Consider the following 56,198-nt stretch of genomic DNA (forward strand, 5'->3'; position numbering starts at 1 on the left):
GCGTCGCGGCTCGGCCGCCCTGAGGGTCGGCTCGTCGAGCCGCCTTTCCCGCCGATCGAAAGCGTGATCGTCGGGAAAGGCGACGCGACAAGCCGACGGCGGCCTCGCGGTTACCAGGCGGCCGGGATCAGGCCGACTTGAAGTAGTGGTTGGCGTCCGGCTTGAACATGAACACCAGCGCGCCGATGGTCAGGGCCAGCTGGATGATGCCGAACAGGCCCTGGATGACGCCGAAGATCCCCAGGCTGAACAGCAGGCCGATGCCGATCAGGCCGATCAGGCCGAAGATGATGCCCAGCCCGCCGAGGACGGTGAGCGTGATGCGCGCCCAGTTGGCACCGTTGCGCATCTGGAGCACCACGACGATCCACACGGCGAAGATCACCAGCTGGAAGATGCCGGTGCCGTAGGACGGCTCAACGGCCGCCGCCGAGGTGTCGAAGCCGGCGTCGCGCAGCGGCTTGAGGGCGGCCTCGGCCGCTTCCTTCGCGGTGATGAAGCTGAAGATCGTCGACAGGACGCCCAGGGCCGCGCTGATCATGAAGAGCAGGAACGCGGTGTCCACGGACTTGGGGCGCGGCGGCCGGTGCATCTCGTGCGGGGCCAGTGGCGGCGCGGCCGGCGGGTAGCCGGGCTGCTGCGGGTACCCGCCGGGCTGCTGCTGCTGGTAACCGCCCTGCTGGGGGTGGCCGCCCTGTTGGGGGTGGCCGCCCTGCTGCGGGTAGCCACCCTGCTGCGGGTAGCCACCCTGCTGGGGGTGGCCGCCCTGCTGCGGGTAACCGCCCTGCTGGGGGTACCCGCCCGGCTGCTGCGGGCCGTCCGGCCCGCCCTGGCCGTACGGGTTCTGAGGAGTGGTCATGCGCGGACCGTAGAAGCATGTGCGCGCTTCGTCGACTTGAAATCACAATCCGTTAGCTACCCATGGTGCAAGGCCGCTGACGGAACGCTGTGATCCGGAGGTCCGCCGAACTGTCGAACCAGACATTTCCCGCGCCGGCCCCGGGGGCCAGGCACTTCTCTGACGACCACGTACGCCGGCGCTTCCGGGCGGGCACCCGGGAGCGCATCAGGACGTGCGGCACGTCACCCGCCGGCCGTACCCGGAACCGGCCACGCGATCAGCCCGGTTGCAGCCTCGGCTTGGCGGTCGTGAAGTGCCCGGACACCGAAGGCAGGTACATCAGGACCAGGGCAATGCTGTCCAGGACCATCGTGATCACGCCGAACACGACTTCCTCGGGCGGGATCGCCAGCTGGAACGCCGCCGCAAGTCCCGACGCCACGGCGATCAGCCGCACGACGCCCAGGAACACGCCGACCGCGCCGAACACGGTCAGCACGATCCGCGCCCAGTTGCGGCCCTGCGCCATCCGGTTGGCCAGCAGCGCGTACACCAGCACCATCAGACCGCCCAGGAGCAGGCCGAACATCACGCCGCCGCTGGCCGCCGCGTCCAGCTCGTCCTGCGACAGCGTGGGCTGCTCCTTGCGCAGCCGGCCGATCAGCATCTCCCGGTCGGCCAGCTGCACCAGGAACCGGCCGAGCCCGACGACGGCGCTGGCGATCCACAGCCACCGAGCGATGTCGATCAGCTTGGGGGGCGGGGTCACTCCCGGTCGAGCCACCGCGCCGCCTCCACCGCCCAGTAGGTGAGCACGATGTCCGCGCCCGCGCGGCGGATCGACGTCAGCGTCTCCAGCACGGTCCGCTCGCGGTCGATCCAGCCGTTGCGGGCGGCGGCCTCGACCATCGCGTACTCGCCGGAGATCTGGTACGCCGCGACCGGCACGTTCGAGACCTGCGCGAGCGCCGCCAGCACGTCCAGGTACGGCAGGGCGGGCTTCACCATGACAATGTCCGCGCCCTCGGCGAGGTCCAGCTCGACCTCGCGCAGCGCCTCGCGGGCGTTGGCCGGGTCCTGCTGGTAGGTCTTGCGGTCACCCTTGAGCTGCGACTCCACCGCGTCCCGGAACGGCCCGTAGAGCGCGGAGGCGTACTTGGCGGAGTAGGCGAGGATGCCGGTGTCGGTGAACCCGGCCTCGTCCAGCGCGGCGCGGATGAACCCGATCTGGCCGTCCATCATGCCGCTGGGCCCGACGACGTGGGCGCCGGCGCGGGCCTGGGCGACGGCCATCTCGCCGTAGATCTCCAGGGTGGCGTCGTTGTCGACCTCGCCGGTGGCGGTGAGCACGCCGCAGTGGCCGTGGTCGGTGAACTCGTCCAGGCAGCAGTCCGACATCAGCACGGTGCCGTCGCCGAGTTCGGACCGCAGGTCGCGCAGGGCGGCGTTGAGGATGCCGTCGGGGTCGGTCGCGCCGGAGCCGACGGCGTCCCGGGTGCTCGGGACGCCGAACAGCATGATGCCGCCGACCCCGGCCTGGACGGCCTCGACGGCGGCCTTGCGCAGCGACTCGCGGGTGTGCTGGAGCACGCCCGGCATGGACGCGATCTCGGCCGGCGCTTCCGCGCCTTCCTTGACGAACATCGGCAGCACGAGCTGGCGCGGCCGCACGGTGGTCTCGGCGACCAGGCGGCGCATCGCCGGCGTGGTGCGCAGGCGGCGCGGGCGGTGGGCGGGGAACACGGGTGGCACTCCCTACGAAACAGGTCGGGGCCACCGTGGAAGTGACCCCGACCGATTGCTGTTTACGAGCGACGCAAACGCTTGGTCTTGCGCGGGGGCGGCAGTGCACCCTCCGCACGAAGACGGGCCGCGTGCTGGGCCAGCGCGTCGACCAGGGCCGGCACGTTGGCGTCCTCCGGCTGCACGTCGACCCGCAGGCCGAACTCGCGCGCCGTCTCCGCGGTCTGCGGGCCGATGCACGCGACGAGGGTCCGGGCGTGCGGCTTGCCCGCGATGCCGACCAGGTTCCGCACGGTGGACGACGAGGTGAAGCACACCGCGTCGAACCCGCCGGACTTGATCATCTCGCGGGTGTCGGCGGGCGGCGGGGCGGCGCGGACGGTCCGGTAGGCCGTCACGTCGTCGATCTCCCAGCCGCGCTCGCGCAGGCCCGCCGCGAGGGTCTCGGTGGCGATGTCGGCCCGGGGCAGCAGCACGCGGTCCACCGGGTCGAGGATGTCGTCGTAGGGCGGGAAGTCGGCCAGCAGGCCCTCGGAGGACTGCTCGCCGGAGGGCACCAGCTCGGGGATGATCCCGAACGAGCGCACCTTCGCCGCCGTGGACTCGCCCACGCACGCGATCTTCACGCCGGAGAACGCCCGCGCGTCCAGGCCGAACTCGCGGAACTTCTCCCACACCGCGCGCACGGCGTTGGTCGAGGTGAACACGACCCACTGGTAGCGGCCGTCGACCAGGCCCTTGACCGAGCGCTCCATCTGCGCGGGCGAGCGGGGCGGCTCGACCGAGATGGTCGGCACCTCCACCGGGATCGCGCCGTGCGAGTGCAGCCGGTCGCTCATGGCGCCCGCCTGCTCCTTGGTGCGCGGCACCAGCACCCGCCAGCCGTACAGGGCGCGGGACTCCCACCAGGACAGCTTCGCGCGGTTCGCGACGGCCGCGCCGACGGTCACCACCAGCGGTCCGGCGAGGTCGCCGGCGTCGGCGGCCAGCGACGCCAGGGTGGTGTCCACGGTGCGCTGGCCGAAGCCGGTGCCGTCCGCGGTCACCGCGACCGGGGTCTGCGGGGCCAGGCCGTGCTCGACCAGCGAGGACGCGGCCTCGGCGAGGTGGCTGCCGGTGGCGTGCAGCACGAGCGTGCCGGGCGCGGCGGCCAGGCTCGCCCAGTCGGTGACGCCCCGGACGTCGGCCTCGGTGTGCACGGCGCCGAGCGCCACGCCCGCGTACGCGGGCACCGCCGTGCCCGCCGGGACGCCCGGCACCACGTCGAACGCGATGGTCGTCTTCGAGACGGCGTGCGCCTCCTTGACCACGGAGTCCAGCGTCAGCGGGTCACCCGCCACCAGCCGGACCACGGTGTGGCCGTTCTTCGCCTCGGCGACCAGGTCCTTCGCCACGTCGGCCGGGTCGCCGACCGCCGGGCGGGTCTCGACGCCGTCCGGTACGAGGGCGACCACCTCGGCCGGCACGTCCGGGTCCGTCACCACCAGCTCGGCCTTGGCGAGCAGGTCACGGGCACGGACCGTGAGCAGGCCGGTGTCGCCGGGGCCGGAACCCACGAAGGCGACGCGGCCAGGGGTCTTGCGTGCGCGGGTCATCAGGGCACTCCCCATCAACTACGCCCTTCCGACCGCGCAGCGGCGAGGCCGGAAAGGTCGAGCAACTCGGCGGCCAGCGCGCGGCCGAGTTCCTCTGCTGCGGTCAAGTCACCGGTGGCGGACGCACGGAGGAGGTCGCCGTCCTCCGCCGCCATGACCCCGCGCAGGGACAGGCGGAGGACTACCGCTCCCTGCTCGTCGAGGTCTTCCACCACATCGGCCAGTGCGCCGACCGGCGCGCTGCAACCAGCCTCGAGCGCGGCCAACAGGGCGCGCTCGGCGGCGACAGCGGCCCGACTGGCCGAGTCGTCCAGAGTGGACCGGAGGAGGTGCTCGGTGTCGACGTCGTCGACCCGGCACTCCACCGCGAGGGCGCCCTGGGCGGGCGCGGGGAGCATCTGGATGGGCTCCAGGGTCTCGGTGATCTCGGCGGTGCGGCCCAGGCGCGCGATGCCCGCGCGGGCCAGCACGACGGCGTCCAGCTCGCCGTCGTTCACCTTGCGGATGCGGGTGTCCACGTTGCCGCGCAGCGCCACGACCTCCAGCCCGAGCCCGAGGGCTTCGAGCTGGGCGGCCCGGCGGGGCGAGCCGGTGCCGACGCGCGCGCCGGCGGGCAGCTCACCGAGGGTCAGGCCGTCCCGGGCGACCAGTGCGTCGCGCGGGTCCTCGCGCGGGGGCACGGCGGCCAGCGAGAGCCGGGGGTCGCGGGCGGTGGGCAGGTCCTTGTAGGAGTGGACGGCGACGTCGATCTCGCCGTTCGCCAGCGCGTCGCGCAGCGCCGAGGTGAACACCCCGACGCCGATCTCGGCGATCGGCGCGGACGACCGGTCGCCGGGGGTGGAGATGGTCACGATCTCCACGTCGGCGCCCGCGGCGCGCAACGCGTCGGCCACGTGACCGGTCTGCGCGAGTGCCAGGGCACTGCCGCGCGTGCCGATCCTCAGGGTGCGGTTCACCGCTTCTCACCTTTGGTCTGCGTCGGGTTCTGCGTCGAGAGGGGCGTGCTGACGGCGGCCGGTTTCTGCGGGTCGAGGCCGAACAGCTCGCGCAGCGCGTCGGCGTAGCCCTCGCCGCCGGGCGCGGCGGCCAGCTCCTTGACCCGCACGGTCGGGGTGTGCAGGAGCTTGTCGACCACGCGGCGCACGGTCTTGGCCAGTTCGTCGCGGACCGCGCCGTCGAGCTGGGGCAGCCGGGAGTCCAGGCGCAGCAGTTCGGCGTCCACGACCTCGGCGGCCCGCTTGCGCAGCGCCGTCACGGTGGGCGTGACCTCGGCCTTGCGCTGGCCGGCGAGGTAGGCGCGGACCTCCTCGGTCACGATCTCCGCGGCGCGGCTCGTGCCGAGGCCGGCGGGGGCCTCGGACAGCCGGCGCTGGAGGGTCTCCAGGTCGACCACGCGCACACCGGACAGCAGCGCGGCGGCCGGGTCGACGTCCTTGGGCAGGCCCAGGTCGCACACGACCAGCGGGCGGCCGGGCTCGCGGTCGCCGATCAGCTCCGCGCCCACGACGGCGTCGACCGAGCCGGTGCAGGCGAACAGCACGTCGGCGCGGGCGATCTCGGCGGTCAGGTCGGACAGGCCGGTGGACCGGGCGGGGACGCCGTCGGAGGTCAGCGACTCGGCCAGGCGCGCGCCGTTGACCGCGGTGCGGTTGGCGATCACGACCTCGCCGATGCCGGCGCGGCGCAGGTGCGCGGCGGCCAGGCCGCCCATCGAGCCCGCGCCCACGATCAGCGCGCGCCGGCCTTCGAGGCCGCCCAGGGCGGTGGCGGCGTCGGACAGGGCCTCGGAGACCACGGACGCGCCGGCCTGGTCGATGTCGGTGTCGGAGTGCACCCGCTTGCCGACCCGCAGCGCCTGCTGGACCAGCTCGTGCAGGGTGCGCCCGACCACACCGGCCTCGTCGGCGCGGTTGTAGGCGGTGCGCAGCTGGCCGAGGATCTGGGCCTCGCCGACGACCATGGAGTCCAGGCCGCCCGCGACGGAGAACAGGTGCTCGACGGCCGCGGCCGAGTAGTGCACGTAGAGGTGCTCGAACAGGTCGGCGGGCTCGGCGGCGGCCTGCCGCGCGAGGACCTCGACGACCTCGTTCATGCCACCGTGGAAGGTCTCGACGACCGCGTAGACCTCGACCCGGTTGCAGGTCGACAGCAGCACCGCCTCGGAGACGCTGGGCGCCTGGAGGAGCTGGTCGAGGACCTTGCCGAGGTCGGAGTCGGCGACGGCGACGCGTTCCAGCACGGGAACGGGGGTGGTGCGATGCGAAAGACCGACGACGAGGACACTCATGCAGGAACCCTGCCCATGGTCGGCTCCGCCGACGTGTCCCCGTAGGCCCTCCGGCCCACAACCCGCACGATCACGGGCGAATCACCACCCCGTCCACACCGACACCGTTGACGACGTCACCGGCGGCCTCGTCAGCCCGTCGCGCGACGTGGAACGACAGGATCTGCATCTCGACCGCCAGGTCGACCTTGCGCACCTCGACGTAGTCCGGCACTTGGAGCACAACGGGTGCGAAGTTCAGGATGCACTGCACTCCGGCGGATACCAAACGGTCGCAGACGGCTTGAGCGGCCTGCGGCGGCGTCGCGATGACCCCGATCGAGACCTCGCGTTCGGCGCAGACGGACGTGATGTCGTCGATGTGGTTGACAGGTATGCCACCTACGGGCACTCCGGTCAGGTCCGGGTCGATGTCGAAGAGCGCGGCGACCGGGAAACCCCGGCTCGGGAAGCCGCCGTAGTTGGCCAGCGCGTGACCAAGATTACCGATCCCGACGACCGCGACGGAGTGCTTCCGGGTCAGTCCGAGGATGCGCTCGATGTGGCTCACGAGCACCTCGACGTCGTAGCCGACGCCCCGCGTGCCGTACGAGCCGACGTAGGACAGGTCCTTGCGCAGCTTCGCCGAGTTGACCCCGGCGGCGCCCGCCAGCTCCTCGCTGGAGATGGTGGTCACGCCCTGCTCGGCCATGCCGGAGAGCACCCTCAGGTAGACGGCCAGCCGGGCCACGGCGGCCTCCGGGATGGCCCGGGCGCGCTCGCGCACGTCGGCGGCGGACTCGGCGGGCGCGTCGGCGGATCTCTTCGCGGCGGCGGTGGTCACAACCTCGTCACCCGCGCCCCGCCGATCCACCACGCTGGCTCTCCTCGACATCCGACCGATTGACCCGCCGGGCACCGTCACCAGCGGGGTGATAGGCCCACCGTACCGCTTGTGAACGGATGCACAAAGTTGATGGGCGGCGGCCGGCACGGCCACCTGATCCCGGTCAACCCCCCATGGAACATCCCCCCGCAACGAAAGGGGGCCGGGCGCGGGCGTGGATACGCGCCGCACTCGGCCCCGGGCGGTTTCGGCCTGGTCCTCCAGCGCCGTTCCACCATCGAGTGAACCTCGCACGAGGTCCGCTCAAGATCGAGGGCGGTGTCCGGTTCGGGTGAATCACCCGACCGTGAAGGAGACGGAGTGCCAGCCGGTCGCGCCGTCCGGGACCGGGGCCACCCGCGCCTGCGGCTGGGTGGAGCCGGACTTGTCGGTGGCGCGGCTCTCGACGGTGTGGCGACCGGGGTCCAGGTCGAGCGGGAGGCGCCACATGCGCCAGGTGGCGTCGTCGACGTCGGCGGACAGCTCCGCGACCTGCCACGGGCCGCCGTCCACCCGGACCTCGACCTTCGCGATGCCCGTCGGCTGCGCCCAGGCGACGCCCGCGACGGTGACCCGGCGACCGGTCGTCGACCGGCCCTTCGGGGCGTCGATGCGGGACATGGTCTTGATCGGGGCGCGTTCGGCCCAGCCGCGGTCGAGCCAGTAGGCGCGCTTGGCGGCGAAGGTGGTGAGTTCGAGGTCGACGACCCACTTGGTGGCGCTGACGTAGCCGTAGAGGCCGGGGACGACCAGGCGGGCGGGGAAGCCGTGCTCGACGGGGAGGGGTTCGCCGTTCATGCCGAGGGCGATCAGGGCGCCCCGGGCGGGGTCCCGGACGACGTCCACGGGGGTGCCCGCCGTCCACCCGTCGGCGCTGGTGGAGAAGAGCTGGTCGGCGTCGGGCCGGATGCCCGCCTCGTCCAGGACCTCGTGGAGGGGAACGCCGATGAAGGTGGCCGTGGAGACGTAGGGGCCGCCGACCTCGTTGGAGACGCAGGTCATGGTGATGGCGCGTTCGACCAGGTCGCGGCGGCGGAGGTCGGCGTAGTGGAGGGTCAGTTCGCGGTCGACCAGGCCGTGGACGCGCAGGGTCCAGTCCTCTGCGCGCAGGCGCGGGACGCTCAGGGCGGTGTCGATGCGGTAGAAGTCGCGGTTGGGCGTGATGAACGAGGGCGTGCCGTCCTGGACGAAGTCCGCGCCGGCCGGGATGGCAGGCGCTTTCTTGGCCGCCTTCAACTCCCCGACGGCCGCCCGAGACCCTTCGACATCCGTCCGCGTGCCGAGGGCCTGCCCACCGAGCCCGGCGAACGCGCTGGCCCCGGCCACGATGAGCAGGTTGCGGCGGCTCTCGACGTGCCGCTCGGGCTGGGCCTCGCCGTGCAGCCACCGGAACACCCCGATCCCGACCGCGCCGGCCGCCAGTGGCGCGAGAATCGCGAGTTGCCCCAGGTCAGGCCGATAAAGCACCGCCGCGACCCCGACCGCCCCGAGGACGCCGGCCAGGACGGTGCCCGGCGTGGCCGTCTTTCGCGACAGCAGCCCGGCCACGACCGCCAGCGCCGCGATGACCAGTGCGATGCCGATCAGGAGGACGAGCTTGTCGTAGGTCCCGAAGGCGCGGACGGCGAAGTCCTTGAGGGGGGTCGGGGTGAGGTCGATGACCGCGTTGCCGACCGCGAGGAACGGCGAGGCGGCGGGGCCGACGAGCGCGGCGACGAGGTGCCCGGCGGCCAGCGCGGCGACGAGGCTCACGATCCCGACCAGTGCGGCGGTCCAACGGCTCATACGAAGAATTCGACACCCACCGCCGCCCGGTTCGCCGATTCCGTAAGCCCCCGGTAATTCCCTCCCCTTTCGGGGCGCCGCCTCAGGCCAGCGCCGCCCGCAACCGCTCCTCCTCGACGGACCAGTACCCGTGCTCCTCACCGTCCACGAGGATCACCGGCACCCGGTCCCCGTACTCGGCACGCAGCTCCCGATCACTGTCGACGTCCTGCACGTCCCAGGACACCCCAAGCTCCCCGCAGATCCGCTCGAGGTCGGCTTTGGCCTGGTCACAGGCATGGCAGTCAACCCGGCTCATCAGTGTCACGTGGTGGCTCACACCCCGATTCTCGCAGCCACCCACCGCCCCTCACCCACCGGAATTGTCAGTCCCCGATGAGACAATGGAGACGGGGGCCGGAGGCCACGCCCACGCGCCGCAGAGCGGCACCAAGCCCACCGACCGCCGACCCACCGAGGGTCGACCGCTCACCCGCCGACTGCCGCACGCCCGGACAGCGCCTCCAGGCCGACAGCCGCCAGCCCGCACCGGCACCCTCCCAGCCGCCCACGCCCCGCCGGCACCTCCCCGGGCCGCCGTGCCGGCACCAGCCAGCCCGGCTCGCCCAGCCCTCGCGGCCGTCCGAGCCCGGCCCGGCCAGCCCAGCCCAGCAAGGCCGGCCCGGCCCGGCCAGACCAGCCAGCGCGGCCCGGCCAGACCGCGCGACCGCCTGGCCACGCCCGAACCCCTCGCCATCCCCACCGCACCTGCCGGCCACCGGTCGGGGCCGCGCCGCCGGCTCAGGTCAGCGGCAGGCGCAGGCGGGCGCGGGCCAGTTTGCCGGTGGGCGAGTGGGGCAGGGTGGGCGCGAACTCGACGACCGTGGGCACCTTGAACTTGGCCAACCGGGCCGCGCAGTGCTCCTTCACCGCCTCCTCCGTCAGCCCCGCCCCGTCCACCGCCACCACGACGACCTTCACCGACTCCCCGGTCCGCTCGTCCGGCACCCCCACCGCCGCCGACTCCGCGACCCCCGCCAGCTCCGCCACGACCTGCTCCACCTCGTGCGGGTACACGTTGAAGCCGTTCACGATGATCAGGTCACCCGCCCGGTCCACCAGGTGCAGGTCGCCGTCCTCGTCGAAGAACCCCACGTCACCCGTCCGGAACCACCCCTCGGCGTCCGGGCCGTGCGCGCCGTCCGGCCAGTAGCCGCTGAACAGGTTGTCCCCGCGCGCCGCGACCAGGCCCGTCCCGGGCTCGTCCTCTTCGACGTCCAACGGGCGGCCGTCCGTGTCGACCAGGCGGACCTCGACACCCGGCAGCGCCCGGCCCACCGAACCGGGCTTCGGCACCCCGCCCACCAGCGTGGACGTCAGCACCGGCCCCGTCTCGGTCAACCCGTAACCCTCGTACACCGGCAGCCCGACCGCCTGCCGCAGCGCGTCCAGCACCCCCGCGGCCAACGGCGCCGCACCGGACGTGAACAAGCGCACGGTCGCCAAGTCCTCACGCAGCCGCTCGACGGGCTGTTTCAAGATCGCCTGGTACATCGGCGGCACGCCCACCAGCGTCGTCACCCGGTGCTCCCGGATGGCGTCCAGCGCGGCCGAAGCGTCGAACCGCTCCAGCAGAACCGCCGTCGCCCCAGCACCCGCGACCTGCAACAACCCCGGCCCCAGGCCGTAGACGTGGAACAGCGGCAGCGCCAGCAGGACCCGGTCACCGGCGGTCACCGGGGCCGGCCGCAGCGAAGCGCACTGGTCCACGTTGGCCAGCAGCGCCCGGTGCGACAGCATCGCCCCGCGCGGCTGACCTGACGTCCCGGACGTGTACCCGAGCACGGCCACGTCCTCGCCGGACCCGATCGACGCGAACTCCTCGCCGGGCACCAGCTCCGGCGACGGCAGCGCCTCCACGTCGGTCCCGTCCGCGTCGCCGACCAGCAGTCGCGCGCCCGAGTCGGCCAGGACCCGCTGCAACTCCCGCGCGGGCTGGCCCGGTCCGGCCGGCACCACGACGGCACCCGCGCGCAGCGCCCCGAAGACGGCCACGCAGAACCCGACCCCGGTGGGCAGCCGCACGACGACCCGGTCACCGGGCTCGACGCCGGCGTCCACGAGCCGGTGAGCCTCGCGGTCCACGAACGAGTCCACCTCGCCCCAGGTGCAACTGTTCGCAGTCGTGACATCGACCAGTGCGACGTGCTTGGGTCCACGTTGCGCGGAGGCGCGAACCAGGTCGGCGACGTTGCGAGCGGAAGCGGTCAAGGTGACCTCCTGGTGAACACTGCGAACCCTCCGCGCAGTCTGTCACGCACGGGCGGCGTCACGCAGTGCCTCCGAACGCGTCGCAGATTCGAGACCGGTTGCCGCTACCTACTACGGAGTAACAACACGTATGCTGCCCGAACGGCGACTCTGTGGAGGTGCCGCGAGCCGATGAGCGCAAGGGCTGGCGACAACACCATCAGGACCAACCGGACGCTCCGCTCGACGTGGAGCACTGGAGGGCAGTCCAACACGATCGACAGCGTGGAGACCGACCCGGCGGGAGAGCCGTGGGACCTCGTGCGTGCCGCCCAGGCGGGTGACACGGACGCGTTCGGGCTGCTCTACGACAAGTACGTGGACGTGGTCTACCGGTACGTCCTGTTCCGGGTCGGCGACCGCACCCTGGCCGAGGACGTGACCAGCGAGACGTTCCTGCGCGCGCTGCGCAGCATCGGGTCTATCAGCTACCAGGGTCGGGACGTGGGTGCGTGGTTCGTCACCATCGCCCGCAACATCGTCTTCGACCACGTGAAGTCCAGCCGCTACCGGTTGGAGGTCACCACGGCCGACCCGGACGACAACCGCGAGGTCGCGAGCGGTCCGGAGCAGGAGGTGCTGACCGACGCGGCCAACGCCGAACTCCTCCGGTGCGTAGCCCAACTGGGTGAAGATCAACGCGAGTGCATCACTCTCCGTTTCATCCAGGGCTTGTCCGTGGCCGAGACCGCCGCGAAGATGGGCCGCAACGAAGGCGCGATCAAGGCCCTCCAGCACCGCGCGGTGCGCCGGCTCGCCCAGTTGCTGCCGAACTGGCTGCGCTGACCCGCCGCCGAGGTTCCCCCGATCGCACGGTCGTGCCCGCGTAACCCCGGAACCTCCGGCTTCGTTACTCGGGCAGGTACTCCTCCACGAGTCGGTGCGGGATGGTGGGCAGAAGGATCACGCCGCTGGGGCGTCGCAGGCAGCACGAGCAGTTCGCTCGTGCGGTCGACGCGCAGCCCGGGGACCCGGCCCGGACCGGGTTCGCCGACGAGTTGGCCGTCGTCGCGCTGCTGCGCAAGGCGGCGGTGACGAGCGGACCGGACGACGCGACCAAGGCGCGGATGCGGGAACGGGTGCTCGGCGCGAACCCCGCCCCGCCCACCAAGCTCGACCCGGCCAAGCCCGACCAGCCCGGTCCCGACCGGCGACGGCCGCGCAGCGGAGCCCGCGGGCGGTTGGTGATCGCTCTCGCCGCCGCGTTGTGCCTGGTCCTGTCGCTGGCCGGGATGAGCCTGCTGCTCTCCCGCGACGCGCTGCCCGGTGACGCGCTGTACGGCGTCAAGCGCACCGCCGAGTCGGCCTCGCTGGGCCTGACCTTCGGCGAGGAGTCCAAGGGGTACAAGCGGCTGGAGTTCGCGGCTGCCCGCATCTCGGAGATGGAGACGCTGGTCGACCGCTACCGCGACGCCGGCGGCGGGCCGCTGGGCGGGTACCTGACCGCGCTGGCCGACTTCGACGCCGACGCCGCGGCCGGTTCCCGCGTGCTGGCCGCGCACGGGTCGAACTCGGACCAGCGCGCCCTCACCGGGCTGCGCGACTGGGCGGTGTCCCAGACCACCCGGCTGGGCGACCTGCGCGGCAGGCTGCCCGCCGAGGCCGCCACCCGCGCCGGCACGTCCCTCGAACTGCTCGACCGCATCGCCCGCCGGGCCGGGGACCTGGCCGCGCGCACCGGCTGCGCCACCGTCACCACCGGCCAGGTCGACGACGTCGGCCCCGTGCCCGCGACCGGCGAGTGCGCGCCGCCGACCACCGAGCCCAACCCGGTGCCCACCGACCAGCCGTCGGTCCCGGTGTCCACGCCCGCCGGCCCCACGACGGCCGCCGGCGAGTCCACCGCGCCGCCCGCGGCCACCCCGGGCACACCCGGCACCGGCGACCCGTCGCTGCCGCTGCCGCTGCCGCCCGTGACGACGGCCGTCACACCGCCCGTCCAGCTGCCGACGCTGTCGCTCCCGCAGCTACCGCTGCCCGGTCTCACCGGCTGATCGCTACCCTGTCCCCATCGGACCCCGGGAGGCGCTGACGTGGTGAAAAGGCGTGTGGTGGAGGGCTCTGCCGAGCGCGAGCGGCTCGCCGAGCTGGCCGGCGCGGCCTCGGCCGAGGCCGCCCTGACCACCCCCGCACCACCGGAACCCTCGGGCGCGCCCACCGACCTGACCGCCGCCGCCTTCTTCGACGTCGACAACACGATGATGATGGGCGCGTCGATCTTCCACTTCGCCCGCGGCCTCGCCGCCCGCAAGTACTTCAAGAACTCCGACCTCATGGGGTTCGCGTGGCAGCAGATCAAGTTCCGGGTGGGTGGCCGGGAGGACCCGCAGAGCGTCAAGGCCTCCCGCGAGCAGGCCCTGTCGTTCGTCGCGGGCCGGTCGGTCGCGGAGCTGGTCAGCCTGGGCGAGGAAATCTACGACGAGCTGATGGCCGACAAGATCTGGACCGGCACCCAGGCGCTGGCCCAGATGCACCTCGACGCCGGCCAGCGGGTGTGGCTGGTGACCGCGACCCCGGTGGAGCTGGCCCAGATCATCGCCCGCAGGCTGGGCCTGACCGGCGCGCTCGGGACGGTGTCGGAGAGCGAGAACGGCATCTACACCGGCAAGCTCGTCGGCGACCTCCTGCACGGCCGGGCGAAGGCCCACGCGGTCCGCGCGCTGGCCGCGAAGGAGGGCCTGGACCTGCGCCGCTGCACCGCGTACTCCGACTCGGTGAACGACGTGCCGATGCTGTCCGTGGTGGGCACGGCGGTGGCGGTCAACCCGGACTCCGGCCTGCGCGACACGGCCCGCAAGCGCGGCTGGGAGATCCGCGACTTCCGGACCGGCCGGAAGGCCGCGAAGATCGGCGTGCCCTCGGTCCTGGGCGCCGGCGCGGTCGCGGGCGCGATCGCCGCCGGCATGGCCTACCGCCGTCGCGGGTAGGCCGTTCAGCCGAGGAACACGTTCCGGCGCTGGGTGAGCAGCCGGTACAGGGTCTGCTGGATCGTCTCCCGCACCTGGTCGGTCAGGTTGAACACCAGCATCGGGTCGTCGGCCGCGCCCTCGCCGTGCACGTCGGTCCGGATCGGCTCGCCGAACTCGATGTACCACTTCGACGGCAGCGGGATCGCGCCCAGCGGCCCGAGCAGCGGGAAGAACGGGGTCACCGGGAAGTAGGGGAAGCCGAAGAGGCGGGCCAGCGCCTTGATGTCGCCGATCTTCGGGTAGATCTCCTCCGCGCCCACGATCGAGCACGGGATGATCGGCACCCCGGTCTTCAGCGCCGCCGACACGAAGCCGCCCCGGCCGAAGCGCTGCAGCTTGTACCGGTCCTTGAACGGCTTGCCGATGCCCTTGAAGCCCTCCGGCCACACCCCGACCAGCTCACCCGACCGCAGCAGGCGCTCGGCGTCCGGGTTGCAGGCCAGCGTTTGCCCGGACTTGCGGGCCAGCGCGCCCAGGACCGGGGTCTTGAACACCAGGTCCGCGCCCAGCATCCGCAGGTGGCGGTGGGCCGGGTGCTCGGCGCGGATGCCGTAGGCGGTCATGGTGGCGTCGAGGGGCAGGGTGCCGGAGTGGTTCGCGACCAGCAGCGCGCCGCCGGTCGCGGGCACGTTGTGCAGGCCGATGGTCTCCACCCGGAACCACTTCTCGTACAGCGGTTTCAGCGGCGGCATCAGGACGTGGTCGGTCAGGTCCGGGTCGAAGCCGAACTCGTCCACCTCGTAGTCGCCCTGCACCCGCCGGCGCAGGAACGCCAGGACGCCCGCCAGGCGCTCCTCCCACTCCGACGGGGGCGCTTCCGGGGCGGCCTGCTCGGGCTCCGCCGGAACCCCGGTCAGCTTCGCGCGCCGGCCCGGTGCGTGCAGGGGGATCACCCTTGCCTCTGCCACGTCCACCTCCTCACCGGAGCTTCGCCGCCGCGTCGAGCACGGTGCGCTCGACCGACGTCAACAGCTCGGGGTCGATCAGGGGCCGCATGCCGCGACCGCTCACGTAGTCGTCGAACGCCTGCTGCGTGGTCCAGCGCGGGGTGAAGCCGAACTCGCGCTTGAGCAGGGTGGTGTCCACGACGCGGCCCCAGTTCAGGAACCGCATCTGGTCCGGGGAGAAGTCCACCAGCCGCGCGCTGCGGAACAGCCGGCCAACGGTCGGCACGGCGGCCGTGGGCACCGGGAGCGGCAGCTTGCCCGCGCGGCGGATCGCCTGGGACAGCAGCAGCACGCCGTCCCCGCCGACGTTGAACACGCCGGGCAGGTCGTGCAGGGTCGCGCGCTCCAGCACGGCCAGCGCGTCCTCGGAGTGCAGCAACTGCACCCGCGCGTCGTAGCCGAGCACAGTGGGCACCACGGGCAGCGCGAAGTACCGGGTCAGGACGGTGTCGATGCGGGGGCCGATGAAGTTGGTGAACCGCAGCGTGGTGACGTCCACGTCCGGCCGGCGGCGGGCGAACCCGCGCACGTAGCCCTCGACCTCGACGGCGTCCTTGGCGTACCCGCTGGACGGCAGGTCCTTGGGCCCCATGTCCTCGGTGAACACCGCCGGGTCGCGCGAGGAGGACCCGTAGACGGCGCTGGTGGACTTCACGACGAGCTTGCGCACGTGTGGCGACTTCTGGCACGCGGCCAGCAGCTGCATCGTGCCGATGACGTTCATCTCCTTCATCACCGTGCGCCCGGACGGCCCGGCCGGGTTGGCGGTCACCGAGGCGTGCACGACGGTGTCGACGTGCGCGGTGGCGATGACCTTGGCGATGAGCGGGTTGCGGATGTCGGCGCGGACGAACTCGGCGCGCCCCATGCGGCGCAGCAGGTCACGGGGCGGCGGTTCGGTGTCCACGCCGAGGACCCGGTCGACGTCCGGGTTGGCGGCGAACCGCGCGGCCAGGTGACCGCCGAGGAAGCGGCTGCATCCGGTGACGAGAACGACCTTGGGCGCCATGCGACTCCGAGACGGTTGCGACCTGCGCGGACTGCTGCGACGTGGACTCTACCCACGGATTCGGGTACCCGATCGTCTCGCGGTCACGCTCTTGACGCAGGTCACCGCGCCATTCACCCGGATGGCCGCCGAACATGCCGGTGCCGGCGCCCCGGAGGGGACGCCGGCACCGAAGACCAAGGCTTACTTGCCGCGCTTCCTGCGCTGGACGCGGGTCTTGCGCAGCAGCTTGCGGTGCTTCTTCTTCGACATGCGCTTGCGGCGCTTCTTGATGACCGAGCCCATGCGGGTTCCTCACTCACTAGACGAAGGTGTTTCTCCACGCGCCGGTGGAGACACCCGCCAAACTCGGGCGCGCCGACACCAGGCACGAACGGCCTGTCAGTTTACCCGGCTGCCGACGCCCGCCCTCACCCGGCGTCGAAGTAGGCGTTGCGCAGGTACTCGTGCACCGCCTTCTCGGGCACCCGGAACGACTTGCCCACGCGCACCGCCGTGAGCTCGCCCGAGTGCACCAGCCGGTACACCGTCATCTTCGACACTCGCATCACCAGCGCCACCTCGGCGACGGTCAGGAACTTGACCTGGACCAGGGGTGCTCGATCGTTCTCCTCCGGCATGGATCACCGCGTCCTTCGACACGCGTCGTGCCGTCGGCTTCCCCACCGACGGTTCGACACGCACGTGCTCCTCTGAGAGTAACGGGACACGTGGGACTGGTGCGACGGCCAATGGCGGTATCAGTGGGCCTCGTGGGCCTGTCCCAGTTCCACCGAACGGTCCCGAGCAGCCTCGATGGCCGCCAGCAGGGCCGCGCGCACCCCGTGCTTCTCGAGTTCGCGGATGGCCATGATCGTGGTGCCGGCCGGCGAGGTGACGGCCTCCCGGAGGATCACCGGGTGGGTGTCGTTGCGGCTGAGCATCTGCGCCGCGCCCACCGCGCTCTGGATGATCAACTGGGTGGACAGGTCGCGCGGGATGCCGAGCAGGATGCCCGCGTCGATCATGGCCTCGACCAGGTAGAAGAAGTACGCGGGCCCGGACCCGGACAGGGCGGTGACGGCGTCCTGCTGGCTCTCCGGGACGCGGGCGACCTTGCCGACGGTGGTGAGCAGCTCCTCGACCAGGTTCAGGTGCTCGGCGCCGGCGTGCTTGCCCGCGGAGATCGCGCTCATCGCCTCGCCGACCAGCATCGGCGTGTTGGGCATGACCCGGACGACCGGCGTGCCCTCGGGGAGCCGGCGCTCGAAGAGGGTCGTCGGCAGGCCCGCGCACAGCGACACGACGAGCGTGCCGGACTTGATCACGGGCGCGAGTTCGTCCAGCAGCGGCTCGATGTCCTGCGGCTTGACCGCCACCACCAGCACGTCGGCGCGCCGCGCGGCCTCGGCCACGTCGAGCCCTTCGACGCCGTACTCCTTGGTGAGCGCGGCAGCCCGGTCCGGATGCTTCTCGGTGAACACCAGATCCTCAGCCGCCCGGCCACCCCGCAGCAGCCCGGACAGCAACGCCTCCCCGATCTTCCCCGCTCCCAGCACCGCGATCGTCGTCATGCGCCACAGCCTGCCACCCCGCCCCTACTCCGACCCACCGGCCCTTTCCGCACGCAACGCGGAGCAGGCGCTTTTGGCCAGCGGGCTGCCAAGCCACAGCGGGGCCTCGGTTCGTCCCCCGTACGGCCTGGGCGCAGCCCAACCGCGCTTCGCCCTTCTTGGCAACCAGCTTTACCGGTTGCCAAGAAAGGCGAAGGGTGGTTGCCTCCGGCAGGCCGTACGGGGGACGAACCGACGCCCTTCCACCCCCGGGGGGCCTGCCGCGCGGCGAGCGCCGCTTTTGATCTTGAGAGCGCGCAGCGCGTCCGCTTGAGAGCGCGCAGCGCGTCCAAAGCCCAGCGCGAAGCGCGTCAGGCGGAAGCGGGAGTGAGCGCCAACTGGCGGGCCTGACAAACGAGCCGCCCGGAAGAGTCGATCACGGTGGCGTCCTCGTCGAACCACTGCCCGTGAACAGCAGTACAAGCCACCCGCACCCGCAACCACCCCGAAGCCGGCCGCGCCCGCAACAACGCCGTCAACTGAACAGTCGGCGACCACCCGAACCGGCCCAAGTTGAACGTCACCGGCATCGAGATGTCCCCCACCACCAGCGCGAAGTACGGGTCCGGATCCTCCCCCAACGGCCGCGCCCACAACGTCAACACCAACGGGTCACCGACCCGGTTGCTCAGGAAACCCGCCCCGGCCCGGTCCAACCGCACATCGCACACCGACCCGAGCTTGTAAATCCCACCCGACCCCAACGAAGCCAAGTCCACCGCATCAGCCGGCGGCGCGGCAGCCACCGACGGCAAGTCCGCATAGTCCGGGGCCTGCCCAGGCATCCGCCCGACCGTCACCACCGCCTCGACACACGCCCGCCCGCGCTGCTCCAGGACGACCGCCACCACGGTCGCGGTCCGCCCCGCCTTCCGCACCGACGTCCGCAGCAACACCGGTCCCACCTCGGGCGCGTGCAGGAACTGGGCGCTCACCGCCAACGGCTCCCGCTCGTCACCCGGCATCACGACCTGCGCCGCGTCGACGGCCGCCCGAGCCGCCAAAGCCAGCAGGAACCCGCCGTGCGGCTTCGGGCCGATGGTCCACTCGCCGGGCAACGCCGCCGTGTAAGTGCCGTCGCCCAACGAGCGCACAGCGTTGGCCACGGAAAAAGCCACCGAAGAACCCACTGAGGAACCCACCGAACCCCTCACGAGCGGCTGACCAGGGAGCGCAGGAAGAACGCCACGTTCGCGGGGCGCTCGGCCAGCCGCCGCATGAGGTAGCCGTACCACTGCTCGCCGAACGGCACGTACACCCGCACCACGTGCCCCTCCGCCGCCAGTCGCCGCTGCTCGGTGGGCCGAACGCCGTAGAGCATCTGGAACTCGAAGTCCTCCACCGACCGCCCGTACCACCGCGCCCGCTCCCCGACGATCTCGATCAACCGGGGGTCGTGGGTGGCGAACATCGGGTAGCCGCCGCCCGCGAGCAGGGCGTTGGCGCACCGGACGTAGTTCAGGTCCACCTCGTGCGGGTCGGCGAACGCCACCGACGCCGGCTCCGCGTACGCGCCCTTGCACAGCCGGACCCGGGTGCCCGCGAGCGCGGCGCAGTCGTCCAGCGTCCGCCGCAGGTACGCCTGCAACACCGCACCGGTCGACGGCCACGCCCGGCGCAATTCCTCCAGCACACGCAGGGTGGAGTCCGTGGTCGTGTGGTCCTCCATGTCGAGGGTGACCGTCGTGCCGGACTGCTCGGCCGCCGCGCACACCCGCGAGGCGTTGTCCAACGCGAGCCGCTCGTCCAGCGCCTGCCCGACGGCGGACAGCTTGACGCTCACCTCGGCGTCGGCGGCCAGCCCCACGTCGTGCAACTGGTCCAGCAGCGCGAGGTAGGACTGCACGGTCCGCTCGGCCTGCGCCCGATCGGTGGTGTCCTCGCCCAGGTAATCAAGCGTCACCCTCAACCCGTCTTCGACCAGGTCACCGGTCACGTCCACGGCCGACGCCACGGTCTCCCCCGCGACGAACCGCCGCACGACGTCCCGGCTGATCGGCGCCGACGCGACCGCCCGCCGGACCGCCTCGTTGCCTGCGGCGGCAAGGATCAACGAGCGCAACGGATTCACAGTGTTGATTTTGCCGCTCCTTCGTCGCGGCGGCTCGGCCGCCTGGAAGTCGGCCCATCGTGGCGCGTTTTCCGCCGATCGAAAAGCATGATCGTCGGAAAACGCGCCACGACAGGCCGACGCGGCCTCGCGAGTCGGGGGCTCACAGGTGGAGCCGGGCGAACAGCAGCGACTCGGCCAGCAGATCCCGCCGATCCGCGTCCGTCTTGGCCTTCCGCGTGTTGACCTCCAGCACGACCTGCCCGGTGAACCCCGCCGGAGCCAGCGACTCCAGCAACTCAGCACACGGCTGGTTCCCCCGTCCCGGCACCAGGTGCTCATCCTTCGGCAGCCCGCTGCCGTCGGCCAGGTGGACGTGGGTCAACCCGTCCCCCATCCGCTTGGCCAGCTCCATCGCGTCCATGTGCGCCGCCGACGCGTGCGACAGGTCCAGGGTGTAGTTGCGGTGGCCCACGTCGGTCGGGTCGATGGACGGCCGGAACGCCGTCACCGCCACCGACCGACCCCGCCCCAGCTTGCGGCGGACGGGGAACATGTTCTCCACCGCGATCGCCACGCCGGTGTCGTCCTCCAGCCCCGCGACCAGGTCGGGGAACGTCTCGGCGTACCGGCGCTGCCACAGGAACGGCGGGTGCACGACCACGGTCCGCGCGCCCAGGTCCTGCGCGGCCCGGACGCTGCGGCGCAGCCGCTCCACCGGGTCCGGCGACCACACCCGCTGGCTGATCAGCAGGCACGGCGCGTGCACGGCCAGCACCGGCACGCCGCTGCGCCGCACCAACCGCTGCAACGCCCGCACGTCCTGGCTTACCGGGTCGGCCCACACCATGACCTCGACGCCGTCGTAGCCCAGCTCGGCCGCGACCTCGAACGCCGCGCCGACCGGGCGCGGCCACACGGCGGCCGTGGACAGGCCGACCGGGATCAAGACTTCACCAGGAGCATCGCGGCCGGTGACACGGTGACGATCAAGCCGACCAGGACGGCCAGGACGGTGGTCTGGAGGTCGTCGGCGCGCCGGATGCGGCGGACCAGGAGCACCAGGCCCACGGTCACCGCCAGCGCCACCACCAGGGCGGCGGGCGCGAGGGTGCGCCACAGGTAGTTGAAGCCCAGCCACAGGGCCGCGCCGCCGAGCACGCCGACGGCGAGCTGGCCGATCATGACCAGCCACTCGCGACCCGGCGACCGGTCGCCCGGCTCCTCGTCGACCTCGACGTCGGCGAGGCCCGCGGGTTCCTCGTCATCGGCGGCGGCGGGACGGCGGAAGTCGTCGTCCTCGTCCTCCTCGTCGAGGTCGACGTAGGGGTGGAACTGGGTGCTCTCCGGCTCGACCGCCGGCATCTCGCCGGAGTCGTCGCCGAACCAGTCCTCGGCGGTCTGGTCGGGCAGCGGGTCGGGCATGGGGCCCGGCGCCGGCGGCACGATCAGCACCGACTCGGTGGGCAGCGACTCCAGCGGCACGTTCGGGGTCAGCTTGTCCGCGATGCGCGGCAGGACCTCGGTGACCGGCTCACGAGCGGGCGGCGGCGGTGCGGCCGGCCTGGTCAGGCTCGCGCGGCTCGCCTCGGGACCGGCCTGCGGCGGCCGAGGTCGATCACCGGGCGGGGTCAGCCGGGCCGGGTCGGGGGTGAGGCGGGACGACGGGTCGGCCTGGGCCGGGTTCAGCCGGGACACCTCGGGCGGCGTCACCCGGGGCGGCTCGGGTTTGGGCGGGACCGCCCGCGACGGCCCCGCGTAGTCGTCGGCGTAATCGTCGGCGTAGTCGTCGACGATCGGCGGCACCTGCCGGGTCTCCTCGGCCTCGGTCGGCGCGGGCACGCCCCGGCGGGGCGGCTCGGCGGCACGACCGGTCCGGCCGAACGCGGCGTCCAACCGCGAACGCGGCGGCTCAACCCGGGGTGGCTCGGCCCGGGGCGGCTCGGCCCGGGGCGGTTCCACCCGAGGCGGCTCCACCCGGGGCGGGGCGGGTGGCTCGGCGGCGAACGGCGGCTCGGGAGCGGGCGGCGCGGACCGAGCGCCACGGCCCTCGGCGAACGGCTCAGCGCGCGCACCCCGGGTCTCGGCGGGCTCGGCGCGGGAGAACGGCGGCTCGGGCCGGGCACCGCGCTCCGACCGCGTCCCCCGCCCCTCGGTGAACGGCTCGGACCGCGCACCGCGGCCCTCCGCGGGCCGGTTGAACGCCTCGGGCGCCACCGGCGGGGTGTAGGCGGTCTGCTCGGGGGCCGCGCGGCGGCCGGTCGGCGGCGGGTCGTCGTCGCGCACCGGCAGCAGCCGGCCGCTGTCCGAGTTGACCCGGTCGATGATCGCCTGCGGAGCGGTGTCCGAGGCGTCCTCGGCACGGCGGCGTCGCCGACGCGGCGACACCTCGCCGGAGCCCCCGCCGTACTGGGCGAGCAACTCCGCGACCGTGCGCTGGGTCTGCTCCGACTCGCTCTCTCGACTCATCAACTCCACCGTGCCCCGTGGCGGCCAGTCCGTCCAGTGTCACCCGACCGGCGGGTGCGGGTCGCGGGGGTGTCCTGGTCTGCGCCATCAGTGTGGTCCAGGCGACGCAGGATGACACCTTCCCGGAGCGCCCAGGGGCAAATCTCCAGCTCACCGAGTGACAGGGCTCGCATGGTGGCCTCCGCCACGAGGGCGCCCGCCACGAGCTGGTGCGCCCGGCTCGCGCTGACGCCCTCCAGCTCGGCCAGGTCGGCCGCGGACATCCGGGATACGAACCCGATGAGCTGCCGCAGCCCGGCGTGGGTGAGGACGCGCCGGGCGCGGGGTCCGGCCGACGACGGGGCCGCGCCGGTCAGCCGGGCCAGCGTGCGGAACGTCTTGGACGTGGCCACCACCCGGTCCGGGCTGCCGACCCGGCGCAGCTTCTTGGCCACCGGCGCGAGCTGGTCGTCGAGCCACTCGGTGGTCTCGTTGATCTCCTGCCGGGTCGGCGGGTCGTGCCGGAACCGGGTGCGGGTCAGCCGGCCCGCGCCCAGCGGCACCGAGAAAGCCTCGTCCGGCTCCTCGTCCACGCCCGAGGCCAGCTCCAGCGAGCCGCCGCCGATGTCCAGGCACAGCAGGCGGCCCGCGGACCACCCGTACCAGCGGCGCACCGCGAGGAACGTGTAGCGGGCCTCGTCCTCGCCGGACAGGACCTTGAGGTCCACGCCGGTCTCGGCGCGGACCCGCTCCAGCACCTCGGCGGAGTTGCCCGCCTCGCGGACCGCCGAGGTGGCGAAGGCCATCAGGTCCTCGCAGCCCAGCCGGGCCGCCGAGGCCTTGGTGGCCGCGACCGCCCGCACCAGCCGGTCCGCGCCGGCCTTGCTGAGCTGGCCCTCGGCGTCGAGCTGCTCGGCGAGCCGCAGCACGGACTTCTCCGAACTCATCGGCGTGGGGTGGGCACCCCGATGAGCGTCCACCACCAACAGGTGGACGGTGTTGGACCCCACATCAAGGACCCCGAGGCGCACGGCGTGCACCGTACCCGGTCGGGGCGGTCAGGACTCGAACTTGTAGCCCAGTCCGCGCACGGTCACCAGGTGGCGCGGGGTCGACGGGTCCGGCTCGATCTTCGAGCGCAGCCGCTTGACGTGCACGTCCAGGGTCTTGGTGTCGCCGACGTAGTCCGCGCCCCACACCCGGTCGATGAGCTGGCCGCGGGTGAGCACCCGGCCGACGTTGCGCAGCAGGTACTCCAGGAGGTCGAACTCCTTCAGCGGCAGGTTCACCTCCGCGCCGTCGACCGTCACCACGTGCCGCTCGACGTCCATCCGCACCGGCCCGGCCTCCAGGACCTGCGGCAACAGCTCCTCGGACTCGCCGCCGCGGCGCAGCACCGCCCGGATGCGGGCGATCAGCTCGCGCGCCGAGTACGGCTTGGTGACGTAGTCGTCCGCGCCCAGCTCCAGGCCGACGACCTTGTCGATCTCGCTGTCCCGGGCCGTGACCATGATCACGGGGACGGCGGAGCGGGCCCGCAGCTGCTTGCACACGTCGGTGCCGCTCATGCCGGGCAGCATGAGGTCCAGCAGGACGATGTCGGCGCCGTTGCGGTCGAACTCCTCCAGCGCCTCCTGGCCGGTGGCCGCGAGCGCCGCGGTGAAGCCCTCCTTGCGCAGCAGGAAGGCGAGCGGATCGGCGAAGGACTCCTCGTCCTCCACGATGAGCACCCTGGTCACAGCTCTCCTCCGGGTTTGCCCGCGCTGGTCGGCACAGGGACAGCGAGTTCCGGCTTGGGTAGGTCGGTGGTCTGCTCGTCCCGGTCGGGGTGCGCCGGGATGCGCAGGGTGAAGGTCGAGCCGGTGCCGGGCAGGCTCCACAGCTTGACCTCGCCGCCGTGGTTCGCGGCGACGTGCTTGACGATCGCGAGGCCGAGGCCGGTGCCGCCGGTGGCGCGCGACCGGGCCTTGTCCACGCGGTAGAACCGCTCGAACACGCGGGTCTGCTGGTCCTCGGCGATGCCGATGCCGCGGTCGGTCACGGCGATCTCGACGAACCCGTTCACCAGCTTGCGGCTGACCGAGACGGGGCTGCCCGGCGGCGAGTAGGCGACCGCGTTGTCCAGCAGGTTGCTCAACGCGGTGACCAGCAGCGTCCGGTCGCCCTCGACCTCCAGGCCGCTGGGCTCGTCGGTGGTGATCTCGATGCCCGCGGACTCGGCGGCGAGCTTGGAGCGGCCCATGGCCTCGCTGACCACGACGTCGATCTCGACCCGGTTCAGCTCGGGCAGCTTCTCCGCGCCCTGCAGCCGGGACAGCGCGATCAGCTCGGTGACCAGGGTGCCCAGGCGGGTGGCCTCCTGCATGATCTTCGCGCTGAACCGGCGGACCTCCTCCTGGTCGTCGGAGGCGTCCAGGACGGCCTCGGCGAGCAGGGCGAGCGCGCCCACCGGGGTCTTCAGCTCGTGGCTGACGTTGGCGACGAAGTCCCGGCGGGTCGCCTCCAGCCGGACCGAGTCCGACTCGTCGGAGGCCTCCACGACCACGAACCCCTCGGTCAGCACCTTGACGGTGGCGTGCACGGCCTCCGGCTGGCGGCCCTTGACCTCCAGCGGCGAGACGTCCACGTGGACGACCTCGCCGTTCTGGCGGGTGAGTTCGGCGGCGCGGCGGGCCCGGTCGTCCACCCGGTTGTTCCGCACGACGCCGAGTTCCTCGGCGCGCGGGTTGTGCAGGACGACGTCGCCGAAGACGTTGAGGACGACGATCCCGTCGTGGGACGACTGGACCACCATGGCCATCAGGTCGGCGACGGTGAGCCCGGCCGGCCGCTGCGCCTTGGTGCCGGCGGTGGCGCGGCCCACGAGGAACGCCGCACCGCCGATCAGCAGAGCGCCGATCGACAGGACGAGGTAACCCGTTGTGGTCACAGAGGCATCGTAAGCAGGTCAGGGCGGGTACGGCCTAGTCCGCGGGGCCGGTTCGTGACTCCTGCGACACCGTCCGGGTCCGATGTTCTCCGCCCGGTCGGTTCTAGTTCACCCAATCGTGTCCAAGCGGGCCAGGTCTTGTTCGGACAGGCGCAGTTCGGCGGACGCCAGGTTCTCTTCCAGGTGTCGTTCGGACGACGTGCCGGGGATGAGCAGCACGTTGGGTGAGCGGTGCAGCAGCCAGGCGAGGGCGACCTGGCGCGGGGTGGCGTCGAGATCCTGGCCGGCGACGAGTCCCGTGGCGCGCGCACCGTGTTTGATGGCGCCGCCTCCGGCGTCGCGGGCGAGGCCGCCTGAAAGTCGGCTTGTCGGGCCGTGTTCTCGACGATCGAAAAGCGCGATCGTCGAGAAACACGGCCCGACAAGCCGACGCGGCCTCGCGCTGTGGTGCCCTGGGTGGTGGAGGCGCTCGGCGGCGGTGCGACCGACGCGGCGGCGGCACGCGCGCTGGGGATGTCCGTGCGCACGTACCGCCGCCGCGTGGCCGAGCCGATGCCCGCCCCGGGCGCGTCGTCCCGGTTCCAGGCGGGGGTTCGCGCCCGGGACCTGGGGCTGGTCTAGCGGCCCTGGTTGGCCACGGCCTTGATCGCGTCCGCGGCGGCGTCCGGGTCGAGGTAGGTGCCGCCCGGGGTGATCGGGCGCAGGTCCTCGTCCAGGTCGTAGCGCAGCGGGATGCCGGTGGGGATGTTCAGGCCCGCGATGGCCTCGTCGGAGATGCCGTCGAGGTGCTTGACCAGCGCCCGCAGCGAGTTGCCGTGCGCGGCGACCAGCACGGTCCTGCCCGCCCGCAGGTCGGGGACGATGGCCGACTCCCAGTACGGGATCATCCGCTTCACCACGTCCAGCAGGCACTCGGTGAGCGGCAGGTCCGGGCCCAGGTCGGCGTAGCGCGGGTCGGCGTCCTGGCTGAACTCCGTGCCCGGCTCGATCGGCGGCGGCGGGGTGTCGTAGGAGCGGCGCCAGAGCATGAACTGCTCCTCGCCGAACTCCTCCAGGGTCTGCTTCTTGTTCTTGCCCTGCAACGCGCCGTAGTGGCGCTCGTTGAGGCGCCAGTCGCGCTTCACCGGGATCCAGTGCCGGTCGGCCGCGTCCAGCGCCAGGTTGGCCGTGGAGATGGCACGGCGCAGCAGGGACGTGTGCACGACCTCCGGCAGCAGGTTCGCCTCGCGCAGCAGCACGCCGCCGCGCTGCGCCTCCCGCACGCCCTTCTCGGACAGGGGGACGTCCACCCAGCCGGTGAACAGGTTCTCCGCGTTCCAGACGCTCTCGCCGTGGCGGAGCAGCACCAGGGTTCCGACAGCCATGGCCGCAAGCCTGCCAGATGACCGGTCGGCGGTCGCATCCGCTGTGACAGCCGACGCTGGATCGTTGCAGTTGACCTCTAGTTTGGTGGAGATCCTAGCGTCGGGAGCATGACATTCTTGGTGACCGGTGCCACCGGCAAGGCGGGCCGCGAGGTGGTTGCGCAACTCCGGCGCGGGGGACACCCGGTGCGCGCGCTCACCCGGGACGCGCGGCGGGCCGGGTTGGCGGGGGTCGAGGTCGTCGAGGGCGACCTGACCCGGCCCGAGACGCTGGAGACCGCGTTCAAGGGCGTGACGGGGGTCCACCTGCTCACGATCGGCGGCGACGACTACGCGACGCTGACCACCGGACCGGAGATCGTCCGGCTGGCGACCGAGGCGGGTGTGCGGCGGATCTCCGTGCTGTGGAACGGTTTTTGGGGTCCGGTGGAGCAGGCGGTGGCGACCTCCGGTCTGGAGTGGACGGTGCTGGAGGCGACGGACTTCTACGCCAACACGTTCACCTGGGCGGAGCGGCTGCGGACGAGCGGCGTGCTGGACGAGCCGTTCGCGGACGTGGCGACCGCCGGGGTGGACGAGGCGGACGTCGGCGCGGTGTCGGCGGCCGTCCTGACGTCCGGGGGTCACGGCGGGCAGCGCTATTCGGTGACCGGGCCGGAAGTGCTGTCGCCGCGGGACAAACTGCGGATCATCGGGGACGCCGTCGGGCAGCGGTACACGTTCGACGAACTGACCCGGCAGCAGGCCCTGGACCGCTACACGGCGAGCGGGATGGACGCCGAGATGGCCGAGTTCCTGCTGGACTGGCACGGCAACCCACCCACCGCCGCGACCCGCGTGTCCCCCGCGGTCGAGGCCCTGCTGGGCCGCCCGCCACGCGACTTCGCCTCCTGGGCAGTCGAGAACGCCGCTTCGTTCCGCTAGCCACGCGCCTCGCACCGGCGCCTGGCCACGCGCCTTCCGCTTCCTGGCCCGGTCACCGCAGCGCTCCATCGAGCACCACCCGCGGAGCCCGGGACTCGGCGCGTTCGTGGCCGCCCGCTGAGTCAGGCCCCGCCCAGGTCGCCCGCGCTGCGCCGGACCTCGCGGTCGACCTCCGCCTGCTCGCGCCGCGCGCGCCGGGCGGAGGAGTCGAGCGCCGCGACCGCCCGGTTCAGCCGCGCCTCCGACCGGCCGAGCGCCTCGTAGGCCAGTCGGAGCACCTCGGCACTGCGCTCGAACCGGTCCCGCTCGGGGTGGGCGGACCGCCGGGCGACCCCGTCCTGGTGCCGCTGGAGGCGGTCTTCCCGCAGATCCGCGATCCGGTCGCGCTCGTCGGCGGCCCGGTCCCGCTCGTCGGCGATCCGGTCGCGTTCGTCCGCGATCCGGTCGCGCTCGTCGGCGGCCCGGTCCCGTTCGTCCGCGATCCGGTCGCGCTCGTCCGCGGCCCGATCCCGCTCGTCGGTCACGGGATGACCGTACGCCCGAACCCGGCGCCACGGGACCCGCCGACGACGAAACGACCTCGAAAGCAGCAGGCCCGGATCAGGCGGCGGCAGATCCGCCTGACCCGGGCCACGAGCCAACGATCAACCGACCTCGCGCGCCCGCAGGTCCTTGCGCAGGATCTTTCCCGACGCCGACTTCGGGATCGCCTCGATGAACTCCACCACCCGCACCTTCTTGTGCGGAGCCACCTGGGCCGCCACGAACTCCATCACGCCCGCCCCGTCCAACGACGCTCCCGGCTGGAGCACGACGAACGCCTTGGGCACCTCCTCACCCTCATCGTCGCGCACCCCGACGACGGCCGCGTCGGCGATCTCCTCGTGGGTCAGGAGCAACGCCTCCAGCTCCGCCGGCGGCACCTGGTAGCCCTTGTACTTGATCAGCTCCTTGACCCGGTCCACGATGCTCACCAGGCCGTTCTCGTCGATCACGGCCACGTCGCCGGTGTGCAGCCAACCCTCGTCGTCCAGGGTCGCGGCGGTCGCGTCGGGGTTGTTCAGGTAGCCCTTCATGACGTTCGGGCCGCGGCACCACAGTTCGCCGCGTTCGCCGACGCCCACGTCCTCGCCGGTCGCCGGGTCGACGAAGCGGCACTCCATGTTCGGGGCGATGACGCCGACCGTGCCGACGGGGATGTCGTCGCGGCCGTCGGGGATGGCGTGGCTGACCGGGCTCATCTCGGTCATCCCGTAGCCCTGCGACACCCGGCAGCCCAGGCGCTTCGACACCGCGGCGGCGAGGTCGACGTCCAGCGGCGCGGCGCCGGAGAAGATGGTGTCGATCGCGGACAGGTCGTACTGGTCGACCAAGGGGTGCTTGGCCAGCGCCACGGCCACCGGCGGCGCGATGTACACGCGGTTGGTGCGGTGGTCCTGGATGACCCGGAGGAATTCCGCCAGGTCGAACTTCGGCATGGTCACGACGGTCGCGCCGACGTACAGGCCGTTGTTCATCAGCACCTGCATGCCGTAGATGTGGAAGAACGGCAGCACTGCCAGGATCCGGGTCTCCGCGCCCACCTCCAGCAGCGGCCCGCACTGGACGATGTTGGCCACCAGGTTGCGGTGGGTCAGCATCACGCCCTTGGCCTTGCCGGTGGTGCCCGACGAGTACGGCAGCACGGCGAGGTCTTCCGGGTCCACCGACACCTCGGGCACCGGGCCGGTCGACGCCAGCAACTCCGCCAGGCTCGGGTAGCCCTCGGCCTGGTCGAGCACGACGACGTCGGTCACGCCCGCCTTCTCCGCGCCCGGCGCGGCGTTGGGCAGCAGCACGGACACCGTGAACAGCATCTTCGCGCCCGCGTCGGCGAGCTGGTGCGCGACCTCGTCGGCCGTGTAGAGGGCGTTGATCGTGGTGGCGGTCGCGCCGGCGCGGAGGATGCCGTGGAAGACGACCGCGTAGTACGGGGTGTTCGGGCTCAGGATGCCGACCACGTCGCCCTTGCCGATGCCCCGCTCGGCCAGCGCCGCCGCGAGCCGGTCCACCGCACCCGCGAGCTGCCGGTAGGTGAGCGACGCGCCCGACGTGCCGTCGACGAGCGCCACCCGGTCGGCGCGGTCGCCGAGGTCGGCGAACAGCAGCTCGTGCAGCGAGACGTCCGGAACCACGACATCGGGGAATGGACTGCGGAAGACCATGCGGCGACCCCACTACTCGTAAGTAACTGCGATCCCGCCATCGTGAGGTACCGCACAAACCAGGTCAAGGTGCCCACATGATCACGGAGACGTTACTTAACGCGGCTAAGAACACTCGAATGGAGTAGCGCGAGGTCTTGTGGTGATCGCCGGCGATCTGCCAAGTTGACAGGGCCCAACGGGTCGGCTCCCACGCACTCCGACGACCTGTTCGGCACCACCGCGGTTTGCCATCCCCCCGTCGAACCGCGGCCCGCTGGGATTCTCGGGCTCCCCCCGCCCGGATCCCCAGGTAGCGGGGACTGACGCGGGGCGGCTTGAGCTCGCGACTCCCCCTCTCTCCCAAGCCGCCCCGCGCTCCACGCGCGTGCCCACTCTCCGTGGGCGTCCGGTCAGGGAACGCTCTTCCGGGTGACCAACGTCCGGCGGTTGCGCCGCCACACCAGGTAGGCGACGACGGGCACGCCGAGCACCACCGCGAACGGCAGCACCGCGCCGAGCACGACCAGCAGCCACGACACCGCGCCGACCAGCGCGTCCCAGCCCCCGCCGAACGCGCTGAGGAACGTGGGCTCCTCCTTCTCCTTCGGCTCGACCGGCGGTGCGGACTTCTGGTTCACCGTGACGGTCAACGTCGACATGGCGACCTGGCCCTTGAGCGTGTCGTGCCGGCGCTGGAGCGACTCCAGCTCGGACTGCCGCTTGGTCAGCTCGGCCTCGATCGTGGTGATCTCCGACGTGCTCCCGGCCCGCTCCAGCAGCCCGCGCACCCGCTCCACGCTGGCCCGCTGGTTCGCCAGCCGCGCCTCGACGTCCACCACCTGCTCGGTGACGTCCTCGCTCTTCAGGTCGCGCCGCGTCATCTCGGTGTCGGGCAGCGCGTCGAAGTCCTTGAGCACCGCGTCCAGCCGGTCGCCGGGCACCCGCAGGGTCACCGTGCCCTGCGTCTTGGTCGCGTTCTCCTGCGCCGGGTAGCCGCCCTTGGCCAGCACCAACTGCTTGACCTGGTCCAAGACCCCGGTGACGTCGGTCGTCCGCAGCTCCACCGAGGCGGTGCGCACGAGCTGCCGCTCCTGCTGCACCGCGCCGGTGTTCTGCACCTCGCCCTTGGCCGGTTCGCCCGGCTTGCCCTGCTGCGGCGTCAGTGCGCCCTGCTGCGGCGTGGGCGCGGCCACCCGCGCGTCACCGGCCTCCCCGCTGGTGCTCGTGCCCGAGTCCGCCGAACACCCGGCCAGCGCGAGCACCGCTAACGCCGCGACCGCGAACCCCGTGCGTCTGCCCATGTCCCCTCCCTGGGTGGCTTGTCACCCGGCAGACGGAACACCGACAACGGTCAGTTGCGCCTCAACCGATCACGATTCGGTCGCGAGGTCGCGTCGGGCGACCTCGCCGACCTGCCGGAGGCAGGTCAATCCAACGGAGCAACCAGGTGCTCAAACGCCCGCAGGTTCGCAAGGGACTCGCCGCGAGACACCCGCCAGTCCCACTCGCGTTGGATCGCGCCCTTGAAACCGATCTCCAGCAACGTGTTGAAGTCGCCGTCCGCGGCCTCCACCACCTGGCCGAGCACCCGGTCCAGCTCCTCCGGCGTCACCGCGTGCAGGGCGATCCGCCCCACCAGGTAGATGTCGCCGCGGGTGTCGATCGTGTAGTGCACGCCGTAGAGCTTCGCGTTGCGGCGCAACAGGAAGCGGAACACGTCCTCGTGCGCCTCGTCCGGGTTGCGGCACACGAACGCCTCGACCACCAGGGCGTGCCGGCCGACGACCAGCCAGCAGTTGGTCTGCAGCTTCTTCGTGCCGGGCAGGGTCACGAAGAACTTGCCGGGCTGGTCGTGCCGGTAGGCCAGCTCCCGGTCGTCCAAAGCGGACGCGATGGTCTCGTCCAGGCTCAAGCGAACACCTCCTCGCGGAACACGTCCCGGGCTTGGGCGTACCCCGCGAGCAGTGAATCAGTCGTGCGGTCCCAGGAGAACCGGCGGGCGTGGCCCACGGCGTTGCTCGCCAGCTCCTCCCGGAACGCGGGGTGCAGCACGACCTGCGCCAGCGTCCGGCCCCACGCGGCCGGGTCGTGGCCCGCGACCAGCAGACCGGACACGCCGTCGCGCACGGCCACCGGCAGCCCGCCGACCTCCGCCGCGACCACCGGCGTGCCGCACGCTTGCGCCTCCAGCGCCACCAGCCCGAACGACTCGTTGTGGCTGGGCACGACCACCACGTCCGCCGCCCGGTACACCCGGGCCAGCGCCTCCCCGCCCTGCGGCGGCAGGAACCGCACCACGTCCGCGATGCCCAGCTCGCCGGCCAGCAGCTTCAGGTCCTCCGGCGTCTTCATGCCCGACCCCGACGGCCCGCCGACGACCAGCACGACCAGGCGGTCCCGGACCCCGGGTTCCCGGGCCAGCAGGTCCGCGGCGGCCTTGAGCAGCACGTCCGGCGCCTTCAACGGCTGGATGCGGCCCACGAACGCGAGCACCACGGCGTCCGGCCGCAGGTCCAGCGCCGCGCGCGCGGCCTCGCTGTCACCGGGCGCGAACCGGTCGAGGTCCACCCCCGGCGGCACGACCGCGACCTTGGCCGGGTCGGCGTCGTAGAGCTTGATCAGCTCGCCCGCCTCCACGTCGGTGTTGGCGACCAGCAGGTCCGCCTCGGCGACCACCTGCTCCTCGCCGATCACCCGCATCCTGGGCTCGGGCGTGTCGCACGAGGCGAGGTTGGCGTTCTTGACCTTGGCCAGGGTGTGCGCGGTGTGCACCAGCGGCACGCCCCAGCGCTCCCGGGCCAGCCACCCGACCTGGCCGGACAGCCAGTAGTGCGAGTGGACGACGTCGTAGTGGCCGGGGTCATGGCGGGCCTCGGCGCGCAGCACGCCCGCGGTGAACGCGCACAGCTGGCCCGGCAGCTCCTCCTTGCCCAGGCCCTCGAACGGACCGGCCACGACGTGCCGCACGGTCACGCCCGGCGCGAGTTCGGCGACCGGCGGCAGGTCCGACGACGTGGCCCGGGTGAAGATCTCCACCTCCAGGCCGCGCCGCGCCATCCGCACGGCGGTCTGCACGATGTAGACGTTCATGCCGCCCGCGTCGCCCGTGCCCGGCTGCTCCAGCGGCGAGGTGTGCACCGACAGCACCGCGACGCGCTTCACGACACGACCGCCGCGGTGTGCGCCACGAAGGCGGCGAGGTCGGCGTTGAACCGCTCCGGCCGCTCCAGGAACGGCGCGTGCCCGGTGTTCTCGTAGTGCCGCAACTCGGCTCCGGGGATCGTGGCCGCCGCGTACGCCCCGGCGGCCGGGTCCACCACCTCGTCGGCGGTGCCGTGCACCACCAGTGTCGGCTTGTCCACGGCCCGCAGCACCTCGGCGGACCCGACGTCCCGCCGGAACAGCGCCGCGCGCACCCGGGCCGGCACCCGCAGGGCCGTGCCGAGCATCCACTGCCGGGTCGGCCCGTCGAACCGGCCCTGGTGCTCGTAGAACTCCGCCAGCGCGGGCACCGCCACCGCCGGGTCCTCGGACAACGCGGCGGGCAGCGCCGCGCGCATCGCGGGCCCGGTCGCACCGCCCGGACGGCCGCGGCCGATCTCGGTGATGGCGCCCACCAGCACCAGCCCGCGCACGTCGGCCGTGCCGAACGCGCGCAGGTAGTCGGTGATCACCAGGCCGCCGTAGGACCAGCCGACCAGCACCGCCGGACCGGTGTGGTCCAGCACCGCCCGCAGGTCGCGCGCCCACACCGCCGAGTCGCCGTAGCCGTCGTCCGGCGCGTCGGAGGAGCCGTGCCCGCGCAGGTCGAGGGCGTGGGCGCGGAAGGACGGGTCGGCGAGCTGGTGCGACCACGCCTCCCCGGACTGCGCCCAACCGTGCACCAGCACCACCGCCGGCCCGTCGGTCGGGCTCTGCCGGACGGCGAGCCGCACGCCCTCGGCGGTGAGGAGAGAAGTCAGCACGACGTACCTCAACGCTGGGATGACCCCATCGCTTCCCGATGGAACCCGACGTCACACCCGGCTCTGCTAGCCTGGGACCCGAGTGGATCTTCGAACGCCCGAGGAGCTGATGAACATGGCTGCCCACAGCCGTCTTCAGCCTGCCCTCACCCGGTCGACGCGCCCCTGAGCGCGAGACCCCCTCTTCGAAGAACCCGGAGCACATCCCTTGATCACCACTGATCGTCTCGACCTGCCCGCGTGGACCGACGCCGACCTCGCCGCCGTCGCGGCGGGCACCCGGCTCGACCACTGGGCGCCCGACTTCCCCGCCGACGGCGACCGCGTCATCGCCGGTCTGGTCGCCGACCGGCCGGAATGGCGCGGCGAGTTCGGCCACCGCCTGCTCGTGGAACGCGCCACCGGCCTGGTCGTCGGCTCGATCGGCCTGTTCTGGCCGCCGTCCGACGGCCGCCTGGAGATCGGCTACGGCGTAGTTCCGTCACGCCGGGGCATCGGGTACGCGACCGAGGCCACCCGGGCGCTGGCGTCGTACGCCCGCACCGCGCCGGGTGTGACCGTCGTCCACGCGGGCGTCGACCCGGCCAACCCGGCGTCGGTCCGCGTGCTGGTGAAGGCGGGCTTCACGCTCGTCGACGCCGGCGCGGAAGTCCACCGGTACGAGTTCATCTAGGCGAAAGGCCCGGTGGCTCGTCGTGAGCCACCGGGCCTTTCCGGGCGTTCAGAGCACGTTGGGCGTTCTAGAGCGCGGACATCGTCTGCCACTGCGCCCACGGGATCTGCCAGTCGTACCAGTCGTACTGGGCGGGCAGCGTGGTGATCGAGCCGGTGACCTCCACCGGGTCGCCCACCAGGGCGCTGTCGTAGTAGGCCTTGGCGTCGGCCTCCAGCAGGTTCGCGCAGCCGTGGGAGGTGTTGGCGCGACCGATGTTGCCCGCGTTGTCGTTGTTCTCGTGGATGAACTCGCCGTGGTTGGAGAAGCGGACGGCCCACTTCTTCAGCACGTTGGTGTAGCCGTAGCGCGGGTTGTCGAAGCTGAACTGCGGGTCCTTCTGCATGACCACGAACGTGCCGTTCGGGGTGGTCAGCTCAGGGTCGTTGTCCCGGCCGAACGACGCCGGGTAGCTGGCCACCTGCTGCCCGTCCCGCTCCACGACGAGCTGGTGCGACGGCGTGTGGATCTTCACGACCTGGTTGCGGCCGATGGTGAAGTCGCTGGTCACGTCCGCCTTGCCGAACGCGCCGCCGCCGTAGGGGACGCCGTAGAGCTTGGCCTCGACGTGCACCTTGGTGTTCGCGGGCCAGTACTTCTCGGGCCGGTAGTGCACCTCGCGGGAGTTCAGCCAGGCCCAGCTGCCCTTGACGTTCGCGGAGTTGGTGACGGTCAGCGCCTTCTCGGCGCCGGCGCGGTCGGCCACGTCCGCCTCGAACTTGACCATGATCGGGACGGCCACGCCGACGGTCTGGTCGTCGCCGGGGAACAGCGTCGCGCGGACCTGGGAGGCCGGGGTGAGCGTGGTGAACGCGCCCTTCAGCTCGACCTTCTTGCCGTCGGTGCCGGTCGCCTTGCCCGCGTAGGTGTAGCTCTTGCCGAAGCCCAGCGGCTCGGTGCTCGACCAGGACTTCTTGTCGTCGGAGACCTTGCCCTCGACGGCCTTGCCCTCGGGGTTGGTCAGCGTGACCTGGTCGATGGTGCCCTCGGCGACGGTGACCCGGACCGGCTGGTTGACCGGCACGTCGGTCGCGCCGTCGGCGGGCGCGGTGGTGAACTTCGCCACCGGCGGCTTGTCGCCGCCCTCGGGCTTCGCCGACCCGGGCTCGACCTCGGCGGAGCACCCGACCAGCACGAGGCCCGCCACCAGCAGGGCCGTGACTCTCTTGCGCACTTCGACCTCCCGAACGAAAGGACGCCCACTGCGGCTTCCGGTGCTGGTGACTCGCGTCACAAGCCTAGGATCTCCGCTGTGACCCGTCCTATCGCAGTAGTCACCGGAGCCAGCGCGGGAATCGGCGAGGCCACCGCGCGCAGGCTCGCCGCCGAGGGCTTCCACGTCGTGCTCGGCGCCCGACGGCTCGACCTCCTCAAGACTATCGCGGACGACGTCGACGGCACGGCGGTCGAGCTGGACGTGACCTCCGCCGAGTCGGTGTCGGCCTTCCTGGACGCCGTGCCGTCCGCCCGGGTGCTCGTGAACAACGCGGGCGGGGCGCGCGGGCTGGACCCGGTGGCGTCCGCGGACGAGGACGACTGGCGGTGGATGTGGGAGACCAACGTCCTGGGCACGCTGCGGGTGACCAAGGGCCTGCTGCCGAAGTTGATCGAGTCCGGTGACGGGCACATCGTGACCGTGACGTCGGTGGCCGCGTACGAGGCGTACGACAACGGGTCGGGGTACACGTCGGCGAAGCACGCCCAGTCGGCGCTGCACCGGACGTTGCGCGGGGAGCTGCTCGGGCAGCCGGTGCGGATCACCGAGGTGCTGCCGGGCATGGTGGAGACGGACTTCTCGGTGAACCGGTTCGGGGGCGACGCGGAGCGGGCGGCGGCGGTGTACGCGGGCGTGGAGCCGTTGACGGCGGACGACGTCGCGGACGTGATCGCGTTCGCGGTGACCCGGCCGTCGCACGTGAACCTGGACCAGATCGTCATGAAGCCGCGGGCGCAGGCGTCCGCGACCCGGGTGCACCGGTCCTAAGTGGACGGTTTCGGCGCGATCAGGTCGACGTCGAGCTGGTCGAGGACGTCGGCGATCGGGTTGGCGAAGCCGCGCTTGTCGCTGCCGCCGCAGTAGAGGCCGACCACCCGGTTGTCGTCGTCCAGCAGCACCGCGCCCGAGTCGCCGTGGTCCGCGAACGGCCCTTCGACCCGGATCTGGTTCTTCAGGGTGCGCACGCCGAGGCCCGCGCCGAAGTCGAGCGTGATGGTCGCGTCGGTGGAGGCGATCACGCCTTCCGTCAGCGCGGTGGTCCGGCCGCGCTTGCGCACCCGTTGCCCGATCTTGGCTTTGCCTTGTCCCGCAACGGGTCCGACCCCGAACACCTCCGGGCGGACGCGCGGGGTGGTGAGCAGGATCGCGGCGGCGTCGACACTTCCGGCCAGCGCGGCCCGGGCCAGGACGCCGATCTGGTCGCGGTAGGGGTGGCCGCCGTCGACCCGGGAGGGGTGGACCATCGGGTCGCCCACCGCCCAGGCGTCGTCCACGCAGGCCACGTGGAAGGCGGTCAGGGCCATGGTCCGCCGCCGGTTCCGGGGGGTGACCAGCGCGCCGAGGGTCCCCGCGACCAGGTAGTCGTCCGCCTCCGGCACGTCCGGCGGCACGAACCGGATCGCCCGACTCGGCCCGATCCCGATGCCGCCTGCCAGCACGTCGTGCCGCTCGGCGCCGCTCACGCCTTCCGGGGAGGCCAGGGTGTGGTGCGGGTAGAAGACGTCCTCGACGACATCCGTTGGCACACCGAGGACTTCGGACGGAATGGTGAACTGCGCCGCCCCTTTCTTCTCCCGCACGAACACCACGACCGCCGGCACCCCGGTCTCGACCCCGCGCACCACCTTCTCCCCGACGTCCACCCCGACAACTCCCGGCCGGCTGAGAAAGTCGCCCTCCACCAACCGCTTGACGGCCAAAACCACCCCACGCCCGCCGCCCACCATGACGACCTCCAACAGGGACCTCTGCCTTCCATGAAACGCGCGGGGTGAGGTTTCGTCACACTTGGTCACCCGTTCGGCCGTTCGGCGGCGCGGGTGGGGCGGGGTTGCCGCGGTGGGCCGGGGTGCCGGGGTGGGCATTGCAGCAGCGCGGCGGCAGCGGCGCGACAAGGCGGCACAGCAGCAGCGGCGGCGGGCGCGGCGGGCGCGGCGGCCGGCAAGGGCCTAGGTCGCGGGGTGGTGGTGAGGGGTGGGGGTTTGAGGGAGGGGGTTAGAGGGTGCAGTTGATCAGGACGGGTTCGGGGTGGAGTTCTACGCCGAAGGTTGTTCGGACGCCGTCTCGGACTTCCCGGGCCAGGTCCAGCAGGTCCTCGGTGCTCGCCCCGCCCCGGTTGGTCAACGCCAGGGTGTGCTTGCCCGACAGGGCCACCCGCCCCCCCGGACCCCGGTGCCCCCTGGTGAAGCCGGCGCGTTCGATCAGCCACGCCGCCGACAGCTTGCTCATGCCCGCACCACCCGGGTACGTCGGAACGTCGACGTGCCTGCCCAGCCGCTCGGCGATGCGGATCAGCACGCCGGACAGGGTCGACTCGTCCAAGACCGGGTTGGTGAAGAACGAACCGGCGCTCCACGTGTCGTGGTCCGCCGGGTCCAGGACCATGCCCTTGCCGCGGCGCAAGTCCAGGACCGCCTTGCGGGCCGCGTCGGCCGGTACGCGGTCGCCCTGGGACACGCCCAGGACGCGCGCGAGTTCGGCGTAGCGGATAGGCGCCGACTGGCCGCCGGAGGTCAGGGCGAACCTCGCCCGCAGCACCACGGCCTGGTCGGTGCCCTTCAGGATGCTGGTCCGGTACGCCAGGCCCAGGTCGTGCGCGGGGACCTGGTGGACGCGGCCGGTGCGGCGGTCCAGCAAGTCCACCGAGGTCAGGACCTGGGAGATCTCCACGCCGTACGCGCCGACGTTCTGGACCGGGGTCGCACCCACCAAGCCGGGGATGCCGGACAGGCACTCCAGGCCGCCCAAGCCCTGCGCCACGGCCTCGGCCACGACCGAGTCCCAGTCCTCGCCCGCCTCGACGGTCAACTGCACCAGACCGTCGCCCAACGGGTCCAGCCGGCGGCCGCGCGTCCCCACCTGGACGACCGTCCCGGCGAAGCCCGTGTCGGACACCACCAGGTTCGAGCCGCCGCCCAACAGCAGCAGCGGTTCGCCGGAGGCGTCCAGCGCGCGCACGGTCTCGACCAGCTCGGCGGCCGTCGTGGCGCGCACGAAACGGGCCGCGGGGCCGCCTAGCCGCAGCGTGGTGTGCTCGGCCAGCCGCACGTGGGTGCTGGACAGCGGGGTGGTCACGGGCGTCAACGGTAGCCTCCGCGGCATGGCACGCCGCATCGAGCACCTGACGACGTCCCGCTGGCCCGCCGCGGACGTCTACTCCGCCCTCGTCGACGAGTCCTACCTGCGCGACCGGCTCGACGTCCTCGGCGGCACCGGCGCCGCGCTCCTCGCGTTCGACAAGGCCGACGGCACCACGTCCTACCAGCTCAAGCAGGGTGTGCCCGCGGACAGGCTGCCGTCCATGGCACGCGGTGTGCTGGGCGGCGACCTGGTCATCACCCGGTCCGAGTCGTGGACCGACGCCGGCTACACCGGCACGGTCGAGGTGACCCTCGACGGCGTCCCGGGCCGCCTCGACGGCACGATCACCATCGCCGACGCCGCCGGCGGTGGGAGCGAACTCACCCTCGTGGGTCAGGTCAAGGTGAGCATCCCGCTCATGGGCGGCAAGCTGGAGTCGCTGATCGCCGAGCAGGTCGCCCTCCTGCTGGACAAGGAAACCGAGTTCACCTCCGAATGGCTCGCGCGCCGCGCCTAGCGGCGGGCCGGGCCCGTGCGCTCGGTCTGCCGACTCGTGGGACCACCAACCCCAACCGGCTCCGCCGCGTCGACCGGTGGGTGGAACACGCCTACGGTTCACTTGTTCAACAATCCGACGATCCTTTTGTGGTCGACCTCGGGTACGGGTCGTCGCCGGTCACGACCGTGGAGATGGCCTCCCGGTTGCGCCACCTGAACCCCAAGCTGCGGGTGCTGGGGCTTGAGCTGGACGCCGAGCGGGTCGCGGCGGGTGAAGCGGTGGCTGATCCGCCGTGGCTGGAGTTCCGGCGCGGAGGGTTCGAGTTGGCCGGGCGGCGGCCACTGGTGCTGCGTGCGTTCAACGTCCTTCGCCAGTACACGGAGGAGCAGGCCGCCGAGGCGTGGGCGACGATGGTCGGCCGGCTCGCGCCGGGCGGTGTGCTGGTCGAGGGGACGTGTGACGAGATCGGGCGGCGGTGCTCGTGGGTCGCGCTGACGGCGGAAGGGCCGCAGACCTTCACGCTGTCGTGCCTGCCGAAGGACATCGAGACCCCGGGCGACCTCGCCGAACGGCTGCCCAAGGCGCTGATCCACCGCAACGTCCCCGGCGAACGCGTCCACGCCCTGCTCACCGAACTCGACGCGTGCTGGGCCACCGCCGCGACCTTCGCCCCCTTCGGCCCCCGCGCCCGCTGGGTCGAAGCGGTCCGGCTGCTCACCGCCCGCTGGCCGGTGCTGGACGACCGGAAGCGCTGGCGGCTCGGCGAGGTCACCGTGCCGTGGGAGTCGGTGCGCCCCTGAACCCCGCCCGGCCCTGGCCCCCGACCGCCGCCGGCCCCCGCCCGGCCCTAGGCTCGGGTGGGTGGAGCACCACGACTACCTCGCGCACGCCCGCGCCGAGTACCGGGCGATGCGCGCCGCCGTCCTCTCCGTCGGGCCGGACGCGCCGGTGCCGACGTGCCCCGGCTGGACCGTCCGCAAGCTCGTCGACCACATCACCGGCGTGCACTCGTGGGCCCTCAACGCCCTGCACACCCCCGCCGACGGCCCGCGCCCCAAGGCCTCCCCGCGCCCGCAGGACTGGGACGAGCTGCTCACCTGCTGGGACGACCGGTTCACCGAGCTGGAGCGCCTGCTGGCGAGCCTCGACCCGGACACGCCCACGTGGACGTTCGTCGGCCCCAAGGCGGCCGGCTTCTGGGCCCGCCGGCAGGCCCACGAGATCGCGATCCACCGCCTCGACGCCGAGCACGCCGCCCACGGCCACGAGGTCCCGACCCTGTTGTACGACACCGAGTTCGCCGCCGACGGCATCGACGAGTTCCTGACCCGAGTGGTGGTGCGCGCCGCGGAGGTGCACCCGATCGAGCGCGAGGGCCGGCTGCTGTTCCACGCCGCCGACGCGGGCCGTACGTGGGAACTCCGCATCGCCCCCGGCCAGGTCCCCGCCGCCGGGCCCCCTGTGGACTCCGCGACCAACGAGGACGCCACCGTCGCGGGCACCGCCGACGCGGTCTACCGGGCCGCGTGGGGCAGGCCGAGCGGGGCCATCGTGTCGGGTGACAGGTCCCTGCTTGAGTCCCTGCCGCGACCGTGAATACTTCTGAACCGTGGTAGAGCGACGCTACGTGATCACCTTCGGCTGCCCGGACCGCACCGGCATCGTGGCCCGGATCTCCTCGTTCCTGGCCGAGCACGGCGGCTGGATCGTCGAGGCCGCCTACCACACCGACCCGACGACCAACTGGTTCTTCACCCGCCAGGAGGTCCGCGCCGACTCGCTGCCGTTCGGGGCCGAGGAGCTGCGCGCCCGGTTCGGGCAGGTCGCGCGGGAGCTGGGCGGGAACGCCAACTGGCGGATCAGCGACACCGGCGAGCGCAAGCGCGTGGTGATCCTGGTGTCCAAGGAGGGCCACTGCCTGTACGACCTGCTGGGCCGGGTCGCCTCGCACGAGCTGGACGTGGACGTGGCGGCGGTCATCGGCAACCACGCCGACCTGGCGGGCATCACGCGGGCGCACGGCATCCCGTTCCACCACGTCCCGTTCCCGCCGAACGACCCCGAGGGCAAGCAGGCGGCGTTCGCGCAGCTGCGCCAGCTGGTGGACGCGCACAAGCCGCACGCCGTGGTGCTGGCGCGGTTCATGCAGATCCTGCCGTCGGAGCTGTGCGCGGACTGGGCGGGGCGGGCGCTGAACATCCACCACAGCTTCCTGCCGTCGTTCGTCGGCGCGCGGCCGTACCACCAGGCGCACAGCCGGGGCGTGAAGCTGGTCGGCGCGACCTGCCACTACGTGACCGCGGACCTGGACCAGGGTCCGATCATCGAGCAGGACGTGATCCGCGTGGACCACACCGACTCGGTCCCGGACATGGTCCGCAAGGGCCGGGACATCGAGAAGGTGGTGCTGGCGCGCGGGTTGCGCTGGCACCTGGAGGACCGGGTCCTGGTGCACGGCAACCAGACGGTGATCTTCTAGCGCACCGGTCGGGTTGACGGGGTCCGGAAGTAGGCTGCGGCCGTGCGCACCGAGATCACCTCCGCGGAGCAGGTTCGCGCCGCCGCCGACCTGCGCGGCGCGGTCCTCGTCGGGCTCGACCTGGGCGACGACGACCTGCGGGTGCCGCTGGACGGCGCGCTGTTCCTCGGCTGCGTGCTGTCGCCGGCGACGCGGCGGCGGGCGGACGCGGCCGGGGCGCTGGTGTTCCCGGACATCCCGGACGTGCCGTACCAGGTCTACCGGTCGTCGCTGTACACGCCGGCGGAGCTGTTCACCGGGTTCGACCCGGAGCGTCCCGCGTCGTACGCCGACACCCCGGACGCCCGGATCTACCGGCACAGCAAGCAGCAGGGCCACCACCCGGACCCGTTGCACGCCCTCGCCGAGCGGCTGCACGACCACGCGATCACGGAGGCGCTGGACGAGGTCCTGGACGGCGCGCGGGCCGCGGGGATGCGCGGCGGCAGCGCGTCGGTCGGTGAGGCGGGCGGCGCGCCGGTCGCGGTGATGGGTGGGCACGCGTTGGGGCGCGACACGGCCGGCTACCGGCGGGCGGTCGAACTGGGCGCGCGGCTGGGCGAGGCCGGGTTCACGGTGCTCACCGGCGGCGGGCCGGGCGCGATGGAGGCCGTGCCGCTCGGGGTCCGGGTCGGTGTGGACGAGGGTGTGCTCAAGGACCTGGCGCGCGCGCCGAAGTTCGGCGGTGACGCCGAGTCCATCGGCCGCTGGATCGCCGCGTGCCCGACCGACCTGCCGACGTTCGACCGGCCGCGCACGATCGGCATCCCGACCTGGTTCTACGGCCACGAGCCGCCGAACCCCGCGTGCGAGCTGCACGCCAAGTACTTCGCCAACTCGGTCCGCGAGGAGGGCCTGCTGACCGTCGCCACCGGCGGTGTCGTGTACACACCGGGCAGCGCGGGCACCGTCCAGGAGGTCTTCCAGGACTACACCCAGAACCACTACGGGTCGGTCGGTCCGGCCGCGCCGATGGTGTTCCTGGGCGAGGACTTCTGGGTCAACGAGGTCCCGGCCGCGCCCCTCGTGCGGCGGCTGGCGGCGGGGCGCGAGGCCGAGCGCTGGATCCTCGTCACGGACGACGTGGACGAAGCGGTCGAGTTCCTGCGCGGTTACCCCGCTTGACGCGCCAGGTCCTCCAGGACTTCGGCGCCGGGCAGCTTGGCCAGGACCTCGCCGGGCACCAGCAGCTTGCTGCCCCGGATGCCGCTCCCGATCACCAGCTCCGGCGCGGCGGCGACCTCGGGTGACAGCAGGACCGGCCAGTCGGCGGGCAGCCCGACCGGCGTGATGCCGCCGTACTCCATGCCGGTGAGCCGGACCGCGTCGTCCATGGGCGCGAACGAGGCCCGCCGCGCGTCCAGCCGGCGCCGCACGACCCCGTTCACGTCGGCGCGGGTGGTCGCCGGCACGACGCAGGCGGCGTATCGGATGGTGTCACCCCGCTTGCCCGCGACGATCACGCAGTTCGCGGACGCCTCCAGCGGTGAGCCGTAGTGGGCGCAGAACTCGGCGGTGTCGGCCAGGGTGGGGTCGATCTCGCTGACCGCGAGGCGGCCGGCGTCGGGCATGGCGCGCAGGGCGTCGGCGACGGGCGCGGCGACCAGGTCCAGCCGGTCGAGGGCGGGGACGGGGGTCAGGGTTCCGGCGATGGTCCACACGGTGCCATCTTGCCTCGGCTCCGCCGTGGTGGGCTCGGCCGCCTCGCCGTCCATCTTGCCGCGTGCGGGTGGAGGGCCGGAAAGTTGGTTTGACGTTGACGTTACGTCAACCTCTACCGTCGTTCCAGCAAGGGGAGGTGACGGGGATGGCCTGGTCGATCGCCGAGGTGGCGCGGATGTCGAAGGTGACGTCGCGGACGCTGCGGCACTACGACTCGATCGGTCTGCTCGAACCGGCGTGGACCGGCAGCAACGGCTACCGGTACTACGAGCGCGAACAGCTGCTGCGGCTCCAGCAGATCCTGCTGCTGCGAGACCTGGGGCTGAACCTCGACACGGTCGCCGACGTCCTGGACGGCCGGCACCGCACGGTCGACGTCCTGCGCAACCACCAGCGGTGGCTGCGCGCGGAGCAGGAGCGCCTGGCCCGGTTGAGCGACACCGTCGCCAAGACCATCAGGGAGCTGGAGGGGAGTGAGCACACGATGAAGATGGAAGAGCTGTTCGACGGCTTCGACGCCGACCGCCAGGCCCGCTACGAGGCGGAACTGGTCGAGCGCTACGGCGAGGGCGCGCAGGAGCACATCGACGAGAGCAAGCGCCGGATGCAGGGCTGGACCAAGGCCGACGCCGACAAGTCCACGGCGGAGTGGCAGGCCATCGCCAAGGCGTTCGGCGAGCTGTTCGACGCGGGTGCGGCGCCGGATTCGCCGGAGGCGCAGGAGGTGACGGACCGGCACTACCGGTGGATCCTGCTGAGCTGGACGCCCAACCGGGAGTCGTACACGGGCTTGGGGCAGCTGTACGTCGACGCGCCGGACTTCAAGGTGCAGTTCGACGCGCACGCGGAGGGGTTCGCCGAGTGGGTTCGCGACGCGATCGCCGCCTACGCCTCCTCCCGGCTCTGAGCGTGGGGATCTAAAGGCCGAAGGCCTTCAGGGCTTCGCGGTTGAACGCGGGCAGGTCGTCGGGGGTTCGGCTGGTCACGAGGGTCCAGCCGGAGCGGTGGCAGACCTGCACCTCCAGGTCGTCCCACTGGCCGCCGGCGTTGCGGATGTCGGTGGCCAGGCTGGCGAAGGACGTGAGCTGCTTCCCCCGCACGACGTCCGCCTCGACCAGCAGCCACGGGCCGTGGCAGATCGCGGCGATGGGTTTTCCGGCGGCCACGTGGGCCTTCACGAAGCGCACGGCGTCTTTGTCCATGCGCAGGAAGTCGGCGTTCGCCACGCCGCCGGGGACCACCACGCCGTCGTAATCCGCGGGGTCGGCGTGGGCGAAGGGGACGTCCACGTCGAACTCGTCGGCCGGGGTGAGGTGTTCGAAGGCCTGGACCTGGCCCAGTTTCGGGGCGAGCAGTCGGGGGACGGCGCCGGCCTTCTCCACGTGGGCCCACGGGTCGGTCAGCTCGACCTGTTCGATGCCCTCCGTGTCGACCAGGAATGCGATCTTCTTCTGTTCGGCCATGCCGTTCGGCTACCCGTGCAGGAAGTCGACCAACCACCCGCGGACGTCGGCGCGGTGGGTCAGCCACGACGGGACCAGTTCCAGTCGCCCGTTCGGGAGCGCGGCGGCGGTTTCCTTGGCGATGTGCTCGGGGTGCAGCGGGTCCCGGGTCGCGCCCACGACCAGTACGGGAATCCGCACGGCTTCGAGCAGGGTGCGGTCGGGGACGGCGGTCTTGCCGGGCAGTTCGGCCAGTGCGTCATCCAACCGGGTGAATGCCTGGCGGCGTTCGGCCTGGTACTCCGGTGGGCCGCCGATGACGGTGATCGCGAACTCGCGGGCCAGGAGGCGGCGGGGTTCGTCGAGGACGGCCGGGAGGAGGAGGGCGACCTTCTCGAACGCGTCGGGCTCGTCGGCCAGCAGGGAGATCAGGGCCGCCGAGGTCAGGGACACGCCGATGGCCTGCGTGGCACCGGTTTCCCGTGCCACCGCCTTCAGGTCGGCGGCGATGCGGCGGTAGTCCCAGTAGCCGGGCGGGGCGTCCGGCGCCTCGCCGTGCGAGGGCAGGGTGACGACGACCTTCGTCCCGCGCAGCCCGGACGTGGGCAGGCGCGCCTCACCGGGGGTGGCGCCGAGGCCGTGGCCGACGAGGGTGACCGGTGTTCCGGACCCGTAGGTCCGGTGGGTCACCACCGCGGGCCGCGCTGGACCTCGATCAGGCGGGGCCGCACGTCCACGATGTAGACGATGACCGCCACCAGGCCCGCGAGCCAGAACATCAGCCCGGGACCGGCGAGGCTGAACAGCAGCAGCGCGAACAGGCCGCCGCCGGTGATGCCCAGCCAGGCGGGCTTGGTGAGCCGTTCCGCCGCGGTGAAGGCGTCCGCCCGCTGGGACAGGGCGTGCGCGAACGCGAAAACACCCGTGATCAGCCCGGCGTAGTACGCCAGGAACATCACCCAGATGTCGAGGTACGACACGTCGAGGGCCGGGATGGGGAACAACACGACACCCAGGCTACGTGCTGCGCGGTGGCGGCGTACAGCCGAAGCGGGGCGTCCCCGTGCGGAACGCCCCGTGACCTCGGGTCATCACTTCGTGGTGCCGGGCTTCTTGGTCGTGGTGGAACGGGTGGTGGCGGGCTTGTGGGCCGGCTGGGTGCGCGCGGCGGCGGTGCGGTTCGCGGCCTTGCGGGTCGTGCTGCGGACCTCGTGCGCCACGTCGCCGCCGACCTCGACGACCGTCTCGGCCAGCTTCTCGCTCGCCTCGTCCACGTCGCTCGCGACCTTCTCGCCGACCGAACGGGTGCGGCGGGTGACCTTGCCCAGGACGTCGTCGGCCAGCTCGCGGGCCTCGGTCGCGGCGGTGCCGGTGCGCTTCTGCGCGGTCTCGACGGCCTCCTCCACCTGGTGCAGGGCCTTCTGCACCTGCGGCTGCGCCTTGAGCTTGTCCAGCGCCTCCTGGCCGTGCTCGGCCAGGAACTGGTACAGGTTCAGCGCCGACTGGGTGTAGGCGTCGACGACCTTGCGCAGCTCGGCCGGGTCGAACTTCTCCTTCAGGCCGGAGAAGTCGGTCGACTCGGCGGCGTTCTTGCTCGCCTCGACGCGCTCCTTGGCCTTGTTCAGCGCCTCGATGACGGCCTTGGCGGCCAGGTCACCGGCGCCCAGGGCGGCCAGCAGCGGCGTCCGGGCGGCGGCCACGGCCTGCTCGCCGGCCTTGCGGAGTTCCTCGGTGGTGGGCAGGTTCGGCATGGAGATCACTCACTCCTCGGTGTGGTCTGTGGTTTTCGCGGCGTTCTCCCGCCGGAACGACTCGTAGACGTCGAGCAGCACCTGCTTCTGCCGCTCGGTCAGGTCCGGGGCGGTGACGATGGCGTCGGCCAGCGCGCCGCCCGCGCGCTGTTCCAGGATCCCGGCCTCGACGTACAGCGCTTCCGCCGAGATCCGCAGCCCTTTGGCGATCTGCTGGAGGATCTCCGCGCTCGGCTTGCGCAGGCCCCGCTCGATCTGGCTGAGGTAAGGGTTGGACACCCCGGCGAGCTTCGCCAGTTGGCGCAACGAGATCTTGGCGGTGTTGCGCTGCTGGCGGATGTACTCGCCGATGTCGCGGCCCAGGTCGGCGACCGCCTTGTCGATGGACTTGTCCACGCCTCGCGGCACCTCCTCGTTCCGGGTTCGACGGTACGCGCGGGTGCTAGCAGTTGCAAGCGCCCTGCTAGCAAACCGGACGTGGGCTCGCCCACAGCGCTACCGTGGGGCGGTGGACCCGGCGGCGAACCTCCGCGACGAGCTGGTCGACTCGCTCGTGGCCGGCGGCGTGCTCGCCGATCCCCGCTGGATCGCGGCGTTTCGCGAGGTACCGCGGGATGTCTTCCTGTCGGGTTTCTTCGCGCCCGGCCCCGGCGGGACGTGGCGGGCGGTCACCTCCGACGCGCCGGAGCACCTGTCGCTGGTCTACCGGAACCAGGTGTGCGTGACCCAGCTGGACGGGTCGGACGCGGCGTGGGAGCAAGCACTCGGGTCCGGCCCCGTGCACGGTGTACCCACCAGCTCGTCGAGCATGCCGACGATCATGGCGATCATGCTGGAGGCGCTGGACGTGCGGCGCGGGGACACCGTCCTGGAGATCGGGACGGGCACCGGGTACAACGCGGCCCTGCTGTGCCACGTGCTCGGGGACGCGGCGGTGACCTCGGTGGACGTGGACCCGGGCGTGCTGGCGCGGGCCGTGGCGGCGCTGGAGACCGCGGGCTACCGGCCGCACTGCTCCGCGTCCGACGGGGAACTGGGGTTCCCGGGGCGGGCGCCGTACTCGCGGGTGCTGGGGACGTGCGCGGTGTCGCGGGTGCCGGTGGCGTGGCTGGACCAGGTCGAGCCGGGCGGGGTGATCGTGACGACGTTCAACCGGGCGTTGGGCGCGGGCCTGGTGCGGCTGGTGGTGCGCGACGGCGTGGCGACCGGCCGGGTCCTGCTCGACGACGGCCGGTTCATGCCGTTGCGGGCGCACAACAACGCCTGGGCGGACCAGGCCCTGGAGGACGCGGCGCACGCCCCCGCGACGACGACCCGCACCACGCCGCTGCCCGCGCGGACCGTGGTGGACCCGGTGTCGGGCTTCGAGTTCTTCGCGGGCCTGGCGCTGCCGGACGTGGTCGTCGCCTTCGACCCGGTCCGGCTGGCGCACCCGGACGGCTCGTGGGTGCGCCACCGGGGCTCGGTCGTGGACCAGGGCGGTCCGCGCGAGCTGTGGACGCTGGCCGAGGAGGCCTACCGGGCCTGGCGCAACCTCGGCCGCCCGCGCCGCCAGCACTTCACCTTCACGGCGACGCGGGACGAGCAGCACTTCGCCCTCGACGGCTCCACCCGCACCTGGCCGATCTGACGGCCGGGTTCGGGGCCGGGGGTTCGGCGCCTGGGTCTTCAGTCGAACAGCTCCTCCAGGAAGCTGCGGCGGCGGCGCTGCGGGTGGTGCCGGTAGTCCTGGTAGCCGCCCGGGTAGGCCGGGGGCGGCGGACCGGCGGGGGTGCCCGGCGCCGGCTGGTAGGTGGGTGGCATGCCCGGCTGGGCGGGCGGCACACCGGGCTGGCCCGGGTACGGCGGCGGCGCCTGGTACGCCGGGGGCGCGCCGGTCGGGCCCTGGTAGGCCGGAGGCGCGCCGGTCGGGTACGCGGGCGATCCCTGGTGGGCCGCAGGCGCGTCGGTCGGGCCCTGGTAGGCGGGTGGCGGCGCGCCCGGCTCGTCCTGGTAGGCCGGGGGCTGCGCGTCGTAGTGCGCCTGCTCGGCCGCGATGATCTGCTCCAGCTCACCGCCGTCGAGGAAGACGCCCTTGCAGTTGTCGCACTGGTCGACGTGCACCGACCCTCGGGTGATGGTGCGCATCTCCTGCTGGCACTTGGGACAGGTCACACACCCGAGCGTACGCACGACACGGGGGTGACCGCGTCACCACCAGGGGTGACGGGTGGGTCATGATGCCTCCGTGTCCCGATTTCGCCAACGCGCCGTGCTCGTGGGGTGTGTCCTGGCCGCCCTGCTCGCGGCGGCCGGGTTGTTCGTCACCGACTACGGCATCGACCCCGACCTGTGGCTGTCCGGGCTGGCGGTCGGGTTCCTCGCGTTCCTCGCCGCGTTCGACCCGTGGCTGCACCGCCGGCGCGCGGCCGGCCTGGCGACCGACGACAACCTCGACGCGGCGGTGGACGCGCTCGCCAAGGCCCTGCACGCGCAGTGGACCGAGGAGTGCCGCGCCCGCGGCCTCGGTGACGGCCTGCTCGACCTGCACTGGAGTTCCGCGCAGGGCCGGCCGGGGCGCAGCGACGCCGTGGTGGGCGCGTTCGAGCGGGACCGGCGGATGGTGTTCCTCGGCGAGGCCGGGTCCGGCAAGAGCACCGTGGCGATGCTGCTGACCATCGGCCTGCTCGACCGCCGCGTCGACGGCCCGGTGCCCGTGCTGCTGCCGCTGTCCACGTGGGACCCGGACGTGGAGGACGTGCGGACCTGGATGACGCACCGGCTCTACGAGGACCACCCGGCGCTGCGCAACACCGAGCTGTACGGCAGCTACGCGGCGGACCTGCTGATCGAGCAGCGGCGGGTGTTCCCGGTGCTGGACGGGCTGGACCGGATCCCGCGCGCGAAGCGGGCGGAGGCGCTGGAGCGGATCAACCGGGCCTTCCCGAAGTCGTCGCCGCTGGTGCTGACCAGCCGGTTCGACGAGTTCGCCGAGCTGGGCGCGGTGGTGCCGGCGGCGGACGTGGTGGAACTGCAACCCCTCGACCACGAGGAGATCGCGGGCTACCTGCGCGCCCGCGCCGACCCGCTCACCGCGGCCCGCTGGGAACCGATCTTCCTGCACCTGCGCGACGAGCCGGACGGCCGTCTGGCGGACGCCCTGTCCACCCCGCTCGCGGTGTGGCTCGCGGGAGTCGTCTACGCGCACGGCGAACCCAGCGAGCTGCTCGACCGGGGCCGCTTCCCCGACCGCCGGGCGATCGAGGACCACCTGGTGGACGCGCTGGTCGACGGCGCGTTCGGCGACCGGGGCGCGGCGCACCAGGCGCGGGCGAGCCAGGTGTGGCCGCGGGACAAGGCGCGGCGCTGGCTGGCGTTCCTGGCGCGGGAGGCCGGGATGGCGGACATCGCGTGGTGGCGGGTGCGGCGTTCGGTGAACGGGACGTGGCTGGCGCTGTTGGGGGCGCTGGCGTTGGGCACGATCGGCGGGGTGGGCGTGGCGTGGCTGATGGCTTACGCGAGTTCGCCGAAGTTCGCGCCGTGGACGGGTTTGGCGGCCGGGTTGCTCGTCGCGGTCGCCGCGTTGCACGCCTCCGGTACGCGGGAACCCAAGCCGCGCTTGGGTGTGTGGCGGAGCTTGGTGGTGGTGAGCGGGGTGCTGGGGACGGCTCTCGGGCTGGTTTTCGGTGCCCTGTACGGGTTGTCGGCGGGATTGGTGGTCGGGCTGGGGTTGGGCGTGGCCGTGGCGCTGCGGTTCGCGTTGGCGGACAGCGCGGAGTTGACCCACCCGTCGAGTCCGAAGTGGACGATGGCGCGGGACCGGGTGGCGGTGTGGACCGGGTCCCTGGTGCTGGCCGTGGTGTTCGGCGCGGCGGCGGGGCTGGTGTTCGGGCCGCACCAGTCCGGGATGGTCGGGTTGGGGCTGGCCAGCGGGCTGATGCTGGGGTTCACGCTGTCGGTGCTGCACTTGCGGTGGTGGTGGTTCACGGTGGCGCGGATCTGGCTGGCGGTGCGCGGGAAGCTGCCTTGGGAGCTGATGGTGTTCCTGGAGGACGCGCGGAAGCTGGGCGTGCTGCGGCAGGCGGGCGCCTGCTACCAGTTCCGGCACGCGTTGGTGCAGGAGCGGCTGGCGGGCGCCCGGGCGGAGGTGCCGTCAGACGTTTAGCTTGTGCAGGCGGCGGATGGCTTCGTCCAGGACCTCGTCCTTCTTGCAGAACGCGAACCGCACGAGGTGCTGCCACTTCTCCGGGTGATCGGTGAAGACCTGCACCGGAACCGCCGCCACGCCGATGCGCTCCGGCAGCGCGTGGCACAGTTCCAGACCGTCGTGGAAACCGAGCGGGCGGACGTCGGCGGTGATGAAGTACGTGCCTTCGGAGGGGCGCACCGCGAAGCCGGCTTCGGTGAGGCCCTCGGCCAGGCGGGAGCGCTTGTTCTGCAACGAGGTCCGCAGCTCCTCGACCCATTCCAGCTCGTGCCGCAGCGCGTGCGCGACAGCCGGCTGGAACGGCGCGCCGCCGACGAACGTGAGGAACTGCTTGGCCGCCCGCACCGCCCCGACCAGCGGCGCCGGCGCGCACACCCAGCCGATCTTCCAGCCCGTGCAGTTGAACGACTTCCCGGCCGACGAGATCGCGACCGTCCGCTCCCGCATCCCCGGCAGGGACGCCAGCGGCACGTGCTCCAGGTCGTCGAAGACCAGGTGCTCGTACACCTCGTCGGTGATCGCGACCAGGTCGTGCTCGACGCACAGCCGGGCGATCTCCGCCAGCTCGGCCCGGTTCAGCACGGTGCCGGTCGGGTTGTGCGGGGTGTTGACCAGGATCGCCTTCGTGCGGGGACCGATCGCGGCGCGCAGGGCCTCGACGTCCAGGCCCAGGCGACCGGTGCCGGGCTCCTCCACCAGGCCGACCGACCGGCGCGTCCCGCCCGCGAGCGCCACGCAAGCCGCGTACGAGTCGTAGTAGGGCTCGATCAGCACGACTTCGTCACCGGGCTCGACGAGTGCGAGCAGGGAGGCGGCGATGGCCTCGGTGGCACCCACGGTGACCAGGATCTCCGTGTCCGGGTCGTACTCCGTCCCGTACCGCGCGCGGTGCTCGGCGATGGCCTGCCGGAGCACGGGCATCCCGGGGCCGGGCGGGTACTGGTTGAGGCCGCCGTCGATCGACTCCTTCGCCACGGCCAGCATCCCGGCCGGGCCGTCGGTGTCCGGGAAGCCCTGCCCGAGGTTCACCGCCCCGGTGCGCACCGCCAACGCGGTCATCTCCGCGAAGATCGTCGAGGTGAACGGCCGCATCCTGGTGACAAGCGCTGGTTCCCGCACAACGCCGAATCTTCACGGACAATGGCGTCGTGGAGCAACTGACGGCCGCTGACCAGCTCAAGCGCGCGGGCCTGCGCCGGATGAAGCTCGTCGCCACCGGGTTCTTCCTGGCGGCGACGGCGATCTTCCTGGTGGCCCTGGTCTTCGAGGACGGCGGACCCGCGTGGATCGGGTACGTGCGCGCGGCGGCCGAGGCCGGGATGGTCGGCGCCCTGGCCGACTGGTTCGCGGTGACCGCGCTGTTCAGGCGGCCCCTGGGGCTGCCGATCCCGCACACGGCGATCATCCCGACCCGCAAGAACACCTTCGGCGACGCGCTCGGGTCGTTCGTCGGGACGAACTTCCTGTCCGAGGACGTGGTCAAGGACAAGCTGCGCCGGGTGGGCGTGGCGCGGCGGGTCGGGGCGTGGGTGTCGGTGCCGGACAACGCCGAGCGGGTGACGTCCGAGCTGGCCAACGTCATCAAGGGCGCGGTCACCGTGCTGCGGGACGACGACGTCCAGGCGATCGTCGAGCAGGCGGTGGTGCGCCGGCTGACCGACCAGCCGTGGGGACCGCCGCTGGGCAAGCTGCTCGGCCAGGTGCTGACCGACGGGGCGCACCACAAGCTGGTGGACCTGGTGTGCGACCGCGCCTACGACTGGGTCCGGGACAACTACGACCGGGTCATGACCGTGGTGTCGGACCGGGCGCCGACGTGGTCGCCGAAGTTCGTGGACTCGTTGCTGGCGGACAAGGTGTACTCGGAGCTGCTGAACTTCGCGTGGGCGGTGAAGACCGACGTCAACCACCCGATGCGGCAGGCGGTGGACCACTTCCTGATCGAGTTCGCGGCGGACCTCCAGCACGACCCGGCCACCATGCAGCGCGCGGAGAACGTGAAGCAGCAGGTGATCGACCACCCGGACGTGCAACGCCTGATCGGGTCAGCGTGGGGGACGGCGAAGGGGATGCTGCTGACGGCGGCCGAGGACCCTTCGTCCGAGCTGCGCAAGCGGGTGCGCGAGGGGTTGATGTCCTTTGGGCGGCGCTTGGTGGACGACGAGACGATGCGGGCGAAGGTCGACGGGTGGCTGGAGGGCGCGGCGGGGCACGTTGTGTCGAACTACCGGCACGAGATCACGACGTTGATCACGGACACGGTGGAGCGGTGGGATGCCGAGGAGACGTCGCGGAAGATCGAGTTGCAGGTGGGGCGGGATCTCCAGTTCATCCGGATCAACGGCACGGTGGTGGGCGCGTTGGCGGGCTTGGTGATCTACACGGTGGGCCAGTTCGTGGTGTGACGCGCGCGGGTGCGGCGGCCCTCGGGATGTGGTGCGGGGTTGCGGCGGTGGGCAGGTTGCGGCGGCGGGGGGTGCGGCGCGCGGGCGAGGGCCTCGGGCTGTGGCATGGGGTGTGGCGCGGGCGGTGGGCACGGACGTTGGGCATGGGAGCGTGGGGCGGGGGGTTGTCTCGCGTTGGGCGTTCCGCCCACCACTTCCTCCCAGGCCCCCTGGCACAAGCCAGGCGCGCGGGGCGCGCCAAGCGCGCTTCGCGCGCAGGCCCGAGCGCTGCGCGCTCGGGGGCACGGCCCGGCGAAGCCGGCCGTGCCGGCCGCCGCAGGCGGCCCCGCCGAAGGCGGGTGCGGTTGGGGCTTGTGCGAGGTGGCCTGGGTGGGGGTGGGTGGGCGGAACGCCCGAAGTGACACGGCCGATCACCTTGCCAGGCCCCGCCCGATCCCGCCGCACCGCGAAACCGGCCCCGCGCTACGAAACCAGCCGCGCCCGCGCCCGAACTCCGCCGCGCCTGCCACGGAACCAGCCCCGCCCGGCCACCGAACCGAGCCACGCCCGCCCACGGAACCCAACCCCGCCCGGCCACCGAACCGAGTCGCGCCTGCCCACGGAACCGCAGCCGCGCCCGCCCGCGCGGAACCGCAGCCGCGCCCGCCCAGGAACCCCGCCGCGCGCTACGAAACGCTGAGCGCGCGTCGTTCCCGCCAGTTGCGCGCCTTCTCGCGGTTCCCGCACACCTGCATCGAGCACCACATCCGCGACCTGTTCCGGGAACGGTCGAAGAACGCCCACAGGCAGCCCTCCGCCTGGCAGATCTTGAACCGCTCCCACGACCCCAGCACCGCCAGCCGCGCCGCCGCGCCGAGCACCGCCCCCAGGGCGTCCTCGCTCGACATCATCGGCACACCGTGGCTCAGGTCGACCCGGATCAGACCCGCGGCAGGGGCAGGGCCGTCCAGTCGTTCGGACCGCTCACCCAGAGATGCCCGGAGCGTGGTGCGGACGGCGCGGGCCTGCGCCAGGTCGCCCACGTCGCCGAGGCCCCGTTCGGCGACCCACGTCCGCCAGGCTGCGGCGTCGTCGAGGACGTCCGTGCCCAGTTCGACGTCTCGGGTGTTGAGGAAAGCGAGCAGCAGCTCCACATCGTGTTCCGCATCGCCGGCTCGACCCTGCGCGAGAGCCGCGTGGTCCCAGCCGGCCGCCAGACCAGTCACCCCTCCACTGTAGGCGTCGAGGCGTCCCGATGTGGCGAAGTAACCGTCAACTGATTTTGGCCGGTTAGCCGTTTTGCCCGACCGGGCGACCGCCGATCAGGCTATGAACCCGGTGTATACATAGTGTGTATAGTCGACCGCATGTCGATCGGACACACCCTGCTGGGCCTGCTCGAGAAGGGTCCCTCGCACGGATACGACCTGAAGAAGGCCTACGACGAGCGCTTCGGCCACGACCGGCCGCTGCACTACGGGCAGGTCTACACGACCCTGTCCCGGCTGCTGCGCAACGGCCTGGTCGAGGAGGCCGGGGTCGAGGCCGGGGACGGTCCGGAGCGGAAGCGGTACGCGATAACTGATGCGGGTGTCACCGATGTGGTGCAGTGGCTGGGCACGCCGGAGAAACCCGAGCCCTACCTCCAGAACACCCTCTACGCCAAGGTCGTCCTCGCGCTGCTGTCCGGTCGCAGCGCGGACGAGGTGCTGGACGTGCAGCGGTCCGCCCACCTGCGCACCATGCGCGAGCTGACCCGGCGCAAGGCCGAGGGCGACCTGGTCGACCAGTTGATCTGCGACCACGCCCTGTTCCACCTCGAAGCCGACCTGCGCTGGCTCGAACTGACCGCCGCGCGCCTGGGCCAGCTGTCGGAGGTGGTCCGGTGAGCGCGCTGCTGGAAGCCGTGGACCTGCGCAAGTCGTTCGGGCCCACGCCCGCGCTGGACGGGGCCGGGCTGAGCGTCCGCCCGGGCGAGGTGGTGGCCGTGATGGGGCCGTCCGGATCGGGCAAGTCGACCCTCCTGCACTGCCTGGCGGGCATCCTCACGCCGGACTCCGGCGTGGTCCGCTACCGGGACGTCGAGCTGAGCGCGATGGCCGACGGGGAGCGCAGCGAGTTGCGGCGCACCGACTTCGGGTTCGTCTTCCAGTTCGGGCAGCTCGTGCCCGAACTGAGCTGCCTGGAGAACGTGGCCCTCCCCCTGCGCCTCGGCGGGGTCAAGCGCAAGGAGGCCGAGTCGCGGGCGCGGTCGTGGCTGGAGCGGCTGGAGGTCGCCGACGTGGCCGACAAGCGGCCGGGTGAGACGTCCGGCGGGCAGGGGCAGCGGGTGGCCGTGGCGCGGGCGCTGGTCACCGGGCCGCGGGTGGTGTTCGCCGACGAACCCACCGGGGCGCTGGACTCGCTGAACGGCGAACGGGTCATGCAACTGCTCACGACGGCGGCGAAGGAGACCAACGCGGCGGTCGTGCTGGTCACCCACGAGCCGCGGGTCGCCGCGTACTCGGACCGCGAGGTCGTGGTGCGCGACGGCCGGTCCCGGGAAGTGGAGCCGGTCCGATGAGGTCACCGCTGCGCTGGGGGAGGTCGCGGTGAAGCTCTGGTTCTCGGACCTGCTCCTGGGTGTGCGGCTGGCGATGGGCGGCGGGCGCACGTCGTGGGTTCGGCTCGCGCTGACCGGTGCGGGCATCGGCGTCGGGGTCGCGGTGCTGCTCACGGCGACTTCCGTGCCCTCGGTCCTGGAGTCGCGCGAGGAGCGCCGGGCAGCGGCGTCGGCGGTGCAGCGCAAGGCCGAGCCCGGTCAGGACGTCCTGTACGAGCGGCGGTGGTTCACCGAGTTCCGCGGCCGGGGGATCGACGGCCGGTTCGTCGTCGCCACCGGGCCGGGCGCGCCGGTTCCGCCGGGTCTGTCGAGGGTGCCCGGCGACGGTGAGGTCGTGGTTTCCCCCGAGCTGGCGAA

60 protein-coding genes and 2 pseudogenes (1 of these 62 running past the window's edge) are annotated in these 56,198 nt (G+C 72.4%); 20 read left to right on the forward strand and 42 right to left on the reverse strand.

All coding sequences use genetic code 11. The features are described from left to right. Positions 1-127: 127 nt before the first annotated feature. The 10 genes from RIN75_RS00005 to RIN75_RS00050 all read right to left on the reverse strand — a co-directional run bounded on the left by RIN75_RS00005 (position 128) and on the right by RIN75_RS00050 (position 11,366). Positions 128-859 (reverse strand): hypothetical protein, encoded by a 732-nt coding sequence (locus RIN75_RS00005; RefSeq protein ID WP_309109623.1) that lies wholly within the window; start codon positions 857-859, stop codon positions 128-130. Positions 860-1,118: 259 nt separating this feature from the next. Then, a complete protein-coding gene (locus RIN75_RS00010; RefSeq protein WP_309109624.1) occupies positions 1,119-1,625 on the reverse strand; it encodes a hypothetical protein in 507 nt (168 codons plus the stop codon). Further along, positions 1,607-2,584, reverse strand: a complete 978-nt coding sequence (gene hemB, locus RIN75_RS00015; protein ID WP_309109625.1) for a porphobilinogen synthase — start codon at positions 2,582-2,584, stop codon at positions 1,607-1,609. The genes RIN75_RS00010 and hemB overlap by 19 nt, the downstream gene beginning before the upstream one ends. Positions 2,585-2,646: 62 nt before the next feature. Next, positions 2,647-4,179, reverse strand: a complete 1,533-nt coding sequence (locus RIN75_RS00020) for a bifunctional uroporphyrinogen-III C-methyltransferase/uroporphyrinogen-III synthase (RefSeq protein ID WP_309109626.1) — start codon at positions 4,177-4,179, stop codon at positions 2,647-2,649. 14 nt (positions 4,180-4,193) lie between these two features. Beyond that, on the reverse strand, positions 4,194-5,135 hold the full coding sequence (gene hemC / locus RIN75_RS00025) for a hydroxymethylbilane synthase (protein WP_309109627.1): 942 nt from the start codon (positions 5,133-5,135) through the stop codon (positions 4,194-4,196). After that, the gene (locus RIN75_RS00030) at positions 5,132-6,466 is read right to left on the reverse strand and encodes a glutamyl-tRNA reductase (RefSeq protein ID WP_309109628.1); all 1,335 of its coding nucleotides are present in this window, start codon (positions 6,464-6,466) and stop codon (positions 5,132-5,134) included. Before RIN75_RS00030 ends, hemC begins: the two co-directional genes overlap by 4 nt. A gap of 70 nt (positions 6,467-6,536) precedes the next feature. Further along, the gene (locus RIN75_RS00035) at positions 6,537-7,322 is read right to left on the reverse strand and encodes a redox-sensing transcriptional repressor Rex (protein ID WP_309109629.1); all 786 of its coding nucleotides are present in this window, start codon (positions 7,320-7,322) and stop codon (positions 6,537-6,539) included. Positions 7,323-7,628: 306 nt separating this feature from the next. Beyond that, a complete protein-coding gene (locus RIN75_RS00040) occupies positions 7,629-9,116 on the reverse strand; it encodes a molybdopterin-dependent oxidoreductase (RefSeq protein ID WP_309109630.1) in 1,488 nt (495 codons plus the stop codon). 82 nt (positions 9,117-9,198) lie between these two features. Next, positions 9,199-9,435 (reverse strand): glutaredoxin family protein, encoded by a 237-nt coding sequence (locus tag RIN75_RS00045; RefSeq protein WP_309109631.1) that lies wholly within the window; start codon positions 9,433-9,435, stop codon positions 9,199-9,201. 461 nt (positions 9,436-9,896) lie between these two features. Next, positions 9,897-11,366: an AMP-binding protein gene (locus RIN75_RS00050; protein ID WP_309109632.1), complete on the reverse strand. Its 1,470-nt coding sequence runs from the start codon at positions 11,364-11,366 to the stop codon at positions 9,897-9,899. A 171-nt stretch (positions 11,367-11,537) separates the two neighbouring features. Here RIN75_RS00050 and RIN75_RS00055 point away from each other — a divergent pair, with 171 nt between their 5' ends. The 3 genes from RIN75_RS00055 to RIN75_RS00065 all read left to right on the forward strand — a co-directional run bounded on the left by RIN75_RS00055 (position 11,538) and on the right by RIN75_RS00065 (position 14,332). Then, positions 11,538-12,191: a sigma-70 family RNA polymerase sigma factor gene (locus RIN75_RS00055; RefSeq protein ID WP_309109633.1), complete on the forward strand. Its 654-nt coding sequence runs from the start codon at positions 11,538-11,540 to the stop codon at positions 12,189-12,191. Between the two features lie 104 nt (positions 12,192-12,295). Further along, on the forward strand, positions 12,296-13,399 hold the full coding sequence (locus tag RIN75_RS00060) for a DUF5667 domain-containing protein (RefSeq protein WP_309109634.1): 1,104 nt from the start codon (positions 12,296-12,298) through the stop codon (positions 13,397-13,399). Positions 13,400-13,438: 39 nt separating this feature from the next. After that, positions 13,439-14,332, forward strand: coding sequence for an HAD-IB family hydrolase (locus RIN75_RS00065; protein WP_309109635.1), 894 nt, complete (start codon positions 13,439-13,441; stop codon positions 14,330-14,332). Positions 14,333-14,337: 5 nt separating this feature from the next. Here RIN75_RS00065 and RIN75_RS00070 read toward each other — a convergent pair whose 3' ends face one another. From RIN75_RS00070 to RIN75_RS00130, 13 genes and pseudogenes are all read right to left on the reverse strand, one after another. Beyond that, a complete protein-coding gene (locus RIN75_RS00070; protein WP_309109636.1) occupies positions 14,338-15,282 on the reverse strand; it encodes a lysophospholipid acyltransferase family protein in 945 nt (314 codons plus the stop codon). Between the two features lie 10 nt (positions 15,283-15,292). After that, on the reverse strand, positions 15,293-16,330 hold the full coding sequence (locus tag RIN75_RS00075; protein WP_309109637.1) for an NAD-dependent epimerase/dehydratase family protein: 1,038 nt from the start codon (positions 16,328-16,330) through the stop codon (positions 15,293-15,295). A 183-nt stretch (positions 16,331-16,513) separates the two neighbouring features. After that, a complete protein-coding gene (locus RIN75_RS00080) occupies positions 16,514-16,615 on the reverse strand; it encodes a 30S ribosomal protein bS22 (RefSeq protein WP_015105422.1) in 102 nt (33 codons plus the stop codon). Positions 16,616-16,740: 125 nt separating this feature from the next. Continuing rightward, positions 16,741-16,950: a helix-turn-helix domain-containing protein gene (locus RIN75_RS00085; RefSeq protein WP_121010260.1), complete on the reverse strand. Its 210-nt coding sequence runs from the start codon at positions 16,948-16,950 to the stop codon at positions 16,741-16,743. 120 nt (positions 16,951-17,070) lie between these two features. Continuing rightward, positions 17,071-17,883, reverse strand: a complete 813-nt coding sequence (proC, locus tag RIN75_RS00090) for a pyrroline-5-carboxylate reductase (RefSeq protein ID WP_309109638.1) — start codon at positions 17,881-17,883, stop codon at positions 17,071-17,073. A gap of 350 nt (positions 17,884-18,233) precedes the next feature. After that, on the reverse strand, positions 18,234-19,028 hold the full coding sequence (locus tag RIN75_RS00095) for a thioesterase family protein (RefSeq protein ID WP_309109639.1): 795 nt from the start codon (positions 19,026-19,028) through the stop codon (positions 18,234-18,236). A gap of 44 nt (positions 19,029-19,072) precedes the next feature. After that, positions 19,073-19,993: a proline dehydrogenase family protein gene (locus RIN75_RS00100; RefSeq protein ID WP_309109640.1), complete on the reverse strand. Its 921-nt coding sequence runs from the start codon at positions 19,991-19,993 to the stop codon at positions 19,073-19,075. Between the two features lie 142 nt (positions 19,994-20,135). Further along, on the reverse strand, positions 20,136-20,921 hold the full coding sequence (locus RIN75_RS00105; protein WP_309109641.1) for a sugar phosphate isomerase/epimerase family protein: 786 nt from the start codon (positions 20,919-20,921) through the stop codon (positions 20,136-20,138). Beyond that, positions 20,918-22,441 carry a hypothetical protein gene (locus tag RIN75_RS00110; protein WP_309109642.1) on the reverse strand — a complete coding sequence of 508 codons (1,524 nt, stop codon included), beginning with the start codon at positions 22,439-22,441 and terminating at the stop codon, positions 20,918-20,920. Before RIN75_RS00110 ends, RIN75_RS00105 begins: the two co-directional genes overlap by 4 nt. Continuing rightward, entirely contained in the window at positions 22,441-23,451 is a 1,011-nt protein-coding gene (locus RIN75_RS00115; RefSeq protein ID WP_309109643.1) for a Ppx/GppA phosphatase family protein, read from the reverse strand. The genes RIN75_RS00110 and RIN75_RS00115 overlap by 1 nt, the downstream gene beginning before the upstream one ends. Before the next feature lie 27 nt (positions 23,452-23,478). Then, positions 23,479-24,159 carry a response regulator transcription factor gene (locus tag RIN75_RS00120; protein WP_309109644.1) on the reverse strand — a complete coding sequence of 227 codons (681 nt, stop codon included), beginning with the start codon at positions 24,157-24,159 and terminating at the stop codon, positions 23,479-23,481. Next, positions 24,156-25,349: an ATP-binding protein gene (locus tag RIN75_RS00125; protein WP_309109645.1), complete on the reverse strand. Its 1,194-nt coding sequence runs from the start codon at positions 25,347-25,349 to the stop codon at positions 24,156-24,158. The genes RIN75_RS00120 and RIN75_RS00125 overlap by 4 nt, the downstream gene beginning before the upstream one ends. 108 nt (positions 25,350-25,457) lie before the next feature. Further along, a pseudogene (locus RIN75_RS00130) lies at positions 25,458-25,625 on the reverse strand (aldo/keto reductase); the annotation flags it as partial. Between RIN75_RS00130 and RIN75_RS00135 the strand changes: the two are divergent. Next, positions 25,581-25,706, forward strand: a complete 126-nt coding sequence (locus tag RIN75_RS00135; RefSeq protein ID WP_309109646.1) for a hypothetical protein — start codon at positions 25,581-25,583, stop codon at positions 25,704-25,706. The pseudogene RIN75_RS00130 and the gene RIN75_RS00135 sit on opposite strands and share 45 nt — an antisense overlap. Before the next feature lie 129 nt (positions 25,707-25,835). Then, positions 25,836-25,970 (forward strand): annotated as a pseudogene (locus tag RIN75_RS00140) (DNA-binding response regulator); the annotation flags it as partial. Here RIN75_RS00140 and RIN75_RS00145 read toward each other — a convergent pair. Beyond that, on the reverse strand, positions 25,967-26,713 hold the full coding sequence (locus RIN75_RS00145) for a phosphoglyceromutase (protein ID WP_309109647.1): 747 nt from the start codon (positions 26,711-26,713) through the stop codon (positions 25,967-25,969). The pseudogene RIN75_RS00140 and the gene RIN75_RS00145 sit on opposite strands and share 4 nt — an antisense overlap. 108 nt (positions 26,714-26,821) lie before the next feature. Here RIN75_RS00145 and RIN75_RS00150 point away from each other — a divergent pair, with 108 nt between their 5' ends. Beyond that, complete coding sequence (locus RIN75_RS00150; RefSeq protein ID WP_309109648.1) at positions 26,822-27,637, forward strand: NAD(P)H-binding protein; 816 nt, start codon at positions 26,822-26,824, stop codon at positions 27,635-27,637. A 122-nt stretch (positions 27,638-27,759) separates the two neighbouring features. Here the strand turns inward: RIN75_RS00150 and RIN75_RS00155 are convergent, their stop codons facing one another. The 6 genes from RIN75_RS00155 to RIN75_RS00180 form a co-directional block, all read right to left on the reverse strand. Continuing rightward, positions 27,760-28,161, reverse strand: a complete 402-nt coding sequence (locus RIN75_RS00155) for a hypothetical protein (RefSeq protein WP_309109649.1) — start codon at positions 28,159-28,161, stop codon at positions 27,760-27,762. A 120-nt stretch (positions 28,162-28,281) separates the two neighbouring features. Further along, the gene (locus RIN75_RS00160; protein ID WP_309109650.1) at positions 28,282-29,841 is read right to left on the reverse strand and encodes a 4-coumarate--CoA ligase family protein; all 1,560 of its coding nucleotides are present in this window, start codon (positions 29,839-29,841) and stop codon (positions 28,282-28,284) included. Positions 29,842-30,233: 392 nt separating this feature from the next. Continuing rightward, on the reverse strand, positions 30,234-31,124 hold the full coding sequence (locus RIN75_RS00165; protein ID WP_309109651.1) for a DUF4349 domain-containing protein: 891 nt from the start codon (positions 31,122-31,124) through the stop codon (positions 30,234-30,236). Positions 31,125-31,249: 125 nt separating this feature from the next. Next, positions 31,250-31,735 (reverse strand): YbjN domain-containing protein, encoded by a 486-nt coding sequence (locus RIN75_RS00170; protein WP_309109652.1) that lies wholly within the window; start codon positions 31,733-31,735, stop codon positions 31,250-31,252. Beyond that, positions 31,732-32,985: a D-inositol-3-phosphate glycosyltransferase gene (gene mshA / locus RIN75_RS00175; RefSeq protein ID WP_309109653.1), complete on the reverse strand. Its 1,254-nt coding sequence runs from the start codon at positions 32,983-32,985 to the stop codon at positions 31,732-31,734. Before mshA ends, RIN75_RS00170 begins: the two co-directional genes overlap by 4 nt. After that, on the reverse strand, positions 32,982-33,788 hold the full coding sequence (locus RIN75_RS00180; RefSeq protein WP_309109654.1) for an alpha/beta hydrolase: 807 nt from the start codon (positions 33,786-33,788) through the stop codon (positions 32,982-32,984). Before RIN75_RS00180 ends, mshA begins: the two co-directional genes overlap by 4 nt. A gap of 208 nt (positions 33,789-33,996) precedes the next feature. Between RIN75_RS00180 and RIN75_RS00185 the strand changes: the two genes are divergently transcribed. Then, a complete protein-coding gene (locus tag RIN75_RS00185) occupies positions 33,997-34,461 on the forward strand; it encodes a GNAT family N-acetyltransferase (protein ID WP_309109655.1) in 465 nt (154 codons plus the stop codon). A gap of 67 nt (positions 34,462-34,528) precedes the next feature. Here the strand turns inward: RIN75_RS00185 and RIN75_RS00190 are convergent, their stop codons facing one another. Further along, complete coding sequence (locus RIN75_RS00190; protein ID WP_309109656.1) at positions 34,529-35,674, reverse strand: Ig-like domain-containing protein; 1,146 nt, start codon at positions 35,672-35,674, stop codon at positions 34,529-34,531. 78 nt (positions 35,675-35,752) lie between these two features. Between RIN75_RS00190 and RIN75_RS00195 the strand changes: the two genes are divergently transcribed. Next, complete coding sequence (locus tag RIN75_RS00195) at positions 35,753-36,484, forward strand: SDR family NAD(P)-dependent oxidoreductase (RefSeq protein WP_309109657.1); 732 nt, start codon at positions 35,753-35,755, stop codon at positions 36,482-36,484. Here RIN75_RS00195 and RIN75_RS00200 read toward each other — a convergent pair. Together RIN75_RS00200 and RIN75_RS00205 are read right to left on the reverse strand one after the other, a co-directional pair. Further along, the gene (locus RIN75_RS00200; RefSeq protein WP_309109658.1) at positions 36,481-37,455 is read right to left on the reverse strand and encodes a hypothetical protein; all 975 of its coding nucleotides are present in this window, start codon (positions 37,453-37,455) and stop codon (positions 36,481-36,483) included. The two genes, RIN75_RS00195 and RIN75_RS00200, sit on opposite strands and share 4 nt — an antisense overlap. 256 nt (positions 37,456-37,711) lie before the next feature. Then, the gene (locus tag RIN75_RS00205) at positions 37,712-38,818 is read right to left on the reverse strand and encodes a UDP-N-acetylmuramate dehydrogenase (protein WP_309109659.1); all 1,107 of its coding nucleotides are present in this window, start codon (positions 38,816-38,818) and stop codon (positions 37,712-37,714) included. Between RIN75_RS00205 and RIN75_RS00210 the strand changes: the two genes are divergently transcribed. The 5 genes from RIN75_RS00210 (at position 38,817) to RIN75_RS00230 (ending at position 42,939) form a co-directional block, all read left to right on the forward strand. Next, positions 38,817-39,314, forward strand: coding sequence for a DUF2505 domain-containing protein (locus RIN75_RS00210; protein ID WP_309109660.1), 498 nt, complete (start codon positions 38,817-38,819; stop codon positions 39,312-39,314). The genes RIN75_RS00205 and RIN75_RS00210 overlap by 2 nt on opposite strands. After that, complete coding sequence (locus RIN75_RS00215) at positions 39,293-40,096, forward strand: class I SAM-dependent methyltransferase (protein WP_309109661.1); 804 nt, start codon at positions 39,293-39,295, stop codon at positions 40,094-40,096. The genes RIN75_RS00210 and RIN75_RS00215 overlap by 22 nt, the downstream gene beginning before the upstream one ends. 61 nt (positions 40,097-40,157) lie before the next feature. Next, positions 40,158-40,892, forward strand: coding sequence for a maleylpyruvate isomerase family mycothiol-dependent enzyme (locus RIN75_RS00220; RefSeq protein WP_309109662.1), 735 nt, complete (start codon positions 40,158-40,160; stop codon positions 40,890-40,892). Between the two features lie 31 nt (positions 40,893-40,923). Beyond that, complete coding sequence (gene purU / locus RIN75_RS00225; RefSeq protein WP_309110409.1) at positions 40,924-41,775, forward strand: formyltetrahydrofolate deformylase; 852 nt, start codon at positions 40,924-40,926, stop codon at positions 41,773-41,775. A gap of 42 nt (positions 41,776-41,817) precedes the next feature. Further along, the gene (locus tag RIN75_RS00230) at positions 41,818-42,939 is read left to right on the forward strand and encodes a hypothetical protein (RefSeq protein WP_309109663.1); all 1,122 of its coding nucleotides are present in this window, start codon (positions 41,818-41,820) and stop codon (positions 42,937-42,939) included. On the opposite strand, the gene RIN75_RS00235 is transcribed toward RIN75_RS00230, so the two are convergent. Continuing rightward, positions 42,927-43,529, reverse strand: coding sequence for a YbaK/EbsC family protein (locus RIN75_RS00235; protein WP_309109664.1), 603 nt, complete (start codon positions 43,527-43,529; stop codon positions 42,927-42,929). The genes RIN75_RS00230 and RIN75_RS00235 overlap by 13 nt on opposite strands. Positions 43,530-43,621: 92 nt before the next feature. On the opposite strand from RIN75_RS00235, the gene RIN75_RS00240 reads away from it, so the two are divergent. Then, on the forward strand, positions 43,622-44,383 hold the full coding sequence (locus tag RIN75_RS00240; protein ID WP_309109665.1) for a TipAS antibiotic-recognition domain-containing protein: 762 nt from the start codon (positions 43,622-43,624) through the stop codon (positions 44,381-44,383). 10 nt (positions 44,384-44,393) lie between these two features. Here the strand turns inward: RIN75_RS00240 and RIN75_RS00245 are convergent, their stop codons facing one another. The 5 genes from RIN75_RS00245 to RIN75_RS00265 form a co-directional block, all read right to left on the reverse strand. Then, positions 44,394-44,939: a type 1 glutamine amidotransferase domain-containing protein gene (locus RIN75_RS00245; RefSeq protein WP_309109666.1), complete on the reverse strand. Its 546-nt coding sequence runs from the start codon at positions 44,937-44,939 to the stop codon at positions 44,394-44,396. A gap of 9 nt (positions 44,940-44,948) precedes the next feature. After that, entirely contained in the window at positions 44,949-45,608 is a 660-nt protein-coding gene (locus RIN75_RS00250; RefSeq protein WP_309109667.1) for an alpha/beta hydrolase, read from the reverse strand. Then, positions 45,605-45,898 (reverse strand): DUF2516 family protein, encoded by a 294-nt coding sequence (locus tag RIN75_RS00255; protein ID WP_375295902.1) that lies wholly within the window; start codon positions 45,896-45,898, stop codon positions 45,605-45,607. The genes RIN75_RS00250 and RIN75_RS00255 overlap by 4 nt, the downstream gene beginning before the upstream one ends. A 111-nt stretch (positions 45,899-46,009) precedes the next feature. Continuing rightward, positions 46,010-46,669, reverse strand: a complete 660-nt coding sequence (locus RIN75_RS00260) for a hypothetical protein (protein WP_309110410.1) — start codon at positions 46,667-46,669, stop codon at positions 46,010-46,012. Positions 46,670-46,678: 9 nt separating this feature from the next. Next, positions 46,679-47,065, reverse strand: a complete 387-nt coding sequence (locus RIN75_RS00265; RefSeq protein WP_309109669.1) for a helix-turn-helix transcriptional regulator — start codon at positions 47,063-47,065, stop codon at positions 46,679-46,681. Positions 47,066-47,177: 112 nt separating this feature from the next. Between RIN75_RS00265 and RIN75_RS00270 the strand changes: the two genes are divergently transcribed. Next, the gene (locus RIN75_RS00270) at positions 47,178-48,299 is read left to right on the forward strand and encodes a protein-L-isoaspartate(D-aspartate) O-methyltransferase (RefSeq protein ID WP_309109670.1); all 1,122 of its coding nucleotides are present in this window, start codon (positions 47,178-47,180) and stop codon (positions 48,297-48,299) included. A gap of 38 nt (positions 48,300-48,337) precedes the next feature. Here RIN75_RS00270 and RIN75_RS00275 read toward each other — a convergent pair whose 3' ends face one another. Then, a complete protein-coding gene (locus RIN75_RS00275; RefSeq protein ID WP_309109671.1) occupies positions 48,338-48,823 on the reverse strand; it encodes a zf-TFIIB domain-containing protein in 486 nt (161 codons plus the stop codon). Positions 48,824-48,896: 73 nt separating this feature from the next. Between RIN75_RS00275 and RIN75_RS00280 the strand changes: the two genes are divergently transcribed. Further along, entirely contained in the window at positions 48,897-50,813 is a 1,917-nt protein-coding gene (locus tag RIN75_RS00280; RefSeq protein ID WP_309109672.1) for an NACHT domain-containing protein, read from the forward strand. Here the strand turns inward: RIN75_RS00280 and RIN75_RS00285 are convergent. Further along, complete coding sequence (locus tag RIN75_RS00285) at positions 50,802-51,974, reverse strand: pyridoxal phosphate-dependent aminotransferase (protein ID WP_309109673.1); 1,173 nt, start codon at positions 51,972-51,974, stop codon at positions 50,802-50,804. The genes RIN75_RS00280 and RIN75_RS00285 overlap by 12 nt on opposite strands. 80 nt (positions 51,975-52,054) lie before the next feature. Here RIN75_RS00285 and RIN75_RS00290 point away from each other — a divergent pair, with 80 nt between their 5' ends. After that, a complete protein-coding gene (locus tag RIN75_RS00290; protein ID WP_309110411.1) occupies positions 52,055-53,260 on the forward strand; it encodes a DUF445 domain-containing protein in 1,206 nt (401 codons plus the stop codon). Between the two features lie 665 nt (positions 53,261-53,925). On the opposite strand, the gene RIN75_RS00295 is transcribed toward RIN75_RS00290, so the two are convergent. Continuing rightward, positions 53,926-54,465, reverse strand: coding sequence for a CGNR zinc finger domain-containing protein (locus tag RIN75_RS00295; RefSeq protein ID WP_309109674.1), 540 nt, complete (start codon positions 54,463-54,465; stop codon positions 53,926-53,928). A 141-nt stretch (positions 54,466-54,606) separates the two neighbouring features. Here RIN75_RS00295 and RIN75_RS00300 point away from each other — a divergent pair, with 141 nt between their 5' ends. The 3 genes in view from RIN75_RS00300 to RIN75_RS00310 are tightly spaced (at most 28 nt apart) and all read left to right on the forward strand, a layout consistent with a single transcriptional unit that may run on beyond the window. Then, positions 54,607-55,128, forward strand: coding sequence for a PadR family transcriptional regulator (locus RIN75_RS00300; RefSeq protein WP_309109675.1), 522 nt, complete (start codon positions 54,607-54,609; stop codon positions 55,126-55,128). After that, positions 55,125-55,802: an ABC transporter ATP-binding protein gene (locus RIN75_RS00305; RefSeq protein WP_309109676.1), complete on the forward strand. Its 678-nt coding sequence runs from the start codon at positions 55,125-55,127 to the stop codon at positions 55,800-55,802. The genes RIN75_RS00300 and RIN75_RS00305 overlap by 4 nt, the downstream gene beginning before the upstream one ends. A 28-nt stretch (positions 55,803-55,830) precedes the next feature. Continuing rightward, positions 55,831-56,198: the start of an FtsX-like permease family protein gene (locus tag RIN75_RS00310; protein WP_309109677.1), read on the forward strand. The gene runs 1,948 nt beyond the window's last position; the window shows 368 of its 2,316 coding nt (coding positions 1-368); its start codon is at positions 55,831-55,833; the stop codon falls past the right edge of the window.

The sequence above is a fragment of the Saccharothrix sp. genome, from assembly GCF_031180885.1.
Classification (GTDB): domain Bacteria; phylum Actinomycetota; class Actinomycetes; order Mycobacteriales; family Pseudonocardiaceae; genus Actinosynnema.

Coding starts and splice junctions, on each gene's coding strand:
- RIN75_RS00005 (WP_309109623.1), bottom strand. CDS start 859: ATGACCACTCCTCAGAACCCGTACGGCCAGGGCGGGCCGGACGGCCCG.
- RIN75_RS00020 (WP_309109626.1), bottom strand. CDS start 4,179: ATGACCCGCGCACGCAAGACCCCTGGCCGCGTCGCCTTCGTGGGTTCC.
- RIN75_RS00030 (WP_309109628.1), bottom strand. CDS start 6,466: ATGAGTGTCCTCGTCGTCGGTCTTTCGCATCGCACCACCCCCGTTCCC.
- RIN75_RS00040 (WP_309109630.1), bottom strand. CDS start 9,116: ATGAGCCGTTGGACCGCCGCACTGGTCGGGATCGTGAGCCTCGTCGCC.
- RIN75_RS00055 (WP_309109633.1), top strand. CDS start 11,538: ATGAGCGCAAGGGCTGGCGACAACACCATCAGGACCAACCGGACGCTC.
- RIN75_RS00075 (WP_309109637.1), bottom strand. CDS start 16,330: ATGGCGCCCAAGGTCGTTCTCGTCACCGGATGCAGCCGCTTCCTCGGC.
- RIN75_RS00080 (WP_015105422.1), bottom strand. CDS start 16,615: ATGGGCTCGGTCATCAAGAAGCGCCGCAAGCGCATGTCGAAGAAGAAG.
- RIN75_RS00085 (WP_121010260.1), bottom strand. CDS start 16,950: ATGCCGGAGGAGAACGATCGAGCACCCCTGGTCCAGGTCAAGTTCCTG.
- proC (WP_309109638.1), bottom strand. CDS start 17,883: ATGACGACGATCGCGGTGCTGGGAGCGGGGAAGATCGGGGAGGCGTTG.
- RIN75_RS00110 (WP_309109642.1), bottom strand. CDS start 22,441: ATGAGTCGAGAGAGCGAGTCGGAGCAGACCCAGCGCACGGTCGCGGAG.
- RIN75_RS00145 (WP_309109647.1), bottom strand. CDS start 26,713: ATGGCTGTCGGAACCCTGGTGCTGCTCCGCCACGGCGAGAGCGTCTGG.
- RIN75_RS00150 (WP_309109648.1), top strand. CDS start 26,822: ATGACATTCTTGGTGACCGGTGCCACCGGCAAGGCGGGCCGCGAGGTG.
- RIN75_RS00160 (WP_309109650.1), bottom strand. CDS start 29,841: ATGGTCTTCCGCAGTCCATTCCCCGATGTCGTGGTTCCGGACGTCTCG.
- RIN75_RS00165 (WP_309109651.1), bottom strand. CDS start 31,124: ATGGGCAGACGCACGGGGTTCGCGGTCGCGGCGTTAGCGGTGCTCGCG.
- RIN75_RS00210 (WP_309109660.1), top strand. CDS start 38,817: ATGGCACGCCGCATCGAGCACCTGACGACGTCCCGCTGGCCCGCCGCG.
- RIN75_RS00205 (WP_309109659.1), bottom strand. CDS start 38,818: ATGCCGCGGAGGCTACCGTTGACGCCCGTGACCACCCCGCTGTCCAGC.
- RIN75_RS00215 (WP_309109661.1), top strand. CDS start 39,293: ATGGCTCGCGCGCCGCGCCTAGCGGCGGGCCGGGCCCGTGCGCTCGGT.
- RIN75_RS00235 (WP_309109664.1), bottom strand. CDS start 43,529: ATGGACGGCGAGGCGGCCGAGCCCACCACGGCGGAGCCGAGGCAAGAT.
- RIN75_RS00240 (WP_309109665.1), top strand. CDS start 43,622: ATGGCCTGGTCGATCGCCGAGGTGGCGCGGATGTCGAAGGTGACGTCG.
- RIN75_RS00245 (WP_309109666.1), bottom strand. CDS start 44,939: ATGGCCGAACAGAAGAAGATCGCATTCCTGGTCGACACGGAGGGCATC.
- RIN75_RS00260 (WP_309110410.1), bottom strand. CDS start 46,669: ATGCCGAACCTGCCCACCACCGAGGAACTCCGCAAGGCCGGCGAGCAG.
- RIN75_RS00290 (WP_309110411.1), top strand. CDS start 52,055: ATGAAGCTCGTCGCCACCGGGTTCTTCCTGGCGGCGACGGCGATCTTC.
- RIN75_RS00300 (WP_309109675.1), top strand. CDS start 54,607: ATGTCGATCGGACACACCCTGCTGGGCCTGCTCGAGAAGGGTCCCTCG.